This is a genomic window from bacterium (assembly GCA_019695335.1).
Taxonomy (GTDB): domain Bacteria; phylum CLD3; class CLD3; order SB21; family SB21; genus JABWBZ01.
Map to the genome: position 1 here is coordinate 1 of JAIBAF010000029.1, position 40,611 is coordinate 40,611.

At 43.9% G+C, this 40,611-nt stretch carries 37 protein-coding genes and 5 tRNA genes; 6 read left to right on the top strand and 36 right to left on the bottom strand.

The window, feature by feature from the left end; all coding sequences use genetic code 11:
• Positions 1–138: 138 nt before the first annotated feature.
• From K1X84_09070 to ispE, 20 genes are all read right to left on the bottom strand, one after another.
• Positions 139–753: a hypothetical protein gene (locus K1X84_09070; protein MBX7151780.1), complete on the bottom strand. Its 615-nt coding sequence runs from the start codon at positions 751–753 to the stop codon at positions 139–141.
• Positions 754–809: 56 nt separating this feature from the next.
• The gene (gene dapB / locus K1X84_09075; GenBank protein ID MBX7151781.1) at positions 810–1,592 is read right to left on the bottom strand and encodes a 4-hydroxy-tetrahydrodipicolinate reductase; all 783 of its coding nucleotides are present in this window, start codon (positions 1,590–1,592) and stop codon (positions 810–812) included.
• Entirely contained in the window at positions 1,589–1,924 is a 336-nt protein-coding gene (locus tag K1X84_09080; protein ID MBX7151782.1) for a tRNA-binding protein, read from the bottom strand. The genes dapB and K1X84_09080 overlap by 4 nt, the downstream gene beginning before the upstream one ends.
• 6 nt (positions 1,925–1,930) lie before the next feature.
• Positions 1,931–2,725 carry a DUF1223 domain-containing protein gene (locus tag K1X84_09085; protein MBX7151783.1) on the bottom strand — a complete coding sequence of 265 codons (795 nt, stop codon included), beginning with the start codon at positions 2,723–2,725 and terminating at the stop codon, positions 1,931–1,933.
• A 144-nt stretch (positions 2,726–2,869) separates the two neighbouring features.
• Complete coding sequence (locus K1X84_09090) at positions 2,870–3,517, bottom strand: adenylate kinase (GenBank protein MBX7151784.1); 648 nt, start codon at positions 3,515–3,517, stop codon at positions 2,870–2,872.
• A 131-nt stretch (positions 3,518–3,648) separates the two neighbouring features.
• Positions 3,649–4,836, bottom strand: a complete 1,188-nt coding sequence (locus tag K1X84_09095) for a hypothetical protein (GenBank protein ID MBX7151785.1) — start codon at positions 4,834–4,836, stop codon at positions 3,649–3,651.
• 12 nt (positions 4,837–4,848) lie between these two features.
• Positions 4,849–6,597, bottom strand: a complete 1,749-nt coding sequence (locus K1X84_09100) for a hypothetical protein (GenBank protein ID MBX7151786.1) — start codon at positions 6,595–6,597, stop codon at positions 4,849–4,851.
• Positions 6,598–6,706: 109 nt separating this feature from the next.
• Entirely contained in the window at positions 6,707–7,393 is a 687-nt protein-coding gene (locus K1X84_09105; GenBank protein MBX7151787.1) for a hypothetical protein, read from the bottom strand.
• A gap of 215 nt (positions 7,394–7,608) precedes the next feature.
• Positions 7,609–8,322 (bottom strand): tRNA (guanosine(46)-N7)-methyltransferase TrmB, encoded by a 714-nt coding sequence (gene trmB, locus K1X84_09110; protein ID MBX7151788.1) that lies wholly within the window; start codon positions 8,320–8,322, stop codon positions 7,609–7,611.
• 84 nt (positions 8,323–8,406) lie between these two features.
• Entirely contained in the window at positions 8,407–9,186 is a 780-nt protein-coding gene (locus tag K1X84_09115) for an enoyl-CoA hydratase/isomerase family protein (protein ID MBX7151789.1), read from the bottom strand.
• A gap of 158 nt (positions 9,187–9,344) precedes the next feature.
• A complete protein-coding gene (gene rplI / locus K1X84_09120; protein ID MBX7151790.1) occupies positions 9,345–9,788 on the bottom strand; it encodes a 50S ribosomal protein L9 in 444 nt (147 codons plus the stop codon).
• 31 nt (positions 9,789–9,819) lie between these two features.
• Positions 9,820–10,080, bottom strand: coding sequence for a 30S ribosomal protein S18 (gene rpsR, locus K1X84_09125; protein ID MBX7151791.1), 261 nt, complete (start codon positions 10,078–10,080; stop codon positions 9,820–9,822).
• A gap of 21 nt (positions 10,081–10,101) precedes the next feature.
• Positions 10,102–10,515 (bottom strand): single-stranded DNA-binding protein, encoded by a 414-nt coding sequence (gene ssb, locus K1X84_09130; GenBank protein MBX7151792.1) that lies wholly within the window; start codon positions 10,513–10,515, stop codon positions 10,102–10,104.
• A 28-nt stretch (positions 10,516–10,543) separates the two neighbouring features.
• On the bottom strand, positions 10,544–10,936 hold the full coding sequence (gene rpsF, locus K1X84_09135; GenBank protein ID MBX7151793.1) for a 30S ribosomal protein S6: 393 nt from the start codon (positions 10,934–10,936) through the stop codon (positions 10,544–10,546).
• Between the two features lie 97 nt (positions 10,937–11,033).
• Complete coding sequence (locus K1X84_09140) at positions 11,034–13,424, bottom strand: sodium-translocating pyrophosphatase (GenBank protein ID MBX7151794.1); 2,391 nt, start codon at positions 13,422–13,424, stop codon at positions 11,034–11,036.
• A 125-nt stretch (positions 13,425–13,549) separates the two neighbouring features.
• A complete protein-coding gene (gene pth, locus K1X84_09145) occupies positions 13,550–14,125 on the bottom strand; it encodes an aminoacyl-tRNA hydrolase (GenBank protein MBX7151795.1) in 576 nt (191 codons plus the stop codon).
• Between the two features lie 81 nt (positions 14,126–14,206).
• Complete coding sequence (locus tag K1X84_09150) at positions 14,207–14,884, bottom strand: 50S ribosomal protein L25 (protein ID MBX7151796.1); 678 nt, start codon at positions 14,882–14,884, stop codon at positions 14,207–14,209.
• Between the two features lie 45 nt (positions 14,885–14,929).
• On the bottom strand, positions 14,930–15,844 hold the full coding sequence (locus tag K1X84_09155) for a ribose-phosphate pyrophosphokinase (protein ID MBX7151797.1): 915 nt from the start codon (positions 15,842–15,844) through the stop codon (positions 14,930–14,932).
• 144 nt (positions 15,845–15,988) lie between these two features.
• Positions 15,989–16,060, bottom strand: a tRNA-Gln gene (locus K1X84_09160).
• A gap of 150 nt (positions 16,061–16,210) precedes the next feature.
• Positions 16,211–17,062: a 4-(cytidine 5'-diphospho)-2-C-methyl-D-erythritol kinase gene (gene ispE / locus K1X84_09165; GenBank protein ID MBX7151798.1), complete on the bottom strand. Its 852-nt coding sequence runs from the start codon at positions 17,060–17,062 to the stop codon at positions 16,211–16,213.
• Positions 17,063–17,193: 131 nt separating this feature from the next.
• Here ispE and K1X84_09170 point away from each other — a divergent pair, with 131 nt between their 5' ends.
• The gene (locus K1X84_09170; GenBank protein ID MBX7151799.1) at positions 17,194–17,538 is read left to right on the top strand and encodes a hypothetical protein; all 345 of its coding nucleotides are present in this window, start codon (positions 17,194–17,196) and stop codon (positions 17,536–17,538) included.
• A gap of 320 nt (positions 17,539–17,858) precedes the next feature.
• The gene (locus K1X84_09175; protein MBX7151800.1) at positions 17,859–19,190 is read left to right on the top strand and encodes a lysine 2,3-aminomutase; all 1,332 of its coding nucleotides are present in this window, start codon (positions 17,859–17,861) and stop codon (positions 19,188–19,190) included.
• On the opposite strand, the gene K1X84_09180 is transcribed toward K1X84_09175, so the two are convergent.
• Together K1X84_09180 and K1X84_09185 are read right to left on the bottom strand one after the other, a co-directional pair.
• Entirely contained in the window at positions 19,187–19,891 is a 705-nt protein-coding gene (locus tag K1X84_09180) for a tetratricopeptide repeat protein (protein MBX7151801.1), read from the bottom strand. The genes K1X84_09175 and K1X84_09180 overlap by 4 nt on opposite strands.
• Before the next feature lie 15 nt (positions 19,892–19,906).
• Positions 19,907–21,139 carry a M48 family metallopeptidase gene (locus K1X84_09185; GenBank protein ID MBX7151802.1) on the bottom strand — a complete coding sequence of 411 codons (1,233 nt, stop codon included), beginning with the start codon at positions 21,137–21,139 and terminating at the stop codon, positions 19,907–19,909.
• A gap of 238 nt (positions 21,140–21,377) precedes the next feature.
• On the opposite strand from K1X84_09185, the gene K1X84_09190 reads away from it, so the two are divergent.
• Positions 21,378–22,163 (top strand): transporter, encoded by a 786-nt coding sequence (locus tag K1X84_09190; protein ID MBX7151803.1) that lies wholly within the window; start codon positions 21,378–21,380, stop codon positions 22,161–22,163.
• Positions 22,164–22,281: 118 nt separating this feature from the next.
• Here the strand turns inward: K1X84_09190 and K1X84_09195 are convergent, their stop codons facing one another.
• From K1X84_09195 to K1X84_09215, 5 genes are all read right to left on the bottom strand, one after another.
• Positions 22,282–22,548 carry a GIY-YIG nuclease family protein gene (locus K1X84_09195; protein MBX7151804.1) on the bottom strand — a complete coding sequence of 89 codons (267 nt, stop codon included), beginning with the start codon at positions 22,546–22,548 and terminating at the stop codon, positions 22,282–22,284.
• A gap of 47 nt (positions 22,549–22,595) precedes the next feature.
• A tRNA-Ser gene (locus K1X84_09200) sits at positions 22,596–22,686 on the bottom strand.
• 159 nt (positions 22,687–22,845) lie between these two features.
• A tRNA-Ser gene (locus tag K1X84_09205) sits at positions 22,846–22,928 on the bottom strand.
• 76 nt (positions 22,929–23,004) lie between these two features.
• Complete coding sequence (apbC, locus tag K1X84_09210) at positions 23,005–24,117, bottom strand: iron-sulfur cluster carrier protein ApbC (protein MBX7151805.1); 1,113 nt, start codon at positions 24,115–24,117, stop codon at positions 23,005–23,007.
• An 11-nt stretch (positions 24,118–24,128) separates the two neighbouring features.
• Entirely contained in the window at positions 24,129–24,779 is a 651-nt protein-coding gene (locus K1X84_09215; protein ID MBX7151806.1) for a DUF2085 domain-containing protein, read from the bottom strand.
• Positions 24,780–24,869: 90 nt separating this feature from the next.
• Here K1X84_09215 and K1X84_09220 point away from each other — a divergent pair.
• From K1X84_09220 to aroC, 3 genes are all read left to right on the top strand, one after another.
• Positions 24,870–24,943: transfer RNA gene (locus K1X84_09220), tRNA-His, on the top strand.
• Between the two features lie 124 nt (positions 24,944–25,067).
• Positions 25,068–25,140 (top strand) — tRNA-Glu (locus tag K1X84_09225).
• Between the two features lie 163 nt (positions 25,141–25,303).
• Positions 25,304–26,449, top strand: a complete 1,146-nt coding sequence (gene aroC, locus K1X84_09230) for a chorismate synthase (GenBank protein ID MBX7151807.1) — start codon at positions 25,304–25,306, stop codon at positions 26,447–26,449.
• A gap of 101 nt (positions 26,450–26,550) precedes the next feature.
• On the opposite strand, the gene K1X84_09235 is transcribed toward aroC, so the two are convergent.
• The 9 genes from K1X84_09235 to K1X84_09275 all read right to left on the bottom strand — a co-directional run bounded on the left by K1X84_09235 (position 26,551) and on the right by K1X84_09275 (position 40,540).
• Positions 26,551–26,985: a hypothetical protein gene (locus tag K1X84_09235; GenBank protein ID MBX7151808.1), complete on the bottom strand. Its 435-nt coding sequence runs from the start codon at positions 26,983–26,985 to the stop codon at positions 26,551–26,553.
• A 158-nt stretch (positions 26,986–27,143) separates the two neighbouring features.
• A complete protein-coding gene (locus K1X84_09240) occupies positions 27,144–27,689 on the bottom strand; it encodes a hypothetical protein (protein ID MBX7151809.1) in 546 nt (181 codons plus the stop codon).
• A 50-nt stretch (positions 27,690–27,739) separates the two neighbouring features.
• Positions 27,740–31,231, bottom strand: a complete 3,492-nt coding sequence (locus K1X84_09245) for a right-handed parallel beta-helix repeat-containing protein (protein MBX7151810.1) — start codon at positions 31,229–31,231, stop codon at positions 27,740–27,742.
• A gap of 284 nt (positions 31,232–31,515) precedes the next feature.
• Positions 31,516–33,321 (bottom strand): hypothetical protein, encoded by a 1,806-nt coding sequence (locus K1X84_09250; GenBank protein ID MBX7151811.1) that lies wholly within the window; start codon positions 33,319–33,321, stop codon positions 31,516–31,518.
• Between the two features lie 188 nt (positions 33,322–33,509).
• Positions 33,510–34,019 (bottom strand): GNAT family N-acetyltransferase, encoded by a 510-nt coding sequence (locus K1X84_09255; protein MBX7151812.1) that lies wholly within the window; start codon positions 34,017–34,019, stop codon positions 33,510–33,512.
• A gap of 135 nt (positions 34,020–34,154) precedes the next feature.
• Positions 34,155–35,000 (bottom strand): class I SAM-dependent methyltransferase, encoded by an 846-nt coding sequence (locus K1X84_09260; GenBank protein ID MBX7151813.1) that lies wholly within the window; start codon positions 34,998–35,000, stop codon positions 34,155–34,157.
• Positions 35,001–35,355: 355 nt separating this feature from the next.
• Positions 35,356–35,997, bottom strand: a complete 642-nt coding sequence (locus K1X84_09265) for a response regulator transcription factor (GenBank protein MBX7151814.1) — start codon at positions 35,995–35,997, stop codon at positions 35,356–35,358.
• Between the two features lie 17 nt (positions 35,998–36,014).
• Positions 36,015–39,047, bottom strand: a complete 3,033-nt coding sequence (locus tag K1X84_09270; GenBank protein MBX7151815.1) for a histidine kinase — start codon at positions 39,045–39,047, stop codon at positions 36,015–36,017.
• 287 nt (positions 39,048–39,334) lie between these two features.
• A complete protein-coding gene (locus K1X84_09275; protein ID MBX7151816.1) occupies positions 39,335–40,540 on the bottom strand; it encodes a PLP-dependent aminotransferase family protein in 1,206 nt (401 codons plus the stop codon).
• Between the last annotated feature and the right edge of the window lie 71 nt (positions 40,541–40,611).

Consider the following 40,611-nt stretch of genomic DNA (forward strand, 5'->3'; position numbering starts at 1 on the left):
ATGCGAACTTCGGTACTTGAATTAAAAGGGCGGCGATGAGCCAGGTTATTCAGGATTTTAAACATACTTCTTTCAGGAAAAACTATCGGGTTGGCTGAAATGTTTTACAAAGGCCAACCCGATTATCCTATTAAAAAATTAAAGACCAAATAAAACGCCGGCACTCAGGTAAGAATCTCTTTTATCGTTCACATTCAAACCGATTTCGCCGACGAAAGCCATTTTGCGTTGAAAGGGAATGTGGATGCCGCCGATTATATTGAATACGGTCACGTCTGTCGGATCAACGATGAATTTGGTTTGCAATCCGCCGTAAATATTGACCTGAGAAAATTGGTTTCCAACCATTAACGACAAATCCAATCCGCTGCCGACGGGATCGTTGATAAAACCGCCGCCGCGAAAGAGCATACCAAGCGACCCGGCGCGATCCGGCATAATTTGATAATCCACTCCGGCTCCGAAATAAAATTCACCGCGTTTAATGCCGATATCCGAATTGATTTCAAAACGCGGGACGAGACCATATCGTAAATGTCCGAGCACGCCGAATTTTTTTTCGTCGCTGAATTGGTACTGAGTTTCCGCGCCGATCATAAAAGCGCCGCTGCGCACGACGGCCGCCGGTGCAAAAAATCCAGCTTCGCCGCCTTTAGTTATGACAGACGCTGTTTCCGATTTAGACGATTCGTTGTCCGAAGCATACGCCGCCGTAAAAGCGAACAGGATCAGAGACATCAACAGAGTTTTCATGATAACCTCCCGAATGGTTTGGATGAATGTTTTGGGACAGTGCATATTATAGTTTTTTATTCCATAATGCTATCTAACCCGCGCCGCAATCCTGTAAACGTTTTGACTTTTCGAGCCGCGAGCAATGTGCCGGCCACGTATGGCGACACAGGATCGATCGAATCATGACGGAGCGATAATTTTTCACCGGTTGTTCCGAAAATAACTTCACAGGATGATACAAATCCCGGGAGCCGAACGGAATGAATTTGCGAACGATTGATCGTCGCGCCTCGGCTTTCAAGTGCGCCGATAGTTTTTTCAATGGGATATCCCGTTTCCGGTGATTTAATTTTCGAAAGCTGATAGGCTAATTCCCGTGAAGTTCCGCTCGGCGCATCCGGTTTGCCTTCATAACTGTAATCGAGGATTTCCCAATACGGAACATATTTCGCCGCCATTTCGGCAAATCGCATCATGAGTACGGCCGTGATTGCAAAATTACCGGCAGCCAGTACACCGACATTATTGGCCATGGCCGCATCGTGAATTTCATTGTAATCGTCATCCGTTAATCCGGATGTTCCGATGACGACGGCCGTTCGGCTTCTGATCGCCGTAAGTACATGATTCTTAACGGCATCGGCTTTGGTATAATCGATCAGAACGTCCGCCGGTACTTTCAGAGCTTCCGCGACAGTGCCGCTGATGCGAATATTCGTTCCGTCAATAGTTTTTCCTGCGTGCGTTCGCGAGACTGCGCCGGTTAAAATCAAATCACCCGAAGCCAAAATCGCTTTGACTAATCCGCTGCCGACGTGGCCGGTGGCTCCGGCAACGCATAGTTTTAATGAACTCATGATACGGACGATCCTAACGCGATATCAGCTTCCGGCTGCAAAAGCACGACCGCGTTGTCTTCTGTCACGATGCCGAGCACCAAAACTTCCGATTCAAAGTCGGCAATTTTTCTTGGTGTGAAATTAACAACCGCGAGAACCGTTCGATTGAGCAACGATTCTTTGGTGTACAATTTTGTCAATTGTGCGCTCGAGCGTTTGGTTCCAAGCGGACCGAAATCGATGGTCAGTTGATAGGCCGGTTTTTTGGCTTTCGGAAAATCATCAGCCTTGATAATTTTGCCGGTCCGGATGTCGAGTTTTTTAAAATCGTCGATACTGATAAGTTCCATACAATCCTATAACTTCAATGATGTTGCCGCATAAATAGTTTTATCAAATGCATCCTGAATAAACGCCGCCGCTCCGATATTTTTCAAATTCCAATTCTTATCAATCGGTATATCGATGGCCGAGTTCCATTTTTTCTTCCCGGAAATTTCTGAAATGTGGATCAATTTGCGAACGACATAATCGTGATGCAATTGCCGTCCGCCGTTTTCACCGTGTTTGACCGACGTGGTCAGATCGTTTTCATACAAGGCAAGCCAAACATTCGATCGCGGCAACTCCACATCCGAAACAGCTTCGACAGTGATTGCCGACCGGGTTTCATTAACAGCCAAAACAATACCCGCCAGGGCCGGATGATTCCTCGCGTTTGTAATCGCTTCTTTAATACGTTCACGGTTGGAACCTACGCATTCGAGACGGCCTTGAATGACGGTTTGCGGCGTATACAGCGTATTCAGCGACAACGCATTCGCGTATTCATTTTGACGTTCGGTAAAAGTTTTTTGTGCGAAAGGATCTTTCCAACCGATATAATCCCAGTAATCCACGTGATAGGCGAGCGGAATAATATTCAAATCGTTTTTCATCCCGAGATCGCTTAAAAGTTCGTCGGCCGGAGGACAGCTCGAACAACCTTCGGAAGTGAATAATTCGATCACTATCGGCTGCGATCCGTTAGTGGCGGATACGACGCTTACGACCGGTTCATTTTCTACAGGCTGCGTCGACGTGAAACGGGCAAGCGCCCACACCAGCGCCGAACCGATGATGCCGACTATGGTTACGATTTTGATAATCATCCTATTTCCTTTGCTTAAAATGCGGTGATAATTTGTTATTTAACGCCGCAAAAGCAGGAATTATTCTTTAAAAAATGATTATTTAGTAATTAACAATGTTGCTTCGAACCTTATGCCAAGGATCGAATTTTAAAACAAGTCGGATTATTGATGCTCCAACAATGTCACGATATCCTGATAAACCTTGGCAACGGGTTGTTCACCATTGACGTGAGTCAATTGTTTTTTGTTACGATAATAATCGCGTAAAGGCGCCGTTTCATTTTCGTAGACTTTGAGTCGCTGCACGATGGCTTCGCGCGTATCGTCGGAACGCTGGTACACTTCACCGCCGCACTTATCGCATACATTGCTGACTTTAGGTGGGTTAGTAAGCTTATTGTAAACCGAGCCGCAGTTACGGCAAATAACGCGGTTCGAGAGGCGTTCCACAAGATTCGTTTGCGATACGGCAATTTCGATGACATGATCCAGGCCGATGTTTTTTTCATTCAGCAGCCGGTCCAAAGCTTCGGCCTGAGCAATCGTGCGCGGAAACCCGTCAAGAATAAAACCGTTGGCGCAATCGCTTGCCCGGATACGTTCCGCCGCCAGATCGATGATCACATCGTCCGGTACGAGCGAGCCTTTGTCCATAAAACTTTTGGCTTTAATACCGAGAGACGAGTTGGCTTTGATCGCTTCACGTAACATATCTCCGGTTGAGATCTGAGGAATTTTAAATTTTTCAACGAGCAGTTTCGATTGAGTCCCTTTTCCGACTCCGGGTGCGCCCAGCAACAACAGCCGCATGATCGACTCCTATAAAGTTTAGCGCGATAGTTTACGGATTGAGACCAAAAAAATCAACCGAAAACATTGGTTAGGCAGGGTTTGGCGAGCTAACTCTAAAGGGATGCTTGGCAAAAACTGCATCCAAAAGTTTAATGTTTTATTTTTCTAAACCGCAGCCACCAAAGCCCAACAATGAGCAACAGAAAACCCATTGAACAGATGACTTTAATAGCAACGGAAATGCCGGGTTTTTGTCGATTGGGAATTTCTAATGGGTGTAAGTGATTTTTTCCATCGAGATAAGTTCTTGTTTCCTCCCTTCCATCAGCATAGATGTATGTTACTTCAGTTTCATATTCCTCATTAGCGAGTGAACGAATCCAGATCCGGTCATTACGTTCAAGTATGACATTGCTTGAGTCGACTAAATTTGGAGTATGGTTGCGGTTGGATAAGAATGTCCAATCCCATCCGGCTGCGAAAGAAGCGTATGAACGCCGTACTTTGAAATAATCCTCAACTTCTGGCAATGAATCTTGTGTCGCAAATATTTCAGCCGTAGGCAATCGGTCAAAACTCTGTTTCAGTTTTCGGAAGATCGGCGTTCGTGTACTGTCGTCTGCAAATTCGACCATATAGTAATGCCACCCTGGAAAATCAGTAGCGTTTACTACTGTACAGGAATAAAGAATTTCTTTTTTTTCTTGTGGTATTGGGGCTTTCCACGGGGCGAGGACTTCCCATGGCATACGGGCAAGAATCGCTCCATTTTCATATTCAATTTCAGTGCAGTCATGCCGCGCTGTAAAACTGGTATTCGTCCGCGACAGAACCAGCTTTTGGACAACCAGACGCCATTGAGCCCAATCGGGAATGAGGCCGGCCGGCTTGATAATAGTATCAAGCGGTATCTCGACAAATCCATTGGTTTTGAGAAAGCCCAGCGCAAGATTGTATAATTGAGAATCTTTCCTATATGCAGGATGCTGTCCAGATAGATCAAATGGGAAAAGAGCCGTTAAAGAACTGTCCTCCTGAAGAGAAAAGACAAGACCAAGCTTCTCAAATTGTTGACGATGGATAGAGTAGACTCTTACCGTGCTGTACATACCTGAAGTTATTAATTTGGTGCTTGGAGTGATAAGTTCTAAATTCGTGTTGCTCCTGTCACTTCCGAATGATTCATGTGCAATAAAAACAAATTGTGGAAAAGAATCGATGTTAGTAAACGCAATGCGAAATGGTACATTCTTTTTTCCGGCCGGGACGATGTCGCTAGCCCAAGCTCCGCTAATTGAAGTGAGTAGCAATCCAATGAAAAAAAATCGATTTTTCATAACTGGATCTCCTTATTGATTCGTCGACCTCAATTCAGCAATTTGATTTCTTGCCAGGTCCACGCCCGGTGCGTTCGGATACAGGCGGATAAACTCCTGCAAAAGTTTCACGGCTTCGTCCACGCCGCGGACTTCTTTTACGGCATAAGCGCGGTCACGCTGGATCGGAAAATAATCGGGCGTCAGCATCAACGCCTTTTCATAATTCTCAATGGCTTGTGCATAATTATGCCTGACGTAGTGTTGAAAAAGGGCGAGATAGTAATAGCCTTCGCGATCATCCGGATAGAGCTCCGTGATTAGGCGATAACTGTTGAAGCACAGTTGTTCATCATTGTTCACCCATCCGAGATTACCGCGAAAGATCAACGCTTCTTTACTTGTTCCTTTGAAACGATCTTTGAACGATTGAATCTTGTCGAGATAATATGGCGGCATTTTGTCTTCCATTTTCGCGAAGGAATAGACGCAGCCGATCAGCGACCACGCGAGCGCGAAATTGGAATCCAAAGCAATCGCTTTCTCGAATTCCCCGATGGCTTCCAGCGAACGGCCGAACACATGCAATTCATATCCCTTCACAAAATGATGATACGCCTCCAGCGATGACGTCGTGAGATCTTCCAGCCGAATGGACGTTGTGGCCGTCGAATCTTTGACTTTGAATACTTCGGTAATTTTTTGTTGGAATTTCATGCAGAGCGAATCGATCAGCACACCCAAAATACTGCTTTCCATATCCTCTTTCACAACAAATGTCGCTAGAAGTTTTTCTTCTTCGAGATCATTGAGGTCAGCGGAAAGAATAAACGTATTGCCCAGTTTGCTGAGCTTGCCATTGATCATCAGCCGGCTGTTGGCTTCACGTCCGATCTTCTCGGCCAGATCGGGATTATTGGACAATTCGTCGTCACTGATGTCGAAGTTTCGGGAGATTTTGGCGAGGCGAATAGGGCTGACAAGTTGAACGTGAGGGAATTCGTAAAATTTTTGAACCATCGCGTCCGTTATGATCTTACCGATATGAACGCTTTTTAAATGTTCGTCCTGCGTCTGATCGCTGAATGACAACAGCGCGAGCGTCGGACGGCTGGATGCAGCTTTCTGCGGAGAAGGATTGATGAAAAGGAAATACCACAATGCAGCGAGAACGACCAATACAGTAGCAACGGCTCCCGATAACCGGCGCGATGCGGAGCGGTTTGTGGCGCGGACTCCCGGGCGTTTGATGCCAGTAGTTTGATCCGGATTCCATGCAACTTCATACACATGAATCGGGCGGGCAATATTTTTAAGTTCCTGGCTGCCTAAATCAGTGAATTCGTAACTAAGCTTTCCGAGCGAAATCGAATAAACGTCATGGGAAATGAAAACCTGCCCGCCATCGGCCAGCGCCTGAATACGGCTGGCGATATTAACCCCGTCGCCGAAAACATCATTGTCACGGTAAAGCACATCGCCGAGATGAATGCCAATCCGAACTTCTATCCGACGGTTGGGCGTTACCGATCGGTTGCGTTCATTCAGCTCTTTCTGAATGTCCACGGCACACTGAACGGCATTGAACACACTGTCGAAGTCGGCGAGAAACGCATCGCCGATCGTCTTGATCGTGCGCCCACGGTAAGTTTCGATCTGCTTTCCGAGGATTGCATTATGCTCTTTCAGCAATTCAAGCGCGGCGTCTTCATTGGCCTGCACTTTCTTACTGTAACCAACCATATCGGTGAACATGATGACGGCCAACTTGCGGCTTTCCATAGATCACTCCGAGGTAGACTGTGTAATGAGTTCAGGATGGGTCACTGCCTAATATTACCGATTGTGTAATTGATTTGCAAGTTGGACATTTCAACACCGTGAGAGCTCATTATCTCGGCGATCTCATCATGACGCCCAAATAAACACCCAGAAATGATTTTGAATCGGTTTGGCCGACTTCACCGGTCAAGAGTAATTTTATAACACTCTTGCCGGCGATTGTTGTTAAACGTGCGGATGTACTTGGCTGTATATTACTTTTACCTTCGAAAACAAACATTTTACTTAAACTCAGTTCGGGAATTAGATCAACATTACCGAGCTTTATTTGATAACTGACACTGGGAGATAGTATAATGTGTTTGAATGGAATGTGAAGATTGTCTCCCTGCATGCTCAAATAGGAAGCAGCGAGTGCAACTGTCATCGGACTTTGTTCAATTTGTTTGGCGTAGAATTCAATGTGTACAGAAAAGCCTTTTCCGTGTGTTTTTTGATCATTGAATTCTCCGTAGAAAATTGTAGAAGTGAAGTAGGTGATGCCTATCTCAGCATATTGTCCACCAGTTCCGACTGAAATACCCGACTGTGAATTTTTTTTAGGACCACTGAGATAACCTATCGATGCGACGTAAATGGAGCCCCTTGTAGAATCAGCATACTTCGTTTGCCCAAAAACATAGTTTGGGCCAATGGAGATGAATAAAACTGTCAGACACAAGGCGATGAACCCTTCTATAATGGTTCGTAAGTAGACAACACGCCGTCTATAAATCCCGGTATTTTTGTTATTCATAAATTGAATCCAATTGCAGTTTTAATCTATAAATAGTGATATACTGTGTACGAATGTGCCAGCGTTCGCTGCCGCAGTTTGAGAATGTAAATAAATTCATCCATCGGAAACTTCATTCAGTAATGACTAACATAGAACACGAAGAGAAAGGCTACAACCCAATTGTACTATGTAAACAAATCGTTGTCAAATAATTTTTCAGAAGAAGGATGGAGTTACAGAGTAGTTTTCAATACTTTATCACGCATTTTATCAAGAACAAATCGTAGATTCTGCGTCAGAATGTACTCATCGATATTGAGATGCGGTTCGGCGATTTTTTGAAATTTCATGTAGAATATATTCTTACCTTGCGCACGCCATTTTTTTTCATACTTGGTGGGATAGTAGCCTTCGAGCGTATGGACGAAATAATCCGGATAGATTTTTTCGAAACATCGCGTTCCTTCGATGCATTCGATGACCCAATCCCGGTATTCTTCGTCATCCGTGGCTATTGTCAGGACGGATCGCATTTTCGAAGCGAGCATGCCCAGCGTCAGCGGATTGACTAAGCGGCGTTTTTTGTGGCGCTTTTTGAACCAGGGATCGGGGAAATTAATATAGACGTTATCGATTGATCCCGGTGCGAAAAGTTTCCACGCCAGTAATTTGGCATCGCCGATCAGGATGCGGCCGTTGGATAAATTGTTTTTGACGAGATTTTTGTTGGCTTTACGGGCGTAGAAACTTTCTATTTCGATCCCGACCATATTGCGGCCGGCGTGATCGCGCACAAAAGGAACGAGGAAACTGCCATTGCCGATGCCAACTTCAAGATCGATCGGGTGATCATTTTGAAAAATCGATGACCAATCGAGCGGCGTGTCGTTCAGGATGCTTTTTACAATCGATTCATCCCGCCAGTTGACGATATAAGTGAGTGTCAAAGTCTTTTAAAATTAATTCTGATTTTTCTTTGGTTCTTATTTGTACTACCGCAAAAAAAAATCGATTTTCGGTGTCTTCGGTAATTACTTATCCTGAAAATTGGCTTTACGTTTTTCTAAGAAAGCCGCGACGCCTTCTTTCATATCATGGGTGCCGTACAATTCGCTGAAGCACGTCGATTCAATATCCATCGCTTTGCCAATATCGGCTTGCGAGCCCTGCGCAATCGATTTCAATGCTTTGCCGATTGACACGAGGCTTTTGGAAGTTATTTTTGCGGCCAATTTTTTTGCGTCCTCGACTAACGTATCTTTCGGAGCGATCATATTGACCAAACCGATAGCAAGCGCTTCTTCGGAGCGGACCTGGTCGCCCGTCAAAATCATTTGCGATGCTTTGCTGAGTCCGACGATACGCGGTAAGCGCTGCGTGCCACCGAAGCCGGGAATAATACCAAGCGAAATTTCCGGTAGTCCCATCAGCGCGCGATCCGATGCGATCCGGATATGACAACTCATAGCCAGTTCCAACCCGCCGCCGAGACAGAATCCGTTGATCGCGGCAATCACCGGTTTCGGCCCGTTTTCCAATTTCAGGAAAACTTTCTGACCGAATGCCGACATGTCTTTGGCCTGGGATGCGTTGGTTAATTTTGAAATTTCTTCAATATCGGCGCCGCTGGCAAACGTTTTACCCGCGCCAGTGAGAATCATTACTTTGACGTCGGGATTGGCGTACATCTCATCCAGCATCCGGTCGAGTTCCTGCAGCAGTCCCATTTTCAGGCTGTTGCTCGGAGGATTATTGAGCGAAATGACCGCGATTTTATCGGCAATTTCCAATTGAAGAAATTGATAAGCCATGAGCGTATCTCCGTTTTTGAATTAAAAAAATTAAATCGATTGGAATGGAATGAATATACATTCCAGCATTGATAAATGAAACACGAAAGTAGGAGTAAAAAATAAAAGCAGTTTCTGTTCGAAACTGCTTTTAATATTACTCTTAATTAAATCGGTAATTACTGTTTGACGACCCAGACTTTGATTTTCGCAATCACTTCCGTGTGCAGCTTGGCGTCGACGGTGTACAAACCTAAAGCCTTGATCGGTTCATCCAAAATGATCCGGCGTTTGTCAATCTGCAGGCCTTGTTCGGCCAAATGATTGGCGATGTCCTGCGACGTAACGGATCCGAAAAGTTTATCGTCTTCACCAACCGAAACGGCAATGGTGACCGATGCGGCTTCGAGTTTGACGGCCAGTTCTTCGGCGCCTTTTTTCTCGCGCGCAATGCGGGAGGCGATCATTTTCTTTTCGTTTTCGTAAATCGCCTGGTTGGATTTATTGTATACCAGCGCCAAACCTTTCGGCACGAGGTAATTGCGGGCAAAACCCGGTTTGACATCGACCAACTCGCCGGCCTGGCCGAGGTTGTCTACGTTATCTCTTAAAATGACTTTCATACGGTTCTCCGTGTAGTTTTCAAAATTTCATTTACTTGGTCATATCGCTTACGAACGGCAACAACGCCAGGTGACGCGCGTATTTGACGGCATTGATCAATTGACGTTGATGCAACGCGCAAACGCCGGACGTACGGCGGGTGAGGATACGGCCTTGTTCGGACGTAAATTTCTGCAGACGTTTCGTATCGCGATAATCCACATACAATGCTTTTTCTTCGCAGAACGGGCAGTTTTTTTGTTTGCCCATGACGGTTTTTTGTTCTCTGCGTTTATTACGATTTTCTCTCATGTTCATAATAAAAATCCTTGTTTAATTTTCCGATGGGGTCCACGTTTCGGAAGAGGATGCGTCGATGGACGATTCGTCTTCGTTCGTGTGGGTTTCCGTGCGGTTATGTTTGTCTAAAAACTGAACGCGATGGGCTTTGATTTCAACCACGGTGCGGGCATCGCCGTCTTCGGATTTCCATAAACGGCTTTGCAATTCGCCGTCGACGAGTACCGCACTGCCGCGCGTCAGATTTTTGCCGCAACTTTCCGCAAGTTTATGCCATGCGACAACGCCGACATAACAGACTTCTTCGCGCCATTGGCCGTTTTGGTCTTTATATTTACGGTTGGATGCAACACAAAAATTGACAACCGGTGTCTGCTGGTTGGTCTGACGAAACGACGGATCGCGCGTCAGGTTGCCTGCAATGATGACCCGGTTAATGTCCGGCATTTTAAAAGCCACAACCCATCTCCTTTAATTAAATCGCCAAGGCTTCTTCAGCCGGCTTTTCCAAAGGCGCTTTTTCACGAAGGCGTTCCGCACGCAAACGGCTGTCGACGAGCGTCGTCAGGTAACGCAGCAAACCTTCCGTGATATGGTAATAATCTTCCAGCGCTTTGGCCGTCGTACCCATATCTTCAAATTCAAATAGGGCGTAATAGCCGTAAGTTTTTTTGTGGATCGGGTACGCCAATTTGCGTTTGCCCCACTCGTCAACTTTTACGTTTTTGCATTGATGTTGGACGAGGATATCTTTGACTTTCTCGACGATGGCTTTGGTGCCGTCGTCGCCGATCTGCGGATCGATCACGATCATCGTCTCGTAGAATCGTGATTGACCCGGTGTGCCCTTGCGGGTTTTTTTCGACATAGGATAACTCCCTTTGGTCTGTTTATCGGCGTTAGCGTTCGGAGATACAGTTACATTTTCCGATTCTAACGCAGGGTTATTTAAAAAATTATAGTTCTTATTTTTGATCGGAACCGATTCTCATTCCGTAGAACGATCGTCTAACGAAGAAAACCGATACCGCGAAAAATGCAACCGCCATCAAATTGCTGACCGTTGAGCCGGCATCATGCGTCAGTGTTACGGCTAATTCTACGGCTAACAATCCGAACAAAGTTGTAAATTTAATAACCGGATTCATGGCGACGGAAGACGTGTCTTTAAAAGGATCGCCGACCGTGTCACCCACGACCGTTGCTGAGTGTAATTCCGTTCCTTTTTGTTTGAGCTCAACTTCGACAATTTTCTTTGCATTGTCCCATGCTCCTCCCGCATTCGCCATGAAAATGGCCTGATATAATCCGAAAATAGCGATGGAAACCAGGTAACCGATGAAGAAGAACGGTTCAGTAAATGCAAAGGCTAATGTTCCGAAAAATACAGCAAGAAAAATATTGAACATACCTTTTTGCGCATATTGCGTACAAATTTCGACAACTTTTTTGCTGTCTTGCACGGATGCTTTTTCAACGCCTTCCAGTTTGATATTGGCTTTGATAAATTCAACCGCACGGTGTGCTCCGGTCGTCACGGCTTGGGTAGAAGCGCCGGTAAACCAATAAATCATGGCGCCGCCGGTGATAAGACCCAATACAAACGGTGCGTGCAATAATGACAAATTCTGAATGGCGGCGGCATCTTTTAAACCGCCGGTAAGCGCCATAATAATTGAAAAAATCATGGTGGTGGCGCCCACGACTGCCGTTCCGATCAATACAGGTTTGGCTGTTGCTTTAAACGTATTGCCGGCGCCGTCATTGGCTTCCAGTAAATGTTTAGCGCGGTCAAAATTAGCCGTTATATTAAAATCTTTTTTAACTTCGTCTTTGACGTTGGGAATTTGTTCGATGAGCGATAACTCGTACACCGATTGAGCATTGTCCGTTACAGGGCCGTAGGAGTCGACGGCGATAGTCACGGGTCCCATTCCCAAAAATCCAAATGCAACCAATCCGAAAGCAAATACGGCCGGCACCGCCATCAGAGCGCCCAAGCCGGTCGTGCTAAAATAGAATGACAATGACATTAAAATGACGATGCTGATGCCGAGCCAGTATGCTGAAAAATTGCCCGCAACGAAACCGGAAAGAATGTTTAGCGATGCGCCGCCTTCCTTGGACGACACAACCACGTCTTTGACGTGAGACGATTCGGTGGAAGTGAAAATTTTAACCAGTTCCGGAATGACAGCGCCGGCAAGAGTTCCGCAAGAAATAATCGAGGATAATTTCCACCACAGCGTCGTATCGCCGCCGAGATTGGGAATCATCAGGTAAGAGACGAAATAGGTCAGAATGATGGATACAATGGATGTTACCCAAACCAACGAGGTTAAAGGCGCTTCAAAATTCATTTCCATCGCTTGTCCGAAACGGCTTTTCGCGATGCTTTCGTTGACGAAGTATGATAAAGCACTGGCCACGACCATCATGATGCGCATGACGAAAATCCATACCAGCAATTGCACCTGAATGATGGGATCGCTCACCGCTAGCAAAATAAAAGTAATTAACGCTACGCCAGTGACGCCATACGTTTCAAAACCGTCGGCGCTGGGTCCGACCGAGTCGCCCGCGTTGTCGCCGGTACAATCGGCAATGACGCCGGGATTACGTGCGTCGTCTTCTTTGATTTTAAAAACGATTTTCATCAAATCGGCGCCGATGTCGGCAATTTTTGTGAAGATACCGCCGGCAATCCGCAATGCGGCCGCGCCCAGTGATTCGCCGATGGCAAAACCAATAAAGCAAGGTCCGGCATAATCTCCCGGAATGAAAAGCAAAATACATAACATGATCAGCAATTCAACGCTGATCAGTAACATACCAATACTCATGCCGGCGCGAAGAGGAATGGCATAAATCGGATAAGGTTTACCCTCCAAACTTGCAAAAGCGGTCCGCGAATTGGCAAACGTATTGACGCGGATTCCAAACCATGCTACGCCGTAACTACCGCCGATTCCGATTAAACTGAACAATAAGATGATGAACACACGAACGGCTTCGAAATGTAAAAGTACGCCGAAATACAAAATGATAATAACGGCGATAAAAGCTTCGAGGATTAAAATGAATTTACCCTGCGTGACGAGGTACGTTTTACAGGTTTCATAAATGAGTTCGGAAATTTCACGCATGGCTTTGTGTACGGGCAATTGTTTAAGATTCATGTAAATCATCAATCCAAAAACCAATCCCAACACACAAACGACTAACCCGCCTAAAAGCAACGAGTGGCCGTCAACGCCAAGAAAATTGGCTTGAGAAAGGTCAGGCAATTTCAAATTAGCTTCACCGCCGGGTTGATGATCCTGAGCCAATACTCCGGTGACGTTGAGAAGGACCATGAAAACGGTTGCCAACAGCAATCGGAATACCGGTGTCCATGGACGGACACTGCGATTCGTTGATAGTTGCATGGGACTTTCGAGCTCCTTTTTTTCTTGTTATGTATGTATCTCTATCTTCAAACTTATTCAATAACCAAAGCGTTGAAGCCGTTCATGGCCTGCACAATCCCGTTTTTAATAAATTCCATGGCCGCCTGCGAAGAAGTTTTAATTACTTTCGAGAGTAACGGTTCTTCTTCTTTAGAAAACCGGGATAGAACAAAATCGGCCAAATCCATTTGCGTCATCAGTGAATTGCTTATGCCAATCCGCAACCTCGGAAACTGATCGCTGTTCAAATGATAAATGACTGATTTAAGTCCATTCTGGCCGCCGTCCGAACCGGTAGGTCGGAGACGGATTTTGCCGAGCGGTAATGCCGCATCATCGCAGATAATTAAGGAATCCCGTAACGGGATCTTATAAAACTTCACAATTTCTCTGACGGCCAATCCGCTGTTATTCATATACGTTGTCGGCTTCAGAAGTATGATCCGGTCATCACCTGCCGTCACGTCGGCATACTCAAAGTCGCCTTTACCGGCACGTAACGAACAGTTCCAGCTTTCGGCTAATGCATCGATCACCAGGAATCCCGCATTGTGGCGGGTCTGAGAATAGCGATTTCCGGGATTTCCCAAACCGGCGATCAGTTTCATGCAGCCAATCCTCCTGAATAATTAAGGATATTGAATGGCCGCGATGGTGATAACCGGTAAGCGATATCCATTGTGAGAATATTACTTCTTCTCGGTTTTTTCGGCTTTCGGAGCGGCTTCTTTCGTCTCTTCCGTAGCGCCTTCTTCTTTAGCCTTCGCACCCACCAATTCCGGTTCTGTCGGAGCGGCTTGCGCTTCCGCAAGAATCGATTCGAGAGCCTTCGGAATAACGACGGTACAGACCGATTCGCTGGCCGGATTGAGAATGGTAATGTTCTCGAATTTCAAATCGCGGACGTGGATACCGTGACCGATGTCAATGTTATCGACATTGACTTCAAGATGCAGAGGAATATTACCGGGCAGACATTTGATGTGAAATTCAGTCATGTCGTGCTGGAAAATTCCGCCTTTGGTCTTGACGCCGATAGGTGTGCCTGTGAAAACGATCGGAACGTAAACGTCGATCGGGCGATCCATACGAACACTCATGACATCCACATGCATGATTTGTCCGGTAACCGGATCTTTATCGAAATCACGAACCAGCGCTTTCAGTTCTTTTCCATCGAGGTTAAACGTGACCAAAGTATGTTCTTCCTGGAGAAATTTAACTAGCGACGGCGCATCGAATTCGATCGCAATGTTTTCCTGGCCGAAACCGTAGAAAATTCCGGGGACTTTGCCCGCGTGGCGCGATTTTTTAGCGCTGTGTTTTCCGGCTTCTCTGCGTTCAGCCTTGAGTGCAACGGCTTCCATGATATTTCCTCTATCGTTTGGTTTAATGTTTATTTTTAATTTTTCTTAATTGAACAATACGCTGATGGATTCCGCTTTGTGAATCCGTGCGATCGCTTCGGAAAAAACGTGTGTAACCGTGATGACTTCGACTTTTTCACACGTATGTCGCAATGGAATCGTATCGGTTACGGTGATTTTTTCAATCGGGGACGCCATAATTTTTTCAATCGCAGAACCTGACAAAATCGGGTGCGTACAGGCGGCATAAATATGACGCGCACCGTTGTTCTTCAGCGCCGTAGCCGCTTGCGTCAAAGTACCGGCCGTATCGATCATATCGTCGATCAGCAGGATATCGCGTCCTTCGACTTCACCGATGATATTCATGATTTCCACGTCGTTTGCGCGTGGCCGCCGTTTATCGATAATGGCAAAATCGGCGTTCAAGCGTTTGGCGTACGCGCGGGCTAATTTTACTCCGCCAACGTCCGGCGAAACTACAACCGCGCCTGATGATAATTTTGTTTTCCAGTATTCAGTCAATACCGGCGAAGAATACAAGTGATCGAGCGGAACGTTGAAAAATCCCTGGATCTGCGCCGAATGTAAATCCATAGTCAGCAGCCGGTCAACGCCTGCAGTGGAAATAAGATCGGCGGTTAATTTAGCCGTGATCGGAACACGCGGCTGATCTTTACGATCCTGACGGGCATATCCAAAGTAGGGAATGACCGCCGTCACACGATACGCCGATGCACGTTTTGCGGCATCAATCAGGATCAGAAGTTCCATCAGGTTATCGGCCGGAGGAAAAGTCGGTTGGATGATAAAGAGATCTTTGCCGCGGATGTTTTCGACATATTTGGCGAAAATTTCGCCATCGCTGAAGTTGTAAATTTCTACTTCAGCGAGTGACACACCCATCTGGCGCGCAACTTCTTCAGCAAAGGGCCGGTTACTGCGGCCGGCAACCAACATAATCTTGTTATTAAATTCAACCATGGTCTATATGTTCTCAAACGTATCGTATTGACTGTTGCTGAAAAATTAACCCGACATTTTGGGATAAATCCCATGATTAATCCCAATACATCGGGCTGACGGACATACACAAAAAACATGCTGGGGTGCAAGGATTCGAACCTCGGAATGGATGGACCAAAACCATCTGCCTTACCACTTGGCTACACCCCAGTTTTTTTGATCATTCAAGTGCCTGTAAACACCTTATTTTAGGGCGTTTGCGGACATATTTCAGATCGAAAATACCCTGGTTTTCCAAAGGTGGGCTAAACATAATCGATTTTTGTTTCTTTGTCAAGATAAAACTTGAATTTTCAGTACTTAAACAAACCTGCAAACGGCTGTAAAATGACCGGAAAATTTCGATTGAATGCGGTCGATATCGGCCGTTGAATTGAATAGACCAAAAACGGTTGAGCCGCTTCCTGACATCCTGGATATAACAGCGTTTTCTGATTCCAAGGCCTGTTTGATGGATCGGATTTGAGGAAATTCTGAAAAAACGAGTGGTTCAAAATCGTTTTCCATTGATAACGAAAAAGAAAGAGGCGCACTGAAGGCGTGAGTTAATTCGGTTTTCTTTTCTGGGCTCAAAAAGGTTTTGTAATTTTGGTAAGCCCAGGGTGTGGCAATATGGATGAGTGGATTGATCAACAAAACTTTTTCATTCAACGGCCATGGAATGAATTCGAGAATTTCGCCGCGGCCTCGGCCGATAGCTGTCGACCCTTTTCCCAGAAGTTGTCCGACAAAAAACGGAACATCAGAACCTAACGACGCGCCCAATTCAAACAATGTTTTTTCATCCAGATTAAGCCCGAAAAGCCGGTTACATCCGATCAGTACGCCGGCGCCGTTGCTGCTGCCACCGCCGAGCCCCGCTCCGATGGGAATTGTTTTTTCAATGTGAATCGACACATTGATTGATTGTTGAGTTACTTTTTCAAGAGCGTGCAAAGCCTTAACGCAAATATTGCTGTCGTCGAGCGGCACATCTTGTCGATTACACGTCAACGTTTGATGGGTATTTTTTTGAATGGAAATAATATCGTGGAGATCAATGGCTTTGAAAATGGTTTCGATATCGTGATATCCATCGTCGCGTCGACGTACGATTTTCAGGCCGAGATTAATTTTGGCGTATGATATGATCTCTAATGTTTCGGTCGGCATCGGTCTCTCTTTCCATTTTGGCGTTATATGTAAAAATATTTCCGGTCAATTTCAATCAGAAGATTTCCTTGAGACACCTTTTTGCTTGCTTTTTTTATAAAAAATCTTACTCTTATAGTAGGACATTATCTATGAATTATCTGCGCAAAATAATTTTCCTTACCGTTTTGGCGGCCTATGTATCGGTTTCGTATGCCGTGTTGGTCAATTTCAATATTCCGGTATGCGTCGTCAATGCCGAAACGATATACCGGATGGACGGCAACGAGACCAAAGCGCCGCCGAAGCTGAAATGGATGTACCGCCGGCATTTGCCGATGGTCAAGTCAGTATCGGTACCCATTGCCGACTGTGCCGTTCCTTTTATTTATCATACGCCGGATGTAGAATACGTCTGCATGACGCATTCGGTTAGCTTCACATTCATCACTGCATTTTATTATTCTATTTCTGCCCGCGCTCCGCCTCAAGCGTGAGATTCCTCATTACATTAATTTAATCAAGCTCGTCAAATTTTTTACGACTGCAGGGTACGTATCTGCTGGCTAATCCGCAGAAGGAGGAATCATGAGTACCAATGCCGCTAAACCATCGGGAAAATCTGAAGGTACGTCGATGGAATTTAAACTCTTATTGTTTATCATCGCGTCAGGAATAGTTGCCGTTATTATCAAAATGATAATTTAATCGAAACAAATCATTGCCAAATTTCCGCGGGCCTTGATTGGCTCGCGGGAATCATGGTTCATAATATACAGGAAAGGAGGCCGTCATGATCAGCCTTACTCCACCTTTGATGGTTTCAAACCAACGTAAGACATTTCATTACAAAGCATATTCATTGCAAAATTATATGGAAATTCCTCACATCAAGAAACTGACTGAGGATGAACGATGGGCTATCGAAGTGGTGGGACACGTTTTGCCTTTCAAGACAAACAACTACGTTGTCGATCAATTAATTCGCTGGAAAGACGTTCCGCACGATCCTATGTTCCGCCTCACCTTCCCGCAACGTGACATGCTGCTGCCGCATCATTTTGACGAAATGGAAAAAGCTTTGCAATTAGGCGATCGTGAAATCATCAAACAAACAGCCAATCGCATACGTTTGCAACTTAATCCGCATCCCGCCGGACAATTGGAACACAACGTACCGGTATTGGATGGCGAACGTTTGCACGGAATGCAGCACAAATACCGTGAAACTGTTTTATTTTTTCCAAGTCAGGGTCAGACATGTCACGCGTATTGTTCGTTTTGTTTCCGATGGCCGCAATTTGTCGGAATGGAGAATTTCAAATTCGCCGCACGCGAGGCGGATCAATTGGTTCGTTATCTTCAGGCACATCCGGAAGTGACGGACATACTTTTTACCGGCGGAGATCCAATGATTATGAAAGCCCGCAATCTGGCAGCTTATATCGAGCCGATTTTAGCGGCGGATTTACCGAATGTCAAACGTATCCGCATCGGTACGAAAGCGCTGAGTTACTGGCCTTATAAATTTGTCACGGACGACGATGCCAAAGAAACGCTGTCGCTGCTGAAAAAAATCGTAAAGTCCGGTAAACATCTGGCGATCATGGCGCATTTCAATCATCCGAAAGAATTGAGCACCTCTATCGTCCGGAAAGCGATCCGGAAAGTTCGCGATACAGGCGCTGAAATACGTACACAATCACCGGTGCTTCGCCATATCAACGACACTCCGCAAATTTGGTCGGATATGTGGAATGAGCAAGTTAATCTTGGCTGCATTCCATACTATATGTTTGTCGTGCGTGACACAGGGGCGCAACATTATTTTGGGATTCCGCTCGTGAAAGCGTGGGAAATTTTCCGCGATGCGTATCAGCGCGTTAGCGGATTATCACGAACGGTGCGCGGACCAAGCATGTCGGCAGGCCCCGGCAAAATTCAAGTGTTGGGCGTTAATGAGTTGGGTGGTCAAAAAATCATCGTGATGCGTTTCCTGCAAGGGCGAAACCCTAACTGGGTTCAACGTCCTTTTTTTGCGAAATACGATGAGTTTGCAATGTGGCTGGATGAACTGGCTCCGGCGGAAGGAGAGCGGTTCTTTTTCGAAGATGAATTAGAGAAATATTACAAGCGTCAGGCAGTTTAGGTTTTTTTCAGTTTACTTCGGGCGCGGTCTAATTGTGCCTTGACGGCAGCGTCGGTTGGAAATTTTTCGAGTAATTTTTCCCAGACGGCCATTTCAGCTTTGACGTCGCCGGTATTGAAATAAATATATCCGAGTGAAACATACGCTTCTGTGTGATCCGGATCGATTTCCAGAACGCGCTCATAACATGAAATGGCTTTCGCATTGTTTTTCAGATCTTGATAGGTCAAACCCATGTTGAAGTGAGCGGATGCAGTGCGCGCGTCACAAGCGACCGCTTGTTGGAATTCTTCCATCGCGGCATGTAAATCGTTGACGTCGCGGAAAGTGACACCGAGACTGTTGTGAATTTTGGCGTCGCGCGGACGGAATTGCAACGCCTGCTTAAAATAGAAAATCGACGCCGTATAATCTTTTTGCTCACGGTAGATCAAGCCTAAATTATAATAAGCCCGCGCGTTTTTTGGCCGCAATGCCACAGCTCTCTTAAGCGCGTCAATGGCCGCACCTGCATTTTTCACTGCGTGATGCACGACGCCAAGATTGTATTGAGCATCGTAAAAATCGGGATCGATTTCGATTGCACGGATCAGCAACGGAAGCGCTTCAGCAAAGCGTTTTTTGGAAGCCAGGTCAACGGCCTGATTAAAAAGCTTAGTCGCTTCGTTTTGTCGTTTGAAATTTTTAATGAAATTAAACATGCAAAGTTTTTTCGGCTAAATTTTTTTCAAAGCTTCTATACGCTCTAAAACAGGCGGATGAGAATAATTTAAAAACACGTTAAGTCGGTGCGGTGTGAGATTGGATAAATTACTCACGGATAATTTTTTCAGCGCATCGATCAACGCCTGGGGTTTTCCAAATGTTGTAGCAGCATACGCATCGGCTTCAAACTCATTTTTACGCGAAAATATATTCATCAGAATCGACAAGATCATGTCGATAGGGGCGTACAACATTCCAAAGAAAATGAGACCTGCGTAAATCGAAGGCTTTTCCATAAAAAACGCATCAAATAATCCTTGATGAGTTAGAAAGACTGAAAGCAGATAAAAAACGATCCCGGTTTGAATGAAACCAATGATCATTCCCTGAACAATATGTTTTTTCTTGTAATGCCCGATTTCATGGGCCACAACGGCTACCAACTCGTCGGTTGTATGTTTTTCGATAAGCGTGTCAAATAAGGCGATGCGTTTGTTTTTGCCGAAACCGGTGAAAAAAGCATTGGATTTGGAAGAACGTTTAGAGCCGTCCATCACGAAAATTCCACTCAACGGATATTTTACCGATTGAGCGTATTGTAAAATGGCATCCCGAAGTTCCGCATTCTGAAGCGGCGTGAACTTATTAAACAGTGGCATGATCCATGTCGGTGCAATAAATTGAAGGATCAATGTAAATAATGTCACGCCGATCCAGCAGTATAACCACGCCCAACTGCCTGCTGAATCAAAAAACCATAAAACTCCAGCCAAAAGCGGTCCGCCGAGAAGGATGCCTAACATGAGGCCTTTCAAAATATCGGTAATAAAAGTTTTGGCCGTCGTTTTGTTGAATCCGAATTTTTCTTCGATAACAAAAGTACCGTAAATACTGAATGGCAAACCGATAATGGTTTTAAGAGCAATCAATATTCCAATGTAAATCAATCCGTTCAGGAGATCATTTAATTCCCATGAACGTACGATACGGTCGAGAACGTTAAATCCGCCCAAAAACCAAAACAACAAAGTTACTACAAGGCCGAATGTCGATGTGATCAAACCAAAACGTGTGTTAACGCGTGTGTATTGTTGAGATTGTTTGTATTTATCGGCGTCGTAAACTCCATCAAATTCTTTGGGTAATTCATCCTTAAGTGAACGGATATTCAGATAGTCGGTAATGATGTCGACGATATAATCGATAACGAGTGTCAGTAGAATGATAAGAGCATATAGATTCATGTACAGTTCCTTAATTTATAAGTTTGCAATAATAATTGCCTTCGGTTAAAAACTCAATGAGAAATTTTTGGATTGTCATAAATCAGTCATTTTTCCCTGATTGTTTATTGGCACAGTTCGGATCATGATTTATATCATTTGGTGAAACGTAATTCGTTTTTATTTTAATCCTGCAATTGAGATTCTCTCTCAATTGTCAGTTCATTATAAATTTCAAGTTTTGTTTAGGAGTTATGCCATGAAAAAAGTGTTTATGATAATGTTATTTTTGACGACATGTTCAATCTGGTCACAAACAGAATGGCCGGTCGCCATTGCGGATAATTCATTCCTGCTGGAGGAAGCGTATAATCAGGAATTTCGCGTAGTGCAACATATCTCAAATTTTATGTATTCGAATAAGACGAAAGATTGGGAATATGCATTTTCCCAGGAATGGCCCGTTTGGGGACAAGCCCATCAATTAAGTTATACCATACCGTATTCATTCATTGATCAGCGTTCAACGAAGGGTGTAGGCGATATTGCTATTAATTATCGCTATCAGGCGTTGACAGAGGAAAAAGGTTTAGCGTTTTCACCAAGGATTTCAGTCATTATTCCGTCCGGGAACGAGGACAAAAATCTGGGCAATGGCCGAACGGGGTACCAGCTTAATTTACCTGCCAGCAAACGGTTGGATCGGAACTGGGTCATGCATTTTAATGCCGGTGCAGGCGCAACCCCGGGAATGAAAGTCGGTACGGGCAAAAAAACATTATGGGATTTTACGATAGCGGGCAGCTTAATATGGCTTTTACATCCGAATTTCAATGTTATGACCGAACTGATACATATCGAGAGCGATGAAATAGTTTCGGACAAAGTTAAACGATCCGGCACGACCATTTTGAATCCCGGTTTGAGATATGCATACAATGCCGGCAGTCTTCAAATCGTACCCGGCTTTTCAATTCCGATTCAGCTTAACGATAAAAAAGAAACCCAAATGTTTTTTTATTTGTCATTCGAACATCCGTTTTAGCTTCATAGTCAGGTAGAAATAAAAAAGCTCAGGGATGTCTCTGAGCTTTTTTGCGGAGAAGGGGAGATTCGAACTCCCGGTACAGCTTTACAACCGTCGTGCGCCTGCGGCGCATGCCTTAAGCTCTGCGCCTTCTTGAAAAATGCGGATAATTTTTATCCAACCATTCACGGCCAATGCCTAACTTTAAATATTTCTCACGCGAGGCCGCTTCGGTTTTTGCTTCAAATGATTCTGTAAAAATTATAATCCAAGGTCTTCCGTTTTTAGTTGATTGGTTGCCACCTGAGTTATGTTGCGATACACGGCGATCTATATTATCGGTCATGCCGATATATCGCTTATTAAGCTTATCACTCCATAAAACATATACAAAATGCTTCATAATTTTTTTAAATAAAAAAAGCTCAGGGATGTCTCTGAGCTTTTTTGCGGAGAAGGGGAGATTCGAACTCCCGGTACAGCTTTACAACCGTACGGCGGTTTAGCAAACCGCTGCCTTAAGCCACTCGGCCACCTCTCCAAAAACTTTGATATATTTAAAAGAACATTTTCTAATTAAAACCGACGGCGGTTTAGTCCCGGCCTATCGGGACTGCCTTAAGTTCCGATTTTATCGGAACCACCTCTCCGTTACGAAATTCACTATATTTAAGAACACAGGGCTAATACCTGAAAACTGCGGAGGATGAGGGACTCGAACCCCCAAGTCCTTTCGGACGGCAGTTTTCAAGACTGCTGACTTACCAATTAGCCTAATCCTCCGGCGATTTGGAAATCGGGTCGGCAATATATACCAAATATCGTTTTGAGTCAATATTTTAATTAGGGCTTAAAACCGCTATAAAATATTCAGTTTCGTATTGGCGAAAAACATTTTCTGACCCATCAATTTGGCTTTATCCTCGGCCGTCCCGTGATGTAAAACGCTGATCATCGACGCCAGTTTTTTTGCGACGTCCATCAATGCCTTGGCATTGGCTGATTCAGGTTTCGCAATGACGATCGGTTTGCCGGAATCGCCGGCAATACGGGTGTCGATATCGAGCGGAATTTCACCTAAAAACGGAACTTCGTATTTTTCGGATGCCTTTTGTGCGCCGCCGTGTGAAAATATATCCGCTCTATGGTTGCAATTAGGGCATACATAATAGCTCATATTCTCGACGATACCGAGGATCGGAACGTTGACTTTCTGAAACATCCCAACTCCGCGCCGCGCATCGATCAAGGCAACGTCCTGTGGTGTGGTGACAATGACCGCGCCGGTTACGTTTACGATCTGTGAAAGAGTGAGCTGCGCATCGCCTGTTCCCGGCGGCATATCGACGATCAAATAATCGAGATCGCCCCAATTTACATCGCGCATCAGTTGTGTCAATGCCTGCGCCACCATCGGTCCACGCCACACAAGCGCCTGTTCATCCGACATCAAAAACCCGATGGACATCATTTTAATGCCGTAGTTTTCGACCGGCTGTAATTTCCGGTCGTCGCCCATGACGGGTTTCCCGCTCACGCCCATCATCAATGGTATGCTGGGTCCGTAAATATCGGAATCGAGCAATCCGACTTTGGCTCCTAATTGTCCGAGCGCAATGGCCAGATTGGTGGCTACCGTTGATTTTCCCACGCCGCCTTTACCGCTGGCTACAGCAATGACGTTTTTCACGTCAGGAAGAATATCTCCTTTTTCCGTTTTGTGCGTCATCATTTTAGCCGTCATTTCCACGTGAACCGTTTTGACGCCGGGTAATTTGGATACAATTTCTTCGCATTGTTTTTTGAGTAAATCTTTGACGGGACAAGCCGGAGTAGTCAGCACGACTTTGAAAGCGACATCTCCGTTTTTGATAACAATGTCTTGTACAAAGCCGAGCGTGACGATATCTTTATGTAAATCGGGGTCTTGAATTTGTTTGAGCGCCTGCAAAAGACTTTCCTGCGTAACCATTGACTTCCTTTCTAGAAATTAAAGACGACAACGAATTCGACAATAAACATCATAAATCCGGCTGTCAAAATTTGTATAAAATGTTTTATATGATACACGCGATGCCGTACGTTATCGAAAATCAACACCAACATAACTGAATTGGTCACCGTAAATAACGTCACAACACCGAACAGAATCAACGTCCATAGCGTAAAAAACGCTATGTTTTCAAGCGTCGGCAAGATAATGAAAACGACATTGATTGACAAGATAATAATACCGCTGAAGACGGACCAATGATCGAATTTTCTTATGCTTTGTTCTTCCGGCTTCCAAAGAAAAAACGTTAAAACCGAAAAACCGCTTAATGCTGCCGCCCAGCCCCCAACGAATCCGTTTACAAATCGTACAATGTTTGACGAACTATCCAGCCCCCAATCGATCAGAATATATAATCCGGACAAAAAAAGAAAGACAACAAACGTCCGATTAAATAAATAACGTCCGCGGATTCCGTTTTTGAGTATGATCCATAAAATTCCAATGAATGTGCCTGAATAAAGCCCTGTGCATCGGGCGCAAACCGGGAGGAATGCATTTGAAAGAAAAAACGAGCGATCGGGAAGTTGATGGCATAACGCGGAACAAGCAGTATAAAGCCAACCTGCAAATTCATTCATAAATCATTCAAAAAATAGTTTTTATTTTTACAGAATATAAAAAAACCTTGCAAATAAAAAACCCGTTTTCTACATTACGTCCCCTTAATGGTGGCTGTAGCTCAGTTGGTTAGAGCGTCAGGTTGTGGCCCTGAAGGCCGGGGGTTCGAGACCCCTCAGTCACCCGAAACAAACCTTCGGAAGAACGTACTTCGTACGGAAAACTTTGGAAGGTTTTTTTAATTTCCGCAAAAAATGTTCTTGCAAAGCGCGGTTTTGTTTTGTATAATTGCCACGCTTTTTAAGCATGTCCCCATCGTCTAGAGGCCTAGGACATCGCCCTTTCACGGCGGTAACCGGGGTTCGAATCCCCGTGGGGACGCAATAAAAAACGCAGGTTCAGTTTGAATCTGCGTTTTTTATTTTATCCAATTTTCATTCAAATTTCGCCTGCATTCTTTAATGCAGACCGATTCCGTTTTGTTGCTATTCAAAGACGCAATGTCTATATTTGATTTAACAATTTTAAAGAAAAAATAAACAACATGGTTCGTTTCTTAACAGCCGGAGAATCGCACGGGCGAGGGCTTTTGGGGATCATCGAAGGCATTCCGGCGGGGCTGGATATCACTTCTGAATATATCGACCGGCAATTATTTCGCCGTCAGCAAGGTTACGGCCGCGGCGGCCGGATGAAAATCGAATCGGATAAAGTTGAAATCATGAGCGGCGTTCGCTTAGGAAAAACCATCGGGGCGCCGATCGGGCTTTTGGTGTGGAACAAAGACTGGGAAAACTGGAAAGACATTATGACGGTTGAAGAAATTGACGCACCGATTAAAAAAATTACTTTGCCGCGGCCGGGACATGCTGATCTGGCCGGTGCGATCAAATACGGCTTTGACGATATCCGTCCGGTGATTGAACGCTCCAGTGCGCGCGAAACCGCCATGCGAGTAGCTTTGGGAAGCGTTGCCCGGAAATTTTTAGAAACATTTGGTATCCGTATCGGTTCGCACGTTCTTCAAATCGGAAAAGCAAAACTTGATGACAACATTCGAACAACATTACCGTCCATTTCCGCCGAAGAAATTTCAGAAAAAGCGGACGCTTCAGAAGTTCGCGCTGTGGAAAATAACGCGAGCGAGCGTATGAAAACTGAAATTCAAGCGGCTCAAAAAAACGGTGATTCAGTCGGAGGGATTTTTGAAGTGTTTGTCGATGGCCTTCCGGCGGGACTTGGAAGCTACGTTCACTGGGATCGTAAACTGGATGCAATTATTGCTCAATATATGTGTTCGATTCAGGCTGTCAAAGGCGTTGAGATCGGCGATGCATTTGCTAATGCGCAGCAACGCGGCTCGGAAGTTCATGATGAGATTTTCTACAATGCACAAAAAGGATATTACCGTAAAACGAATCATGCGGGAGGATTGGAAGGCGGCGTCACGACCGGAGAAAGATTAGTCATCAGGGCTTCCATGAAGCCTATTCCTACGTTGGCACGCCCACTTCAATCGGTCGATTTAATGACAAAAGAACCGGTAAGCGCCCACAAGGAGCGTACGGATTCCTGCGCCGTGCCAGCATGCAGTATTGTCGCGGAAGCCATGACGGCTCTCGCTTTGATCAATCCATTTTTGGAGAAATTTGGCGGCGATAGTATAGATGAGATAAGAAAAAGAATTTGAAAAATCTTCTCCATTAAACAAAAATGTCCCAAAAGCGTTTTAGCTTATGGGACATTTTTCAGTGAAATGCTGGAAAGACAAAAGTAAGAGAATAACTGCATCTATTCCACGTTGGTATGAAACGTTGATTCCTTTTGCCCTTCTGCAGCATCACCAAGACATATCATAAAATTATTCGCATTAAAATTGTCTGAATGAAACGTCACTGTGTCTTTATCTTCAATATCGATGATTGTCAAATTTGCATTTGACTGTATAAATTCAAAATCCCGAGTCTCTTCATTTCCAAAAGTGACGTGAAATTTATTTGCATCAATGGTATAGTTTATTTCTGAGTAAGAATAGCACTCAGAGTCATCTTCTTTAAAGTAATCTCTAATTGTGTTGGAAGTAAAATGAAGATATTCTTGCGAATCGTTTCCTGAAAATTTCCATTTCGTATTCTCAAGTACGTTTTTGTCATCTGTTCCGCACGAATTGAGACAGCTAAAAATTATTAGCAACAAGCTTATCTTAAAATGCTTATTTTTATTCACAAAGTTCTCCTTTTAAAGTAAGTTATTTATAATAAGTTAAGCGTATTATTTGTGTACGAATACTGCCCGAATTAGTGGTTTTAGAGGCTGCACACTCAAAAAAAGACCCATTTTTCTGTCTTATTGCGCAGGTAGAAAGGTGACCGTGAATAACGAAATTATTTGAAATCATTATAAAGTTGTTCCAGTTTAGTCAAAAGGGCGTTGGGATCGTTGGTGGAAACCCATGATGCGTCAAACTGTGTAATCAATTCATTGCAGACAGCATAATTGCCAAGATGGAATTGACTGTATGCTTGATGAACTTTAATGTCTTTATCGGTTATTCTCTTGTCATGCAAAAAGACATAAGTCGGTTTTTTCTGTAAAACGAATTGGGCTCTGTCTACGGAAGCTGCATAGTTATTCTTAGTCCATCCGACAAAAGCCCATCCTGCATACGAATCGGTGAGGGAATCTCCTTCGATTGACTCGAAATGTGAGTCAGCCAGTTCAATCGAATCCATCATGAAAGCGCTCCATCCCTGGCCTTCAATGGCTGCCGAACCCTCGTCGGTCACCAAATTGGTGAATGCATCATAGGCTTCAGAATAGTGCTCATTTTCAAATAAATTCCATGCTTCATCCAGCGGCTGATCGTCTTCACATGAAAGAAAGAAAACTACCACTGCGGCTGTTAACAGATATTTCAATAAGTGTTTCATTACATTATCTCCGTTTATAATTTTCGAAATTGTCAAATCAGTAAGTCAGATCATTTGATCAGCAACATTTTTTTCATTTTGACGCCGCTGATCGTTTCAAGGCGATAAATGTATACGCCGCTGGCAACCTGTACTCCCGACTCATTCTTGCCGTTCCAGTCAACCTGGTGATATCCTGCCGACCGAGCCTCATTAACCAGCTCTTTGATTTTTTGTCCCAAAATATTATAGACCGTCAAGACTACGCGGCCTTCTTCCGGCAATCCAAAACGAATCGCAGTTGTCGGATTGAATGGATTAGGATAATTCTGTGATAATTCGAGGGATTTTGGTAAAACAACGTGATCGGGATTGTAGAAAGCTGCTATTTCCCCGACTTTGGTAATCTTGGCGTTTACTTGCATTTGATAGCCTTCGCCGCCCAGGTACATCCACGAACTGTTTTCTTCAGAATAATGGTAGAGACCTATTTTACGTTCATCGAAATCGGTGTAATTGGCTTTTAATTTAGCAACCTCATTTTGGTCATAATAGCTGCGAAGATTCATAAATTGACCTTCACTGAAATCAGCAGTTGTAAAGAACTGGAATTTGTTGCCAATTTGAGTCCACTCAGAGGTCGCATTGGTTTTAGATAATCCTTTGTTTGCCGGAACGGCTGCAAGCATGACAAAACCAGTTTGAGGAATTGAATGGGTAGCGCTGAGCTCTATGGTAGAGTATTTCATAGAAAAATAATTTTTACTGAAAGCACTGACAGTATAGGTTCGTGTCTGAGTGGCAGAATTACCGGCTAAGTCTTTCCCAATCATGGTGATAGTCAGAATACCTTCAGCCAACCGATAAGTAGTCGAGAAGAGTTGATTACTCGTACCGATGTGTGAAGGAATTACATCAATAGTATTGTCGAGTGCGAGCCTACCCGTTAATTCTGATAAATCTTCGTCGGAACTAGTAATGATGTCGACGTAGTCCTGAGCGACCGTGCTGCGCAGAAGCTTGATGGACAGAGTCGGTACCTGGTGATCTACCTCTATGCCTTGTCCTTGGAGAATGATGGAGAATTCGCCACTCGAGGTAAGTAAAACCAGGGTGTCTTTAAATTGACCGGTTATATTTGGTTCGAAATCGAATGTCAGAGAAATAGTGTCAACACCAAGTTTGAGTGTATCCGGCAGAATCAGCAATGGTTGCATTTGAAACGGATCACTCAGTGCAGAAGCCGTTGAATTTAAGCGGATATTATCGCTTTGGCTGGCTAAACGAACTGTTTGCGAAGTGCTACTACCAATTTCAACGTTACCAAAATCGATTGTGGACGACGGTAAAATTGAAAGTGAGCCGGTTAGAGATATAAATCCAACGGGTGTCGAAAAAGCTGAAGTGTTTTGGGCGCTATCCTGTAGTGCCGTGAGAACGTTTCCTGCTGAAAAATTGACCTGTTTGGTCCAATTTCCAGCGTCATCGGCAACGGTCGTACCCAGTAAAAAACGCCCCTGATTCGAAGGTACCGAATCGGCATAGATTTGCACGAATGCATTGGGAGCGGAGTAGCCTGATACCGTGCCATCGACGGTCACATTGGTAATTCTCGGAGGAGCGATATTTTTTTGCGCTCCGTTTTGGAAGACTGTGCCGCCCAAAGAATTCTTGAAAATGGCGTTCTGATAAAATATCGAACTATCGGTCGCCGGGCCGTCGACAAGAATGCCGTAACCGTCATTAAATGCTATCCGGTTGGAGATTGCACTATCGATACGGGATCGTTTGCTGATGAATATACCGGAACGTACTCCTGAACCGTTAGGAATGGGTAAGTTGCCGGTAGCGTCCGCGCCGATAATGTTGTCTTCAACGCGTACCAGGGCGCCGTTTTCGAGAAGCAATCCTTCCTGCGTATTTCCGGAAATCAGATTTTTTGATACGGCAATTGCTTTGGATGAATCGATCACTATGCCGATGTTATTACGTAACGCCGTAGTACCGGTTGGATTGGTTCCGATAAAATTTCCTGAAACCATATTCGAATCCGATTGGACTATCCATATTCCATGTACGACCGTGTTACCGGAAATAATATTACGACCGGATGCAAGACCATTTCCGATTTTATTATGTTTGGGCCCTCTTTGCAAAATGATGCCCGGTTGATTGTTGGGGATAGCAGCGGTGCCGTTAGCATCCGTTCCTATATAATTGCCAAGGATAGCGTTATGTGTAACGCTCCTGTTATATAATGAAATGCCATTTACGGCATTACCGGAAATGACGTTTCTTCCTTCCGGTACCGTGTCGCCAATGGTGTTAAAACAGACGCTGTCTATTCCGTTACTTGACAATAAAATGCCATAAAACGAATTGCCAAGCGACGCTAACCCGTCGGCTTTTAAGCCAATATAGTTGCCGGAAATTTTGTTATGCGTTCCGCTTTGAATAACGATCCCATCGTGGTTACCGGATATGACATTTCGGCTTCCCGGAGTGGTTCCTCCAATCAGGCAGAACTTGCTTAACAGCATTCTCACTCCGGAATTTGAGTTACCGAAATTGATGGATCCGGTTATATCCGTGCCGATAAAGTTTCCCTGAACAATAGCCGAATCAGAGGCGTCGAGATAAATACCGCTTGCATTGTTTCCGGCAATAATATTACCTGCGCCTGGTAATCCGATGATGGTATTTTTCCCGCCGGAGTACACACCATGGCCACCAATGTTTGGTACCATAGCCGTTCCGTTCGCATTCAGGCCAATGATATTATTGAGGACGGAAAGGTTAGTACCGCTATTATTAATAGCCGTGCCGCTGTTACCGGAAATGACATTACGCCCTGCCGGTGTTGTCCATCCGATGACGTTATTGTTTGTACCAGCCAGCAACTCGATTCCACCGCCGCCATTAGGCAGGGCTAGTGTTCCGGTTGCATTAAGACCGATATAATTACCAACGATGAGACAACTATCGACATTATTATTTATCACAATGCCTGAAGACAAGTTTCCAGAAATAATATTACGGCCATTGGCGTTGAAAGGGTCTCCGATGACGATATTACCAGCTCCACCGCCGTAGATAAAAATACCCATGCCATTTGCAGTAATTGAATTCGCACTGAGACCATCAAGACTGGTGCCGATGTAGCAGCCGATAATTTTGTCTTTTCTCGATCCTTCGATAAAAACACCAGTGGAGCTGAAACCTCGGATATTCAAGTATGCGAGTACACAATTTGAACCGCGAACCACAATACCCTGTGCCACAGCAAAGTCATTCACGATTGAAACTTCCGGTTTAAGGGCGCCTGAAACTGTGCCTATAATGACTGTTCCGTTGTCTGTCAGTTCAAGCGATGAAAAAAGCGGAAATGTGTCTGAGATAGCAAATATGATCGTGTCTGGTCCGACATTGAGATTACACTGTTTGATCGCCCACCGCAATGTGTTGGGGATATTCTCATCATCCTGCGTATTATCAACGGAAAATGTTCCAGCCCGTAAAGATACGGTTAAGATAATGGTCAAAAGCATTACAAGTTTCTTCATGAAGCACATGCTCCTTTATGGTTAAATCAATAAGTGAATAAACTGGGGAAGGTAGGGAAGAGGGCACAACTACCCATTGTTTTCAAGCACTAAAATAAAAATGCTTCATCATGAAAAAACCACCCGTATTCGTGGTTTTTTGATTTAAAACCTGTCAAAAAGATGTATGGACTACTCGATTGGGTGGGCAAAATAAAAATCCCAAAGCTAATTGCTTTGGGATTTTCTTGTTGATCATGCAAACAGAACCAGGTTTGCATACACATAAGAACTTTCTTCCGCGATCATGGGCATCCTACAATCCAGTCATTGGCAAATGATGTGTACGTTGCGCCGTACGTGCCGCCTCCGGCGTAGTCCTGAATAAGGCTGACCTGATACAGGTGACAATAAGGATAATCATTGGTCGTATCGGTTACCCAAACATATCCGCGTTTAAAACGATTAATGGGAATACCTAATTCGTTTTTTTCGATCAACCACTCTTGATTGGCCAAACCAATTTTGTGAATTTTGAGTTTAGCCAAATCACCGAGTTTGGCTTTGATCATATTTTCATCGGCTGCATTGCGAAATGCAAAATAATCATTGCTCGGTTTGTTCAAGGGTATTTTTGTTTTACAAGTGGTTTCGAGAACGTTCAAGTAATGAGTGAGTTGTTTTTTCCCGGCTTCTTCGTAACCCCATTTGCCGACAAATTCGTCGCGTACTTTTTTTGAGACAGCGCGTTCAATAACTTCATTGCGGGCGATCCAAATATGTTTGGCTGGATCGTATTCCTTGACGATTTTTACCGCTTCTGCGATATCATCGATATGTGATAATAAGGCCACATCATTGATCGGATTAATCACCTTATCCATGCCTCCTTTTTTGTTTATGGATTGAGCTAATTCATCCAGCATTGTGTTGACTTTTTCCTGATAGAATTTCCATCGATAAAAATTTTGTTCAACCCAATCCGTACGTTCAGATGCTGAGACGGCGGCCTTGACGCACGTTTCTTCTTGTGAGAATTGACGATAAAGCGGCAGTTCCCCGTCCCATTGTTCAATAGTTTTCTGGACGCCGCTGATTAAATCCAGCTTTTCTTTTAAATATTGATCCAAGATTATAAGTTTTTCAGGACCGCCGATTTTATCGATGGATTGTTTCAAGGCTTCTAAAGCCGCCAAAGTCTTTTTAGTCATAGGGTGATCTGAGTCGCCGCCGAACCATCTGCTCGTCCACTCGTCATGTTCTTTTTTATCATAGATACGTTTCATCCAAATGTCGGCACGGCCATTCTTTTCGTCCATTGAGCCGCTAAAATCATACAATGGTTTACCGGCATACTGGCCGACCTCAGCTTTAAAAGCATGAATGTCACGCATAAAGTCATTATAAGGATAGTCCCATTTTGTCCAATCATCTTCATTGTCTTTGTCGTCGTAGACTTTTTGTTTTTTCTTGCTTCCGCTCGCCAGATCTTTCTTCATTTGTTCAAAATCTTTTCGTGCGCCGCTCCAGGCTGCCTGTTGTTTTGATATATCGGTGTAATCCGGAAAGTCTTCTTTGATCCTGTCGATCCGCTCTTTGGCCCGGTCGAAGTAAACGCTAAAACTGTAATCATCCAGCGACCCTAAAGCGATTTTTTCTTTTACTTCCTTGAGTTCTTCCCGCAAACGATACACTTCTTTCGGTGCCGCTTTTTTCAGATGATTGCCGGGAGCCCATGTTTCCATACGATCGCCGGATTCATTTTCCCATAGAACTTTATATTGATCGCCTTTGACTTCATCGATTTGTCCTTTTACCCAGTGACTGTCATCGCTGCCGTCTTTCCCGTCCATTAAAATTTCGACTTCATCACCCCATTCAAATTTATTGGTCTGAGCAGCCGAACTTATATTGTCATTCGTTTTGACCTCGGTGGTTTTTTTATCATTTTCAGTTTTTACATCTTTGACTTTTTTCTCTTTTTCATCTTTAGATTTTTTAGCTTTTTTTAAGCTTTTATCGAGTGATACTTGTGCCGATAAGTTTTGCGCCATAAAAGACAAAGTGAAAAACAGCGTTATGATCATTATCGCTGCTGAATGTTTTTTCATTTCTTCTCCTCAATGATTATTAGTGATGGAATAAAAGTGAAAATTGAATTTACTACCGTAAAATGAGCCGGGTCTTTTGAAGGGGAAAGTAATCGATATGGTATGGCCGGGCAATAGGCATGATATACAGTAATTGAGACTACGATGAATAAAGCTGGATAAGGAGATAGTTTTAGTAGAATTTCATCTCAATAAAAATGTGGAAGCTCTAAAGCCATGCTTGATTCGTTAAAATATTTTCTCTTCCATTTGATTGCATTCAATTCGACTGAGAAAATTCTGAAACCATACTTTTTATATAGAGATTTTGCAGCATCGTTATGACTGAGGACGGTCAACCAGACTATTTCGATGCCTTTAATTTGCCGGATTCGTTTAAGTAATTCTTGCATAAGCAAATTTCCAATACCTTTTCTGCGGGCGTAGGGAGCGACATACATTCTGAATATCAGGCCTTTGTGGCGCAGTTTTTCTCTATTATGGCCATCCCGTTGAAAACTGACAACGCCGATCAATATTTTATTTTCGTAAGCCCCCAGTGTAAAACTGTCAGCTTTGTCCGAAGTAGGAAATGGGGCGTTGATTTCATCTTCCGGAGAAATTCGAAATGCCTCTTCATCATGAATGAGACCGGCTATAAAGAATTGTTTGTAATGAGCCGATTCCTCTGAAGTAATTTCTCTGATTTCAACCGGCATGTTAATGGAAGTCATTGGAAGGGGAGATGAGTGTGTAATCATTTTTAAAATGGATGCAAGTGTGATTTAGTGTATTCAATAGAATGGGATCACGCTTGAAACACGCGATTTTTTTGTTATTTGAATGCCTGCGTTTTATTTTTCACCATAAATGACAAGGGCTCCTGATTCAATGACAACATTGCCCGTCGGATAACGCTGGTTGATTGCTTGGAACACATCGTTTTTGATTGTATGTTTCATGGCATCGTCGGCCTTACTGAGCGCGGCGACAACAGGAGCCGCTAATTCCGTCATCACATTCCAATAAACATCGGCAGTTTGGCAATTTAATTTTCCTGTAATTTCTTTTACGGAGATATTTTTCAACCCGGCTTTGGAAAACAAATCGGCCATCAATCCTTCTTTAGCACAACGAAACATCCCGGGTGCTTCCGGAGGAGGAGGAACAATTTCCATATGCCTGTTAATCGTTCCCATTATGGCCGTAATCCAGAAATTTTTTTCAGGAACGCCCCATACGGACGTAGCAATTCTACCACCCGGCTTCAGTACCCGTACCATTTCTTTTGCCGCTAAAAGCATATCAGGAAAGAACATAAAGCCAAAACGGCATGCGATAGAATCAAACGTATTGTCCGGAAAAGGCAGTTCCGTTACATCGCATACGCGGGTTTCGATGTTTTTTATATTTCTACGTTCGGCATTTTCCGCAGCAATATCCAACATTTTTTCCGAAAGATCGGTGATAATCACTTTCCCGCCATTCAATTTAGTCGCTATCGTAAGTCCGGGTTCGCCTGTACCTGATGCAACATCCAAAATGACATCCGTGCCTTTGGGATTGAGCAGGCGAATGATTTCCGTTCCTTTTGGTTCTAAGAAATTCATGAACAAGTCATCCCATTTTTTCCAGCCCGGTGAAAAAGTATTCCATGATTCTCGTTGTTGTTCACGAATTTGTTCGAGTTGTGTTTCCATTCGTCATCTCTCCTTATTGATTGAGGACAGTTGTTCCAACTACAGCCTCGGGTTTTCTTTAAAAAAAATGAATCGGCTAAATTTTAAACAAAACAAAATAAGTGATGAAGGCAGGACTAACAATAGACACAATGTCCAGTAATCATTAATACGCCGCTATAACCTGGATTTAATGTTGGTGATTATTCACTACTGTAATGCTGAAAACATTTTACGCAATTTGAGCCGTCGGCTATACGCCGGAGTTCAACAATTCATGAAACGCTCGATAGGCCACGATTTAAAGACGACAGAATTATTAGGGGCAATAAGTCTTAAAAAACTACAACCCATTGGAAAGACGGCAGATTTAAAATCAGATAATTCCTTTGCGAAGAGCTTTTGCAACGGCTTCGGTTTGATTGACTACATAAAGTTTTTTATAAATATTACCGATATGGTAACGCACGGTGCTGATGCTGATGAATAACGCTTCGGCGATTTCATCATAACTGCTGCCGTCGGCTAAAAGATTTAGAATGCGTCTTTCCTTTAGAGATAGCTGGACCGATTCAGCGGGATTTTCTTTATGCACTTCTTTATTTTTGAACAGGTTGACGACTTTACGCGCGATATGTGCATTCATTGGTGAACCGCCTTCATGAGCTTCTTTAATAGCCTCCAAAATTCGAGCCGGTGGAGTGCGTTTAGTAAGATAACCGCATGCTCCTGCACAGAGCGCATTGAAAATCAAATCATCGTCTTCAAATACACTCAGCATAATGACATTGACATCCGGCAGGATTTTTTTTACGGCTTTGACGCCATCAATACCATTCATGCCTTTGAGCCCGATATCCATCAGGATAATATGGGGCTTTAAAGACATTATTTTGCGCAGCATAGTCTCGCAATCCGAAAAAGTTTCAACGCATTCATAACCTTCCGTTCCGTCGACGAGTACGGCCAATCCCTTACGGATGTTGACGTTATCTTCTACGATACTGACTTTGATCATACTGACCTCATTTTAAGTTATGCATTAGGCAGAAGTAGAGTAATGCGGGTACCTTTTCCTGCGGTCGAGTCGATAGTGACTTGACCGTTCATCAGGCGAACTCGTTGAACAATATTCGGAATACCTTCGCCGTCGGATTTCTGGTTGGGATCAAAACCAATACCATCGTCTTCATATCGAATCTGAAGCTTCCGGTGAGAGCCTTCAACTGACAGATTCATTGTTCGGCACTGGCTGTGTTTCAGACCGTTATTAATGGCTTCCTTTAATACAAAGTATAAATGTCTTCGTTGTTCCAGTGAAAGAGAAAAATGGCTCCATTCACTGACGGACGGGCATTTCAAAACTATATCTTTGTGGAAAAAGATCTCATCGTATGATTTTTTCAATTGTAAAAGTACATCGCTCAGCGAGTCGTAACGAGGATTGACCAGCCAAACAATGTCGCTGATATTTTGGCCTAACTGGCGCGCCGTATCGCCAATCTTATTGAACCATTCGCGGGCTGCTTCCGGCCGGGCATAATGCTGCAACGCACCAACTTCACTTAGAATAGAAAGTTCAGTCAATCCGGTTCCGACGCTGTCGTGCAGGTCGGCTGCAATTTTAATGCGCAGGCGCTCTACTTCCAGTAATCTGTGAATACGATAACTAATGGCTCCAAAGATGCCGCCGACGCTCACGATAATTGCCAATCCCATAAACCACCACGTCTTCCAAAACGGGGGAGCGATATGGATGAGAATCGATTTACCACGTTCATTCCATATTCCTTCGTTGTTAGAGCCTTTCACATGGAAAATATATTCACCCGGATCAAGATTGGTATAGGTTACATCGTGTTTCCCTCCGATATAATTCCAATCCGAATCGAAGTTTTCCATTTTATAGGCATACTGATTTTTATGAGTTCTGTTATAATTTAAAGAAGCAAATTCAAACGAGAACACATAATCGTCATAATTCAGATGGATTTCATCGATCATTGAAGTCGCGATCGCGAGATCATACTCACGGTTGAATTTTTTGAACGCCGTTAAGACAATGGGAGGAACATAATGATTGTCTTTCAGACTGTCCGGAAAAAATGACATAAAACCGTTCAGGCCTCCGAAAAATATTTCGCCGTCATGGCCTTTAAAATAAGCCATTGTCGTAAATTCGTTACTCTGAAGACCGTCGCTTTTGTCGTAATTTCTGAACGTTTCATGTTCACGATTAAATTGGACTAACCCGTTATTGGTGCTGAGCCAGAGGTTTCCCTGTGAATCGTCGACAATTCCAAGGATGATTTCATTGGGCAATCCGTCTTCAATGAAGAAGCGTTTGAATTTTTCTGTCTGACGGTCAAATTTATTCAACCCATTGGCGGTCCCAATCCAGAGAATTCCTGCCTGATCTTCAAAAATATTACGAATCCGGTTGTGACTAATGGACGTTAAATTTTGGGCATCGTGACGATAATGAATGAATTCATTGCTACCGTGGTTCAGGCGATCGAGCCCGTTATTAGTTGCTATCCAATATGTTCCGGAACGGTCTTCATAAATTTGACGTACTTCATCGCTGGCGAGTGTTTTGGGATCATTCGGATTATTGCGATAGACTTGATACGTAGTTCTGTTGCTGTCTAAAATAGCAATGCCATCAAATGTCGAAAGCCAGAGATTGTCTTTTGAATCGATCAGGATTGATCGGATATTGCGACTGCTGATATTGGCGGGATTATGCGATGGATAATGTCGAAATTTTTTGGATGATACATCCATAAGATCGAGGCCATTATCGGTACCAATCCAAATCTTCCCATGCCGATCTTCTTTGGCAACAAATATACGATTGGAAACGATACTGCTTGATTCTAGGCTGCTATGCTTAAAATGTTCTGCGGATTGAGAATGACGATCGAGCCGGAATAAGCCTTCGTCGGTGCCGATCCATAAATATCCTTTCTGATCTTTATAAATCGACCAGACCACTTCACATGCAAATGAATGATAATTGAAAGAGTTGTAAGTTTTAAATCCCTTGTCGATTTCTATTTTATTGATACCGCCGTTATAAGTGCCAACCCATAATACGCCGGATTTATCAGAATACAATGACGTAATACGGTTACTATTTATTCCGAAAGGATTGCCACGATCGTTTATAGTGTGAATAAAGTTTTCTGTTAAAGGATTCCATCGGTTGAGTCCGCCGCCATCGGTGCCGATCCACAATTGCCCTTCATTGTCTTTTGCAATACAAGTGATTGAGTTATGACTCAGACTTTTTGGATTATAAGGATCGTTATTGTAATGAATAAAACGTTGTTTTGTTTTGTCAAAAACACTCAATCCGCCTGCATTGGTTCCAATCCACAGATTGTCATCCGCATCAAGATACAGAGCCGTGACGTAGTCGTCAGTCAAACCGTTAGACCGGTCATACGTAAATATGTCACCGGTTTTTATATTGAGCAACACGAGTCCCGAGCGCGTCCCGATCCACAATCGGTCCGGACTTTCACGAATGATGGCCGATATATATTTACCGCTCAGGAATTTTCTCGAAACTTTTCCATTTTTGCGATCGAATTGATTTAATCCGTTATCCGTTCCCACCCAAAACGCATCGGGAGACGATTCATAAATGGTCAAAATGCGATCACTGCTCAAACTTGAATCGTTTTCTTTATTATGTTCGTATCGAGAGAACGTTTCATGTAATTGATCAAAACGATTAAGCCCGTTGAATCCACCACACCAAAGAACTCCCGCCTGATCCACATAAACCGCTTTCACATAACTGTCTGAAATCGATTGGGATTTATTTAAATCGAATTTAAATATCTTGAAATTATAACCGTCATATCGATTCAATCCGTCCTGGGTTGCCAGCCAAATAAACCCTTGAGCATCCTGCGCTATAGATAGCACAGAACCTTGTGACAGTCCTTGCTCCATGGTGACATGAGAGAATTTAATGTCGGTTTTTTGTGGATGCAGTAAAAACGATCCGCAGATAACATGCATCCCAATCCAACAACTTGTGATTGATTTTCTCATGCTTCGGATTTCAATTGAAAGATGAAACTGATTGAGTCATGCATTGCAGCATTATCAATAGAATGGCCAAATATGGTGTTGAATATAGAATCAGTAAAATTAACTATAAAATCAAGCCGTTTAAGGCGTAGGTACTGTCACTTTATACAGTTTTTCTGCAATTTTTAAACAAAACGGAATGATGAGTGTTAATTTTTTGAGGTAATGTAAAACGAAAATAGCAGACTTTAACGCCAGATTGGAAGGATGGAGCTTTGAGGTGTGTAAATAATTTTTCGAAAACAGTTTTAGTGTGCTACCGATGTTTTTTTCTTTTTTGCAAATAATTCTTTAATCGCATTGCCGAGTCTTTTGATGCCTTCTTCGATTTTGCTTTCATCCGAGTTTGTGAAATTCAGCCGCATGGAACTGCCGAGCGAACTGTCGCTACAGAATGCATTGCCCGGAACAAATGCCACGTCTTTGGCGATTGCGAGATCGAACAATTCTTCGCTTGACCAGCCTTCCGGCAAAGTTGCCCAGACGAACATGCCGCCGGTGGGTTTGGTGTATTGAACCTCAGACGGGAAATAGCGCGGAATCATTTCCAGCATGCACCGGCATTGACGGCTGTATTGTTCCGTAATTCTCCGAATTTGCTGATCGATATCGTTATCGGCAAGATACTGTGCGATTACTTTTTGTGAAAAATGACTCGTGTGCAAATCGTTGGCTTGTTTGGCAACCACGAGTTTTTCCATGAGCGGTTTTTTCGCGCAGCACCAGCCGACGCGTAAGCCCGGGGAAATGATTTTTGAAAATGAACCGAGCAGAATATGATTGGTATCGTAATATTCCCGGATCGACGGAAGCGGCTTTCCTTCGAAACGCAATTCATAATACGCTTCGTCTTCGATCAATAAAATTTCACGTTCCTTCAAAAGCATAGCCGCTTCGCGGCGTTTTGCCTCCGAGTACACGTTGCCGGTCGGATTTTGAAAATTGGGAATCAGGTAGGCGAGTTTAATGTCCTGTTGATTCAAAATTTTTTTGAGTTCAACCGTATCGACGCCGTCTTCGTCGATTTTTATCTGGTTAAAAATTGTTTCGTAAAATTCAAATGCCTGGATCGCACCGAGATAACCGGGTTTTTCCATGACAACGTGATCATTTTTTTCGAGGAAAGTTTTGCCGATAATGGCGACGGCTTGTTGGGCGCCATTGGTGATGAGAATTTCATCAGGTTTGATATCGACGCCGCGACGGGCATATCGGCGGCTGATCCATTCGCGCAACGACGGCAATCCCTCGGTAATCGTATATTGCAACGTATTCGCGCCGTCGGTTTCCATGACTTTCACGGCAGCATTTTTGATTTCATCCACCGGGAAAAATTTCGGATTCGGCAGGCCACCGGCAAACGAAATAATGTCAGGGCTTTGAGTGACTTTCAGGATTTCACGAATAAACGATTTCCGTGATAATAAAGCGCGGCTTGCAAATAAATGTCCCATAAAAACACCTCCTTAACCGCTCAAAGGTAGGCGAAAAGGACATTACAACCTATGATTTATGTCATGTTGGG

Excerpts from the sequence above, each read along its gene's own strand:
- K1X84_09170 (MBX7151799.1), top strand. The coding sequence starts at position 17,194 with ATGAATTATCTGCGCAAAATAATTTTCCTTACCGTTTTGGCGGCCTAT.
- apbC (MBX7151805.1), bottom strand. The coding sequence starts at position 24,117 with ATGGTTACGCAGGAAAGTCTTTTGCAGGCGCTCAAACAAATTCAAGAC.
- pth (MBX7151795.1), bottom strand. The coding sequence starts at position 14,125 with ATGAAACTGATCGCCGGTTTGGGAAATCCCGGAAATCGCTATTCTCAG.
- rpsF (MBX7151793.1), bottom strand. The coding sequence starts at position 10,936 with ATGTCGAAAAAAACCCGCAAGGGCACACCGGGTCAATCACGATTCTAC.
- K1X84_09070 (MBX7151780.1), bottom strand. The coding sequence starts at position 753 with ATGAAAACTCTGTTGATGTCTCTGATCCTGTTCGCTTTTACGGCGGCG.
- K1X84_09265 (MBX7151814.1), bottom strand. The coding sequence starts at position 35,997 with ATGATCAAAGTCAGTATCGTAGAAGATAACGTCAACATCCGTAAGGGA.
- K1X84_09140 (MBX7151794.1), bottom strand. The coding sequence starts at position 13,424 with ATGGTCCTTCTCAACGTCACCGGAGTATTGGCTCAGGATCATCAACCC.
- aroC (MBX7151807.1), top strand. The coding sequence starts at position 25,304 with ATGGTTCGTTTCTTAACAGCCGGAGAATCGCACGGGCGAGGGCTTTTG.
- K1X84_09215 (MBX7151806.1), bottom strand. The coding sequence starts at position 24,779 with ATGAATGAATTTGCAGGTTGGCTTTATACTGCTTGTTCCGCGTTATGC.
- K1X84_09240 (MBX7151809.1), bottom strand. The coding sequence starts at position 27,689 with ATGAAACACTTATTGAAATATCTGTTAACAGCCGCAGTGGTAGTTTTC.
- K1X84_09105 (MBX7151787.1), bottom strand. The coding sequence starts at position 7,393 with ATGAATAACAAAAATACCGGGATTTATAGACGGCGTGTTGTCTACTTA.
- K1X84_09270 (MBX7151815.1), bottom strand. The coding sequence starts at position 39,047 with ATGAGAAAATCAATCACAAGTTGTTGGATTGGGATGCATGTTATCTGC.
- K1X84_09095 (MBX7151785.1), bottom strand. The coding sequence starts at position 4,836 with ATGAAAAATCGATTTTTTTTCATTGGATTGCTACTCACTTCAATTAGC.
- K1X84_09100 (MBX7151786.1), bottom strand. The coding sequence starts at position 6,597 with ATGGAAAGCCGCAAGTTGGCCGTCATCATGTTCACCGATATGGTTGGT.
- ispE (MBX7151798.1), bottom strand. The coding sequence starts at position 17,062 with ATGCCGACCGAAACATTAGAGATCATATCATACGCCAAAATTAATCTC.
- K1X84_09185 (MBX7151802.1), bottom strand. The coding sequence starts at position 21,139 with ATGAATCTATATGCTCTTATCATTCTACTGACACTCGTTATCGATTAT.
- K1X84_09275 (MBX7151816.1), bottom strand. The coding sequence starts at position 40,540 with ATGGGACATTTATTTGCAAGCCGCGCTTTATTATCACGGAAATCGTTT.
- K1X84_09155 (MBX7151797.1), bottom strand. The coding sequence starts at position 15,844 with ATGTTGGTTGCCGGCCGCAGTAACCGGCCCTTTGCTGAAGAAGTTGCG.
- K1X84_09090 (MBX7151784.1), bottom strand. The coding sequence starts at position 3,517 with ATGCGGCTGTTGTTGCTGGGCGCACCCGGAGTCGGAAAAGGGACTCAA.
- K1X84_09250 (MBX7151811.1), bottom strand. The coding sequence starts at position 33,321 with ATGAAAAAACATTCAGCAGCGATAATGATCATAACGCTGTTTTTCACT.
- dapB (MBX7151781.1), bottom strand. The coding sequence starts at position 1,592 with ATGAGTTCATTAAAACTATGCGTTGCCGGAGCCACCGGCCACGTCGGC.
- K1X84_09260 (MBX7151813.1), bottom strand. The coding sequence starts at position 35,000 with ATGGAAACACAACTCGAACAAATTCGTGAACAACAACGAGAATCATGG.
- K1X84_09080 (MBX7151782.1), bottom strand. The coding sequence starts at position 1,924 with ATGGAACTTATCAGTATCGACGATTTTAAAAAACTCGACATCCGGACC.
- K1X84_09255 (MBX7151812.1), bottom strand. The coding sequence starts at position 34,019 with ATGCCGGTTGAAATCAGAGAAATTACTTCAGAGGAATCGGCTCATTAC.
- K1X84_09150 (MBX7151796.1), bottom strand. The coding sequence starts at position 14,884 with ATGGAAGCCGTTGCACTCAAGGCTGAACGCAGAGAAGCCGGAAAACAC.
- K1X84_09195 (MBX7151804.1), bottom strand. The coding sequence starts at position 22,548 with ATGAAGCATTTTGTATATGTTTTATGGAGTGATAAGCTTAATAAGCGA.
- K1X84_09085 (MBX7151783.1), bottom strand. The coding sequence starts at position 2,725 with ATGATTATCAAAATCGTAACCATAGTCGGCATCATCGGTTCGGCGCTG.
- rplI (MBX7151790.1), bottom strand. The coding sequence starts at position 9,788 with ATGAAAGTCATTTTAAGAGATAACGTAGACAACCTCGGCCAGGCCGGC.
- K1X84_09245 (MBX7151810.1), bottom strand. The coding sequence starts at position 31,231 with ATGAAGAAACTTGTAATGCTTTTGACCATTATCTTAACCGTATCTTTA.
- rpsR (MBX7151791.1), bottom strand. The coding sequence starts at position 10,080 with ATGAGAGAAAATCGTAATAAACGCAGAGAACAAAAAACCGTCATGGGC.
- K1X84_09115 (MBX7151789.1), bottom strand. The coding sequence starts at position 9,186 with ATGGCTTATCAATTTCTTCAATTGGAAATTGCCGATAAAATCGCGGTC.
- K1X84_09180 (MBX7151801.1), bottom strand. The coding sequence starts at position 19,891 with ATGTTTAATTTCATTAAAAATTTCAAACGACAAAACGAAGCGACTAAG.
- ssb (MBX7151792.1), bottom strand. The coding sequence starts at position 10,515 with ATGCCGGACATTAACCGGGTCATCATTGCAGGCAACCTGACGCGCGAT.
- K1X84_09175 (MBX7151800.1), top strand. The coding sequence starts at position 17,859 with ATGGTTTCAAACCAACGTAAGACATTTCATTACAAAGCATATTCATTG.
- K1X84_09190 (MBX7151803.1), top strand. The coding sequence starts at position 21,378 with ATGAAAAAAGTGTTTATGATAATGTTATTTTTGACGACATGTTCAATC.